Origin of the sequence: Psychrobacillus sp. NPDC093180 (assembly GCF_044754065.1) — a bacterium.
GTDB lineage: Bacteria > Bacillota > Bacilli > Bacillales_A > Planococcaceae > Psychrobacillus.
Genome location: NZ_JBIVOJ010000003.1, coordinates 115,343 through 173,013 on the forward strand (window position 1 = coordinate 115,343; position 57,671 = coordinate 173,013).

Genomic DNA, 57,671 nt, shown 5'->3' on the forward strand with positions numbered 1-57,671 from the left:
TCCTTTTTATGATACCGATTATGACTATTTTTATGCTCAACACAAACAAACTTCACCATTTATATTACACCTCCATGCAGTTAAGTAACGACGGACCGTCTCCTATTTTAGAGCTAGAATATGGTCCTTGGTTTTATATTCATTCCATCTTTGTTTTTTCGTGTTTGATGATAGCAATTATTGTGTTATTAAGGCAGTTGAAAAAATCTCAATTTAGATTCCGAATGCAAGTCTTGCTAATGGTGACAGGGCTTATGATACCTATTTTAGCGAGTTGTTTATATTTAAACGATCTAACTCCGTATGGAATCGATCTTGGACCAGTGTCGATGAGTATTACATTTATTTTTCACGGTGTTGCGCTTTTATCCTTTCAAATGTTCCATGTATCGCCGATTGTGAGAGATAAAGTATTTGAAAGTATGAAAGAAGGAGTAATTGTATTAAATCAAAATGGGGCGATAGTCGATTACAATAAAGCCATTTTAAATGTTATCCCCAGTTTAAATTTCCGAGCTATTGGAAAGATGTTAACGGATATGCTTGGTAAAGAAAGTACGCTTGCTGAAATTATTGACGAAGGCAAAGAATGTGACTATAAAGTATGTATAGCAGATAAAATTACTTATTTTCATATTAGTTTTTCACCCATCCAAAATAAGCGGAATATGCAGCTGGGAAAGATTATAACCTTCGCTGATGTAACGGAAAGAGTGTATTTACAGGAAAAGCTAAAGCAATTAGCAAGTATGGACGGTTTAACCCAAGTGCTTAATCGAACTTTTTTTATGAAAAAAGCGGAAATGATAATAGATGATCTTGCTATAACTGGAGGAGATGTATCCGTTATTATGTTCGATATTGATCATTTTAAAAAAGTGAATGATACATTTGGTCATGAAGCAGGAGACGTTGTATTAACTCAAGTGACAAGCATTGCAAAACAACACTTAAGAGCCAAAGATGTAATAGGACGATATGGCGGTGAGGAGTTTATCTTATGTATGCCGCATGCCTCTTTAGAGGAGGCATATGAAGTGGCTGATCTAATACGGGAAAAAGTATGTGCAAAGCGTACAAGTTTTAATGGGAAAGATATTTGTATAACTTCTAGCTTTGGTATTTCAAATGCATTCATCGAATTAGGGAATAATAGCTTATCGTTGCAAGGGCTTATTAGACAGGCTGATCATGCTTTGTATGAAGCGAAAGAGAATGGAAGAAACCGTATTTACGTGTATGGAAACTAATTTTGTTTGCTGTTTAAAAATAAAGCTAAAGCCTTCTTCGTCATCGAAGAAGGCTTTTTAATGCAACGCTGTATAGGAAAACTGCGCGGTAGTTATCGGCGTCTCCCTCCAAGTAAACTTGTTATTTTAACACTTCGGTAACCGCTCCTAAACGAACGCCATGCGCTCCTTAAAACTGTTTATGCTCATACAGACGTCTCATGCGCTCGTAAAACTCTGGTATACGCTCCTAAACAAACGCCATGCGCTCCTTAAAACAGTTTGTGCTCATACAGACGTCTCATGCGCTCGTAAAACTTCGGTATCCGCTCCTAAGCAAACGCCATGCGCTCCTTAAAAAAGTTTGTGCTCATACAGACGTCGCATACGTTTTTTCTGCTGTATTATATTCCAAGGAAAAATAACACAAAAGGGATTGTGATAATACTAATGATAGTTGTAACAAATGTCGTGAAAGATACGAGATCCGGTTCTGTGCCAAATTGAAGCGCGAGAAGCGTCGTATTCGCGGCAGTCGGCATGGACGCTTGTATGATAAATACGGTTTTGATCATATCATTCAGTGGCATAAAATAAACGACTAATGCTGCAATGACAGGGGAAATCACCATTCGAATAACAGTTGCAACTGAGACATATCGATAAGCGACCTTTTTTCTTGAAATAACGGCTAGTTGCATACCAAGAACGAGCATTACCGTTGGGATGGAAGCATCCGCCACTAGTCCAATCCCATCCATAATTGATTTCGGAACCGAAGCACCGACTAATTGCAAAATGATTCCTAAGGTTGCTGCATAAATGAGCGGCATGCGGATGACCCTTTGTAAAGATTGACGCCACGAGGCCTTTTCTTCGCCCCCTAAAGAAGCAAAGAAGATTCCGAATGTATTGATGAATAGACCGTGTAAAACCATAATGATAACAGCATAATCAAACCCAACGGCACCTAAAGCAAAAAGAACAACCGGAGCTCCATAGTTACCGCTATTCGGAAAAGCAGCACCGAGCATTAACGCCGCAAATTGGGGACGTGAAGATTTCAGCATACGTGCAGTTAACCACACGAAAAGGAAAAGTCCAAATATGAGAAGGATACAAGCTAACACCATATAAAAGTAATCAATGGTTAATGCATGTGTATAAAATGTGCGAAAAGCTAAAAAAGGTGACATAAGATAAAGAGCCGCAGTCGAAATAGACTTAATATCAAACCCTATTAATCTCTGTCCTAAAAAACCAATAAAAAAGATAATGAAAACAGGTAAAATAATTAACAATAAATCCACAAAACTCACCTCATCAACAAATTACAAGCCTGTTACTGGTGCCGAGCAGCAGTAACAAAACACTTTTATCTATTAACTAACTATAACATTAATTGGTTATTCTTTTTGAATAATTTGAAAAACGTTAAAAGGTGACATCATTTTCTCGTTTTGCATATACTTTTATTATGTAAAAAGGGGGATTTCAACTGGCAATTTCGTTTCAAGAAACTGCATTGTATGAACTTCATTTTTGGCTGGAAGTGTTAGGAGATCACGGACGGTTTATTCATGACTCATTGGCACCGGGTGAGAAAGAAAAAATAGAAGTGGCAGCTTCTTTTATCAAACGGTTTGATCAACTACTAGAAACCTCAAAAAAACCGTTAACAGATCAGGAAATAATGGTGGTTGCACAAAAAGCTAAAGTAGCGAGTGAAAAAATACGAGCGTTTAAATTATGGTTAATTAAAGAGCATTTAGTTGGAGAAGTGAAAATCTCTTTGCCGCCTAGTTTCATTAATCATATGGTAAATGAAGTAGAAGAAGCGATTCGAGTATTCTCCTACTTAGAGAACGGACAGAACATTCCAGCGGTTCATCCCTTACATCATGATCTGTTATGGCTCATTGATGCGGCAGGCCATGCTGGAGCAATTGATGCAGACTTAGACAGTGTAGAAAAGAAATTAAAGGAAAAAGGTCAGCAGTTCATGAAAGAGTGGGAAGACTTTTATCTAAAGGCTATTGAATTAGCAGGTTATTTACGTGCGAATGTCGACAAGTTTCCAGCATTAGATAAATTCCATCAAGGTATTGAATTAGAAATGACTATTTTCAAAGTCTTTTTAAGGGAATTAGAAGAAATGAGGATAAAAAAAGAAGCGCTAGGAACCTTTACACCACTTATGGCAGACCATATGGCAAGAGAAGAGACATACTATTTAAGGAAGATCGAACTAGTCCCTTAAAAAATAGAAAGTGAAAAACCTCCATTAGTGGGGGTTTTTTTGTTGATCAAACTAGCTAATGTGCTCGTTTAGGAAAAAGCGACAAAGCAAATAATATAAAGCAGTGGTTTTTGATGAAATATTTGGGGAAGTCAAATAGGAGGAAGAAATAATGATAGTAGAGAAATTAAATATCGGTATTATAATCGGGAGTGTACGCCAAGGTCGAAATGCTGAAGCAGTAGGAAACTGGATGTATGATTTTGCAACAAAACGAGAAGATGCAGAATATGAATTAGTTGATCTTGCAAAATATAAGTTACCGTTTTTAGGAGAAGAACTTCCTGCAGAAAGAAGAGACGAAGCAAACAATGCTATCAGTGCTTGGACAGATAAAATGGCTTCTTTTGACGGGTATATTTTTGTGACCCCAGAATATAACCATGCAGTTGGAGGAGCTCTTAAAAATGCATTAGACTACTTGAACATACAATTGAACAATAAAGCAGCCGGATTAGTTGGGTATGGAAGTTTAGGTGGCACTCGTGCACATGAAAATATGCGTTTAATCTTAGGAGAATTACAAGTTGCAGATGTTCGCACTGCTGTAACTTTTTCTTTAATGTCCGACTTTGAAAAAATGAGTGTCTTCAAACCAGCTGATTACCATACAGCAAATGCTAATACTATGCTTGAAGAAGTTCTCGTATGGAGCGGAGCCTTAAAAACAATTCGTAAATAGTTGTGTGCTGAAAATCTAGTTAATGGCCAAGGCGAATATATAATTCGATTCGGCTTTTTTAGTATATTTGACGACCTTTCAAATAAAAAGTACAATATATTTAATTCGAGATAGTTTAATTCAAGGTAAAATGAAGGGAGGAGTCAACATGGAGGAGAATCTATCCTTAAAATCATTTGTCGTATTGATGAAGGCATCAAAAATGGTACAAGAACGAACAAAGAAGGATATAAGTAATTATAATATGCATATGTCTGAATTCATGGTTTTGGAGGCTCTATATAGCAAAGGAAAACAAACGGTTCGGCAAATTTCGAATGCTGTACTTATTAATTCGGGTTCAATCACATACGTTATGGACAAATTAGAACGAAAAAAGCTACTGGAAAGAATCGATTGTAAAGAAGATCGTCGTGTTGTATATATTCAAATTACAGAAGATGGGAAAAGAATAATGGATGATATATTTCCAAAACACCAACTTGTAATAGAAGAAATATTCTCTTGTATTTCAAACCAGGAAAAAGAAGTATTCATCAATTTATTAAAAAGAGTTGGAAAAATAAGTGCTAGTTCATACTAGCAACAAAAGCAAAGTGAGGAGTCGCATATGTTATCTCTAAATCCTAAAAATAATTCTGAACGAGAAAATTATAAGTTGTTAATAGGAAGTATCGTGCCTAGACCGATTGCATTCGTCACGAGTGTTGGTGAAGATGGGACGATTAATGGAGCACCATTTAGTTACTTTAATATTGTTTCATCAAGTCCACCGATGATTTCTATCGCAATTCAGCGGAAAAATGGAGAACGAAAAGATACCTCAAGAAACATTGCAGAAAAACATGAATTTGTTGTGCATATCGTTGACGAAGATAATGTAGATAAGATTAATATTACTGCTGCATCACTTCCATCAAACGAAAGTGAAATAGACAAAGCTGATTTAACGCTTGTTTCAAGTGAAAGTATTTCTACCCCAGGGATTAAAGAAGCGAAAGTTAGATTTGAATGTATATTAGAGCAAATAGTGGAATTAGGAGAAGAGGGAGCCATTACTACGGATTTACTGATTGGAAAAATAGTCCGTTATCATATAGATGAATCTATTTATGAGCAAGGTCGTATAAATAGCGATTCTTTAAAAGCAGTTAGTAGATTAGCAGGATCTAATTATGCCAAAATCGGTGAAGTATTCTCTATTAAAAGACCAGACTAATCTAGTAAAAGAAATGCGAAATCATAAAAGGATACAAGAATAAATAACCTCAATAAACCGAATACAATTGTACTAAGTTTATTGAGGTATTATTTTTGTCATACAGAAGTTATTCCCCAGCATGTCTCCACTCTATTTCTTCTCCTGTTTTGGGGGAAGTTAAAAAAACGTCTCCTTTTACTAAAGGCATTTCATGTCCATTCGCATCAATATACTTTCCGGATTCCGGTACTACTTCTCCAGTTTTATGAACGTGACCTTCCGCGTGTTTCCAATTAGTAGCTATTTCTGATTGTGGACAGGAAGGGAACTTATCTCCTTTATATAGTTTTTTCGTAATACCTTCCTCACATGTATAATCTCCGGTTTCTTGTACAATGTCGTCTGTTTGGTGTTCATACATATTTTGCATGGTGCATTCCTCCTTCACATATTAACGTATAGTCTTTGTTTACCCATCTATTAATCTAACAAACATTGAAAATATGATTTAAACCACTACAAAGTGGGTAATAGAGTAAGTACACGGAATTATCAGTCAATAGATGTGTGGTAGGAGGTGAAAAGATGAATAAAGGCTGGTTTGTGTTTCTATTAGGAATAAGTGCATTCATCATATTTCCTTATCAGGTTTATGGAGAAGAGACGAACCATGAAAGAAAGGGACTACTAGGTGAATCGATTACTAAATTAGTGGAAGAAACAAAAAATGTTACAGAAGAGGTAAACTCGACATTAGATAATACACTTCCAGTTGAAAAAGTGGAAGAGGTAGTCCCAGCCGTGGAACCAGTGAAAGAGATACTCACAATTGTTGAACCTGTGGTTGAGACAGTAAAGGAAGTCGAAGAACAGACAAGCGAAGCGGTTGAACAGGTAGTGAATGAAGTACCTTCGACTACTGAATCCGTCGTTTCAAATGTGATGGATATAGTAGATGAAACAGTAGAAACTGTTCCGGATGCTCCTATTGTTACCCCTATTTTGACTGAGGTAAACGGTAGTCTAAAAAAGGTTACCAATAAAGTACAGGAGACAGTAGAGGAAGTGTCCAGTACAGCGCTAGTTATAATCGATGAAAAAGATTTACCAATAGTCGAAGAAAAAAGACCGACAAATATAAGGCCGCAAAAGCAAGTAGAAGAACCAGTTAAAACTGATACAGCCCCTCTTGTGGAAGAGAATAAAATACCTCAAGAGACGTCTATTCCTACTGCTGCTCCTAAAGAATCAGTATCCGTGCCAGTCTCAGTTCCAGCTGTAGAAAACTCTCCACAACAAAATCAGTCGCCAGTGGAAGAAACTATAGCGAGTGTAGAAAAAGAATCGTTTGAGATTTTACACATTAAGCAGGATAAAAAGTTAACGGGAAAAGCAGAAAAAAAAGAAACAAAAAAATCTTCCAACAAAAGCTCAATCGTTTTACCTTCTATTCCTGATAAGCAAAAGAAAAAAGTTATTGTTACACCAATTTCAAACACTTCAACAAGTGCTCCAAGCTCTGCGTCCAATTCCGTAGTAGTACAAAGTGGAGATGCTCCATTTGCTCTATTGCCTTCGCAAGAGCTAATGAAGGAATTGACGCGTAAAAAATGGTATCACAAAAACCATTATGCGATTATCCAGTGGATTCATACTCCGCTTAGGAAACCACCAGAAGTAACTCCTTTTTATACATGATGAAAATCACAATAAAAAGGAGAGAATATAATGAAAACTATTAGCTTACATTTTACTTGGACTGTACTCAGTTTTTTGATGTTGATATTACTAACCCCGTCTTTGGCAGCAGCGGAAAATGATTCTAGCTCGCCCTTACAAATTGAGGTAGATGTATTGAACGATACCCCAGAGAAAGCAACTATTTTGGATGTAGAAGTAAATGATTTACTTGGAATTGACAATATCGACGTAGAGATTCCGAATGCAAATGACGGACAAAATAGTAGCAACGAAGGTAATGAAGAGGAGAAACTCGTAAATTTAACCGTTGCAGATGAGGAAATTGGTGATATGGAAGTCGATGTACTTTCGCACACAGAATCAAGTACATCAAGTGAAAAAGCGGTAGTAGATATTAAAACAGAAGATCTGGTAGTTGCGGACGATTTAGATATTGAAATACTCGAACAAGAAGAAACTTTAACAAAAGCTGCTTATTCCAACGAAAGTGCGTTAGCTGATATAACGGCAGAGGACTTGGTGGTAGCAGATGATGTAGAGATTGAAGTACTCGAACAAGAAGAAGCCTTAACAAGCACTGCTTATACCAACGAAAGTGCTTTAGCTGATATAACGGTAGAGGATTTGGTGGTGGCGGATGATGTAGAGATCGAAGTACTAGGACAAGAAGAAACTTTAACAAATACTGCTTATTCCAACAAAAGTGCGTTAGCTGATATAACGGCAGAGGACTTGGTGGTAGCAGATGATGTAGAGATTGAAGTACTCGAACAAGAAGAAACTTGGACAAAAGCTGATTATTCCAACGAAAGTTCCTTAGCTGATATCATGGCAGAGGACTTGGTAGTAGCGGATGACGTAGAGATTGAAGTACTAGGACAAGAAGAAACTTTAACTAATACTACGCATTCCAACGAAAGTGCGTTAGCTGATATCATCGCAGACGACTTGATAGTAGCGGACGATGTAGAGATTGAAGTACTCGAACAAGAAGAAGCTTCAACAAGCACTGCTTATTCCAACGAAAATGCGTTAGCTGATATCACTGCAGAAGACCTGGTAGTTGGGGACGATGTAGAAATTGAAGTACTAGGACAAGAAGAAACTTGGACAAATACTACGTATTCCAACGAAAGTGCGTTAGCTGATATCATGGCAGAAGACCTGGTAGTTGGGGACGTTGTAGAAATTGAAGTACTAGGACAAGAAGAAACTTGGACAAATACTGCTTATTCCAACGGAAATTCTTTAGCTGATATCATGGCAGAGGACTTGGTAGTAGCGGATGACGTAGAAATTGAAGTACTAGGACAAGAAGAAACTTTAACAAATACTGCTTATTCCAACGAAAATTCTTTAGCCGATATAACGGTAGAAAACTTGGTGGTAGCGGACGATGTAGAAATTGAAGTACTCGAACAAGAAGAAACTTGGACAAATACTGCATATTCCAACGAAAGTTCTTTAGCTGATATAACGGCAGAGGACTTGGTGGTAGCGGATGATGTAGAGATCGAAGTACTAGGACAAGAAGAAACTTTAACAAATACTGCTTATTCCAACGAAAGTGCGTTAGCTGATATAACGGCAGAAGACCTGGTAGTTGGGGACGATGTTGAAATTGAAGTACTAGGACAAGAAGAAGTTTTAACAAATACTGGATATTCCAACGAAAGTGCTTTAGCCGAAATCATGGCAGAGGACTTGGTAGTAGCGGATGATGTAGGGATTGAAGTACTAGGACAGGAAGAAACTTGGACAAATACTGCTTATTCCAACGAAAGTTCTTTAGCCGATATCATGACAGACGAATTGGTAGTAGCGGATGATGTAGCGATTGAAATACTAGGACAAGAAGAAACTATAACAGAAACAACTTATTCAAGTGAAGATGCAGTGGTAGATGCAGAACTGGGATCAAGTATTATTGCTGACCAGATAGAATTAGATGTCCTTGCAGATAAAACGCAAATGATAAACGAAGGTAAATCAGAAGAAACTAGCCGTATGGAAAAAGGCGTGCATTTGAAACTTACAAATGTACCAGTTCTTGAAGATGTTCATATAGGAATATTAGAAAATCAAACATCTACTTCTAATGAAGGCTATACAGACAGTTCAAGCCTTCTCAATTTAGAAATTGAAGATGAGAACTCCAATTCCTTATTGAATGATTTGGAACTAAATGTCTTACCTATAAGTGATTCGATGGAAGGGAAACTAGAGCAAAACAGCTCATCAGCTTTATCTCTTGAAACAACAGATGGTTTACTAGGCGATCTATCTGCAGATGTATTGTTATCAAGAACCACTAGTGCTGATGACATGGAAATGTCTGATAGTGGGGTAGTGGAAATAGTGAGTGATGAATTTCCACTTACGGATCAAATGCATATAGGGATATTGGATCGTCATGAAATGAACGGCATTAACAAACGATATAGTAATAGAGGCGTTTTACAGTTAGATGTATTATCTGATCCATTGGATCAATTAACTGTCGATGTGCTGACAGATGATCAGTACACAAATAGCGATGGTTCTTCCCAAATAAATCACGGTCTGTCTCTAGGAATAGATAATGATTTATTAGAAAATACAACTGTACAAATTCTTGGAAGAGAAGAATTGGTAGCTGCTGATCCTACTAGCATTCCGAATAATCCCAATGAATCAGTTGAGAACTCTCCTGAAGAAGTGGGAGGAAATACAGAGGAAACAGCTATGGAAAATGAAACACCGGCAATAGTGGTTGAGGGCACGGAGGAAGTTTATGCAGATGCGGGTGAAAGTGAGAATATGAATGAAAACACAAATGCAGATACTGAAACTGAAACTGAAACCGACTCAGAAACAATTGCGATTACAGACCCAAATGCAAATATGAACACAAGCCCAGAAGAGAATGTAGAAAATGGCATAGGTGAAATTGAAATTGCTACAAACAATGAGGAAGACCAAGACGATGCAAGTATGTTTGGTAATCTGAATGATATCTCTTTTAATGGAAATGAAATGCAAGATGGTTCCATGCTTCCAAAAACAGGTGGTTTTTTTGACGGTATGCTACTGATGTTATTGGCTTTGAGTCTTCTAATTGGTGGATTAACAATTCGTAAATTCGCGTAGAAGAGGGGGCATACCATGATGAAAAAACACATCGGAAATTTATTGATTTTGATAGCTATTTCCATGTTAATAATTGTTGGTCATGGAATGTTAAAAAACAAACAACATCAAGAGCAATTAGTAGAATCCTTTGCTAACATAAAAACAGAGGCAGCTACTAGTGAATCGAAAGGTAGTCAACCTACTAAAGATGAAGATGAATCTACTCTATCAATGGAGAGAGCAGATGATGCAATGGGCATTTTAACAATCGATTCTATCGACTTGCAAGCGCCTGTTGTAAGAGGAGCGGCTCCAGAAAAATTGAATAAAGCACTGGGAACCATTGATGGACTTGATGAACCCGAGACAATAAATGGCACTTCTGCAATTGCAGGGCATCAATCCCATGTATTTGGCCAGTTTTTCAACCGATTGAACGAACTTCAAATTGGCGACCAGTTTGAATTGGAAACAATTACGGAGACTCTTCGGTATGAGATATTCGATATAGTGGTCGTCAAGCCAGAAAATGTGGATATTCTAAAAAGGCAGAAAGGCATTACGCTTTTGTCCTTAGTTACATGTTTTCCAGAGCGTTCCAATCAGTTTAGGCTTGTCGTTCAAGCGAAGCAGATTTACGATTGATCTACTAAACAACTAAACGCAAGAAGAAAAGTAAACAACTTTTCTTCTTGCGTTTTTAATCGAGAAGGAAACTATCATAATTTAGACATTATCAAAAATACCATATTTTTTAATTTTATTATAAAGACTTACCCTAGAGATTCCTAATTTCTTTGCAGCTGCACTCTTATTTCCATATGTCACTGCTAGAGCTTCTTGAATTCGATCTTTTTCCAAGCGCGCTTTTTCGTGTTCTAACCCCTCTTTGTCTACGGGATTATTAGTATAAGAAGGGAATATGCTTGCGATATCTTCGGCAGTAATCGTTGAATGATCGATAAATATAATCATTCGCTCTATGATGTTTCTTAACTCTCGAATATTTCCAGGCCAGTCATAGTTTGTGAACATTTCCATTGCGCTATCCAAAAGAGTAGGCGCCTCTTTTTGGTATTTGGCAGAGTATTCTTGTGCAAAACCATTGACCAAGATTGGAATGTCTTCAATTCGTTCACGGAGGGATGGCACTTTTAAAGTGACGACGTTGATCCGGTAATATAAATCCTCTCGAAATTGCCCATTTTTGATCATCTCTTCCAAATCACTATTTGTGGCTGCAACAATCCTAATATCCACTTTTTTTGAGACATTGCCACCTATGCGAATCACTTCTCTTTCTTGTAGCACCCGTAATAGTTTTACTTGCATGTCAAGCGGTAACATACCAATTTCATCTAGAAATAAAGTCCCGCCATCTGCCATTTCTACTTTTCCTGCTTTTCCCTCTTTGTTAGCACCGGTAAAAGATCCTTTTTCGTAGCCAAAGAACTCGCTTTCAAAAAGAGCCTCAGGAATTGCCCCACAGTTAATCGGTATAAAAGGTTGGTCCTTTCTCAAGCTTGCTTCATGCACACCTTGAGCAAACAGTTCTTTCCCTACGCCACTTTCCCCATAAATTAAAACCGTTGCATCCGTCTTCGCTACTTTAAGAACCAAGTCTTTCGTAGTTTGTATCACTGTGCTACTGCCTTTTATTTCACCTAAAGGTCCAATTTGTTCTTGTAGATTATATTGTTGTTTTACTTTCTGTAATTCGGTTGTCGTTAAGGATAGTTTCTCATTTAACTTTACGATATTGGTGATATCTTGATCGATTGAAATGGCTCCGATTAACATTCTTCGATCGTCAAAGATAGGAGAGGAACTAATAAGTACATGTTTGTCAGGCCTTGGCTGATGGTAAACGTTAAAAACAGGTTTTTTTGTTTTCAGAATCTCCAATAATTTTAAATCTTTCTTTTTGAAAAATGTACTAATCTTCTTATTTTGAATCCGTTCCACAGGAATTCCATACATTTCTTCGGCTTTTGTGCTCCAGTATTCAACTACTCCCAATACATTAATAATGATGATGGCATCAGAACTCGTTTCAATTAACGTATTTAAATAATGGAGTGCATGTTCTAATGAAGTACGATTCATTCCGTACACCTCTTATAAAAATATGATTTTACTCTTTCTTTACACTAATGTAAACTTTCTGAACACTTATTATTATAAATAATGACGAAAATGATTGCAATTCCAGAATAACCGGCTTTATAAAAGTTGGCACGCTTCTTGCAATATGATATTGCGAACAGATAATTAAGCATTTGGGAGGTATCGTTACATTTATGGTGAAGTTAGGAAATATTATTCAAACGATTGATGCACATACAATGGGGGAAGCGGCTAGAATTGTAGTTGAGGGGATTCCTGAGATTCAAGGCGAAACGATGATGCAGAAGAAAAATTATATGCAAACTGAAATGGATCATATAAGAAAGTTACTCATGCACGAACCAAGAGGACATTTGAATATGTTCGGCGCTATTTTGACAGAACCTTGTAATCAGGAATGTGATCTTGGAGTGTTATTTATGGATAGTGGTGGTTATTTGAATATGTGTGGGCACGGAACGATTGCTGCTATAACGATTGCGATCGACAGAAACTTTATTGATAAAAAGGAAAAAGTGTTGTTGGATACGCCATCTGGAATTGTTGAGTGTCATGTTGCGTATGAAAATGACAAGGTACAAGAAGTTTCTTTTATTAACGTACCATCATTTTTATTGAAAAAGAATGTTAGCGTTTTAGTCGATAAAGTAGGAACCGTGAAGATAGATATTGCATTTGGCGGTAGTTTTTTTGCAATTGTCGATGTGACGCAATTTGATTTTGATCTTGATATTGAAGTGCAAGACAAAATAGCGGAAATTGGAATGGCCATTCGAAAAGCAGCAAATGAACAATTAGAAATCCAACATCCTGAAATTCCACAGATTAACACTATTGACCTTGTTGAGTTTAGTTTGGAATTAGGCAAGAATCATTATAAAAATACGGTAGTTTTTGGAGACGGACAAATCGATCGGTCACCTTGTGGAACAGGGACATGCGCGAAGCTTGCAACATTAGATCTTGAAAAAGGGGAAGAAATTATCCAAGACAGTATCATTGGATCAAGATTTAAAGGCGAAATTGTTGATTTTACAGAGGTTCAAAATCTAAGTGCTATTATCCCTAAAATTACGGGATCTGCTTGGATGACAGGAGTTCATCAATTTTCCTTAGATGAAACAGACCCGTATATTGAGGGGTTTCTATTAAAATAATTGGACAATCTTTATAAATAATTGGAGGTATTTATAATGGGATTAACGAAAGACTTTTTCATTTCCTTATCACAAAATAAAGTATTAAATAGTGCCGCAAAAAAATGGGGCCTCAAATTAGGTGCCCAGTCCGTCGTCGCTGGAACGAGTGTTGAAGAAATGGTTGAAAGTGTTAAGAAATTGAATGCTAAAGGCATTGCTGCAACAATCGACAATCTTGGCGAATTTGTTTTCGAAAAACAAGAGGCACTTGAGGCGAAAAGACAAATATTAGCGGTAATCGAAGCGATTCATGAAAATGCGTTGAATGCGCATATCTCCTTGAAACCCACACAGCTTGGTTTGGACATCGAATACGATTTTTGCTTACATAATTTAAAAGACATCGTTACCAAGGCGAATGAGTACAGTATATTCATTAACTTTGATACAGAAGACTATGGTCATTTGCAGCCAACATTTGATCTCTTGGACGAGCTTTCAAAAGACTATAATAATGTTGGAACTGTTATTCAGGCTTACTTCTATGAAGCGGATGAGAATTTAAAAAAATATATCAATCATCGTACGAGAATAGTTAAAGGTGCTTACAAAGAGCCAGCAAATTTGGCGTATCAAGAAAAAGATGAAATCGACAAAAATTATATAAAACTCATTGAATATCATTTGTTGAACGGTAAGTTTACATCGATTGCCACGCATGATCATCATGTCATTAATCATGTAAAGAAGTTTGTAGATGAACATAATATATCGAAGGACAAATTCGAGTTCCAAATGCTATATGGATTTAGAAATGAACTACAGCTTAAACTTGCTAATGAAGGTTACAACTTCTGTACATATGTGCCATTTGGCGACGATTGGTATGGCTATTTTATGAGAAGACTTGCGGAACGCCCTCAAAACCTAAACCTTGTTGTTAAGCAAGTATTCAATAAAAAGACGAATACATTGATAGGGCTTGGTACAAGTGCTTTCCTATTAGGACGATTGAGCAAAACGAAGTAAATGTAAGATACCAGCTATTATAAGAAGGGTGGTCCAACCCACCATCCTCCAATTATTCAAAAACAGTCAGAGAATTCGAGATAGAAAGATACCAATTGATTTTTGAGGTATTTGCTTTGAAGATTCTTCAATAAGGAGGGAATTATAATGGGGAAAAACATATCATTTTCACAAGTATTGGCTATTGGATTTATGCTTTTCGCGATGTTTTTAGGAGCAGGAAACGTTATATTTGCACCAATGGTTGGCCAACAGGCTGGAACAAATACATGGATTGCCATGGGCGGCTTCTTAGTAACTGGTGTGGGGCTTGTTCTCCTCGCAATTATTGCATTAACTCGAGGTGGAGGGACAGTAGAAAAACTTGCTGGGAGGGTGCACCCGTTATTCGCCACAATATTTTCAATTTTACTTTTCTTATCACTTGGACCCATTTATGTATTGCCGAGAACAACATCTGTTGTTTATGAAATTGGGATCAATCCGTTAGTCCAAGGACAGTCAAATGTAGGCCTATATTTGCTAATCTTCTCAATCATATTTTTTGCCTTAACTATTGTATTATCCTGGAATACCACAAAATTTGTCGATCATTTAGGAAAGATTATAACGCCAATTTTTGTCGTCCTACTAATCGTACTTGTTGGTAAGTCAATTATTACACCGATGGGAAGTTTCGGACCACCTACAGGAGAATATATCGAGGCAGGCAGTGCCTTCTTAAAAGGGTTCACACAAGGATATTACACAATGGATGTGCTTGCTGCTTTTGTATTTGGAGGGATTTTCATTAAGTCCATCAGTTCTTATGGAATCAAATCTGAAAAGGAAGTTTCAAAGCTATTTATCCAAGCGGGACTCATAACAATTGTTGGCTTGGTTGCTTTACAGATCTCCATGGCATGGATTGGTGCTACCAGTATAGACCCGATTGGTTATATGGATAACGGGGGAGAAGTATTAGCCCAAAGTTCTATCGTTCTATTTGGTGAAATTGGGATTTATATTATCGGAACGGTCATTTTATTAACAGGGATTACGACAAATGTTGCTTGTTTAGCAGCTGTTTCTGAATACTTTGAAAGAATCGTACCTTCTATTTCTTATAAAAAGTGGTTAATTATTTTCTCTGCTTTAAGTTTAGTAATTACAAACTTTGGTCTAAATACTATTTTGACGATGGCGTCTCCAATCTTACTCTTGCTCTATCCATTAGCGATTGCTTTAATTGCTCTAATATTTATGAACAACTTCTTTAATGGTCATCAATCGGTTTATGTCGGTACGATTATTGGTGTTGGGATTGTTGCCATCCTTGATGCTTTAAAAGAAGCAAATATTGCTACACAAGCGATCAATAACGTCTTCGGATTTATCCCATTATTTGAACAAGGTGCCGGATGGATAATTACAGGTATTATCGGTTCTATTATAGGTTTGCTTGTAGCGAAATCGAAGAAAGAGCCAGCTACAATAATTAATATTGCTGGTGAAAAAGTTAATTAGTATTAATAGACTGAGACAGGAATATCTTCAAGGGGAGCAACGGCAATCAGCAAATTTGATAGCTGCCTAATAATAATTGTTAATCTCCTTTTGGAAACAAGCCATTTTTTGAAGATAATCTTATATAAAATACCTTAAAAGAAGCAACTTCTTTCTAATATGTTTTTTAGAAAGAAGTTGCTTATTAGTTAAACTATAAGTTTTTCAATATATAACCCAGAAAAATCGAATATATTTTTTTAGTGGTTTTCAGTTTAAGCAACAATACTACTCATGATTTCTTGATTGGTTATTTCCAAGTATCCTCGGCGATTTTCACGACATGGCGAATTTTTTCCCATTGTTCTTCTTCGGTTAAAATATTTCCTTCTTCTGTGGAAGAGAAGCCACATTGTGGACTTAAGCAAAGTTGCTCAAGTGGTGCATGTTTAGTAGCTTCTTCAATTCTTGCTTTTACTTCATCCGCATTTTCAAGTGCTCCATGCTTAGAAGTGATTAGCCCTAATACGATATATAGATCAGGACGGCTGATATGACGAAGCGGTTCAAAATCACCAGATCGTTCATCATCAAACTCCAGGAATAAACCATCTACATCTAATCCGTTAAAAATAGTTTCCGATACAAGTTCATAACTACCGCTTGTAATATATGTCGAACGGAAATTCCCACGACAAATATGCATTGTGACAAGCATATCATCCGGTCTTTTCGCGATCGATTCATTAATCGCACGTGCGGAAAGTTTTAGTGCTTCCTCTACGCTATATTTTCTATCTTTAAGTCCGGCAATGCCTTCCTCTGAAAAAGAAGTCGCCCATGAAGTATCATCGATTTGTAAATAACGACAGCCTTCATCATATAAAGCTTGAATAAATCCTTGATAAGCTGTGATTAGATCATTGAATAGTTCTTCATCACTGTTATAAACTCCCACTTCAATTTTGGCTCTGTAGTACAGCATATTTGGACTTGGGATTGTAAATTTAGCAACAGCATCGCCAGCCACACTTTGCAAAAACTTAAAGTGATCAATCATATAATGCGTGCTAAATCCGATTTTTCCAGTTACTTTAATGCCATGTGCTTGTGTTTTTACGCCTTTAAATGATAGACCTTCCTCTGGTTCATAAAATTCGACTCCGTCTAGGCCGCCTAGAAAGTCAAAATGCCACCATTTACGACGGAATTCGCCGTCAGTTACAGATTGTAGACCTGCTTCTTTTTGTTTGGCAACGAGTTTCGTAATTTCTTCGTCTTCAATTTGTCTTAACTGATCTGCAGTGATTTCATTATTTTCAAATTGTGCACGTGCCTCTTTTAGTCGTGCTGGTCGTAAAAAGCTTCCTACGTGATCTGCGCGAAATGGTGCTTTTTGAACTAATTGTTTTGTCATGTTAAATTCCTACTTTCTGTTTGATATTAGATGCGATTATTAGTGCTTGGTCGAAGTCTGCGATAAGATCGTCTACATGCTCCAGACCAACAGAGAACCTTAGAAGGCCATCTGAAATTCCTCGTTTTTCTCGTTCTTCTTTCGGTATTGCAGCATGGGACATGGTAGCAGGATAAGAAAGAATCGATTCGACGCCACCTAAACTTACTGCAAAAACTGGAATTTGAAGATTTTCTACAAAAGCTTTTGCCGTTTCTCTGTCAGGAAGACAGAAAGATAAAACGGCCCCTGGACTTTTTGCTTGTCTTGCATGAATCTCATATCCTGGATGCGTGGATAAGCCCGGGTATAACACTTCCTTTACTAAAGGATGACTATTTAAATAATTTGCAAGCTTTTTTGTAGATTCCGTGGATTGAGACAAACGAGCACCCATTGTTTTGATTCCTTGAATTAAGGAAAAAGAATCTTGTGCACCAAGAATAGCGCCAAAAGAGTTTTGGATAAATCCTAATTTCCTTCCAAGTTCTTCGTCCTTCGTAACAGCAAGCCCAGCTATGATATCACTGTGGCCAGACAAAAATTTCGTAGCACTATGTAACACGATGTCCACACCTAGATCAAGCGGGCGTTGATAAAGGGGAGTCATAAAAGTATTATCAAGAAAAGTCAAACAATCATTAGCTTTTGCCAGTGCAACAATTGCCTCGATATCCGTTATTCCTAATCTTGGGTTTGCAGGTGTTTCGATATAAAGTACTCTTGTATTTGGACGTATCGCTTTTTCAACTTCTTCAGCCTTCGTAAAGTCTACAAATGTATGGTCGATTCCGAATCTCGGTAAAACTTCCGTTACGAAACGATAGGTTCCGCCATATACTTCTTCCGTTACAACAAGATGGTCCCCTGAGGATAGCAGCATTAAAGCTGAGGAAATTGCCGCTATGCCGGAAGCAAAAGCAAAACCTCTTGTGCCGCCCTCTAATTCAGCTATCGTTTTTTCTAGCGCGTCTCTTGTCGGGTTGCCAGATCTACTATAGTCGTATGGTCCAAAGCTATCAAAGCTTTCTTGATGGAAAGTAGAGGATGCATAGATGGGTACATTGACTGCCCCAGTTTTTTGCTCGTAATTCCCACGAGTGGAAGCGGTAATTAAGCTAGTTTCTAAACTTTCTTTCACGTTACTCATGAATGAATCACATCCCGTTCTAATTTTGCAAAAACCTGTTTCAAATCTGCGATTAAGTCTTCCGCCTCCTCAACGCCAACAGAGAAGCGTAACAAACTATTATCGACACCTCGAGCAATTCGCTCTTCCTCTGGAATATCCGCATGGGTTTGGGTAGTAGGATAGGTGATAAAGCTTTCGACACCGCCTAAACTTTCTGCAAAAACGATCAATTGAAGGTTTTCTAAGAAAGGTCCAACCCATTCACTTTTTTGTAAGCGGAAAGAGAGCATACCTCCAACTCCAGGATATAGCACGTCTTTAACAACACTTTCATTTTGTAAAAACGCCACGATTTTTTTTGCATTCGCATCATGTTGGTTCATGCGTAAGTGTAATGTTTTCAATCCTCGTATCAATAACCAACTATCGAAAGGGGAAAGTACGGCTCCTGAAGCGTTATGATTCTCCACTAATTTTTTGCTTAGTGCTTCCCCTTTAGAGACAACGAGCCCAGCAAGGACATCATTATGTCCACCGATATATTTCGTTCCGCTGTGCATAACAATATCTGCACCTAGCTCAATCGGACGCTGTAAATAAGGAGTTAAGAACGTGTTATCCACAATAAGTAGTAATTGATATTTTTTTGCTAAAACACTGTATTGTGCTATATCAAATTCTTGCATGAGTGGATTTGTTGGTGTTTCGATAAACAGTGCCTTTGTGTTTTCCGTGATTAATGCTTCTACTTCCTCGATGGATTCAAATTTAGCGTAGGAAGTACGAATGTTGTAGGAATCCGCGTATTGATTGAATAAACGATATGTTCCACCGTAAAGATCTTGCGGTGCAATGATTTCATCACCGGAACGGAAAAGTGACAAGATTAATTGGATAGCTGCCATACCGGAGCTACAGGCAAAACCTGCATCGCCGCCTTCTAACTTCGCAATTCCTTCTTCTAAAATCGTACGAGTTGGATTTTTTGTACGCGTGTAGTCGTAACCAGTGGATTTCCCAACTCCTGCGTGTATATAAGCTGTTGATAAATGAATAGGTGGGTTAACGGCCCCGGTTCGTGGATCACTATGATTTCCTAGTTGTACTAATTCGGTTTCTAAACCTTTTTTTGTCATTAATAATCATCCTCTACAAATAAAGTAAAATAAAAAGAGGATTCCCTATAAGAAGAGAATCCTCAAAAAAATTGAAGTTAGTCTTCTTATCTTCTAGGCGATCGCCGCCTATTGGAGTTAGCACCATACCTAAACTTGGCTGGTTGCTGAGACATCTTCGGGCCAATCCCTCCGTCTCTCTGGATAAGAAATAAAATATGAAATTTTCTAAAATCTTTATGTAGGTAATGGTATCATGAAGAAGAAATAAAAACAAGAAGCATTTTAAAATGGTAAATCTTCAGTTGAAAAATTAACTGAAAAAATATATAATCCTATTTGTTTAGTAAGAATTAAAAAGAATGGGGGAAGGAACATGAAATCATCTACGTTAGAAAATGAAATACAATCTATTTTTTCCGAAATAGATAGTAACTTCGAAGAAATTGTCAGTTGGAGAAGATATTTGCACCAGCATCCGGAGTTATCTTTTGAGGAAACGGAGACTGCCAAGTATATTGCACAGAAACTAGAAGACTTCGGATTAGAAGTGAAAAAGAATATTGGTGGGAATGGCCTTGTAGGAATTTTAACGGGGGCACAGCCAGGGAAAACAATTGCTCTAAGAGCAGACTTTGATGCCTTGCCAATTGTAGATGAGAAAGATGTACCTTATAAATCATTGAACCCTGGTGTTATGCATGCATGTGGCCATGATGGACATACGACTGCGTTATTGGGTACTGCACAAGTATTAAGCAAACACCTAGATAAAGTGAAGGGGAAAGTTATTTTCATATTCCAACCAGCGGAAGAAAAGCCACCAGGCGGTGCGAAGTTCATGATTGAAGAAAACGTGCTTGATGGTGTCGATTATGTATTTGCTGCTCATCTCGATTCAAAAGTACCGGTTGGTAAAGTAGCAGTAGGAGAAGGCTACAAAATGGCAGCTGTTGATAAGTTTGAAATCAAAATTCAAGGACTTGGTGGACATGGAGCAAGACCTCAGGATTCCGTTGATTCAATCGTCATTGGTAGTGAAATCGTTAATTCCCTACAAAAAATTGTAAGTCGCAGAATAAACCCTTTAGAATCTGCAGTAGTCACAATTGGTGTTTTCCATGCAGGCAGTGCTTTTAATATTATTGCAGATACGGCTAAGCTGGAAGGGACTGTCCGAACGTTTAGTGAATCTGTAAGAAAACAAGTAAGAGAGGAAATCTATTCCATTGTAAAAGGAATAACAGAAGGATTTCATGCGAGTGCCGAAATCGATTATCTTCATGGTTATCCAGCATTATACAATCATCCGAAAGAAAGTGATTTAGTTCACCAGCTTTTGTCGGATGTATTCGGTGAGGAACAGGTGATAGATATTGAAACATCTATGGGAGCAGAGGATTTCTCTTATTTCTTATTAGAAAAGCCGGGAACATATTTCAAAGTAGGCTCTAACAATGAAGATGAAAACACACATTATCCACACCATCATCCAAAGTTCGACTTTGACGAGCGTGCTTTATTGAACATCCAAAAGTCATTCGTGCAAATCGTTGTACATTATTTATTTTAATAATAAAGGCATGTGCGGTAATTTCTCCGTACATGCCTTTGTTTATATCAAATAACTCAGCTACTGCAACATCGGAAGAAAGAATGCAATTGCTCCAAGTACAATGGAAGACCAAGCTAGGAATTTTTGAGGGAATGTTAAGCCGAGTAAGCCTAATACTACTGCAGCACCGCCAAACCATAATGGATAATAGAAGAATCCAACCACTGCTAGCACGATTCCTATCCACCCGATCCAACTACCTAAAGAAGCTTTCATCACAATCACCTCCTCATTCAATTCAAAGAACAATAAAGCGCTAAAAATCGACATGATTGTTCTTTATATAGTATATGAAGAGGTGCTCAATAAATAATAAACAATTTGGACGAAAATCATAGAATAATAGCATTTTAGTTTTTAAAAAAGATCACTCCGGCATAATACCGAAGTCATCTAATCGCTGCTTAAATCGCAAGGTTATTTTTATTAAAATATCCAAAATTTAGGGTGCAGTTCATTGGCATCTGTATCTTTACTTTTATTATTTACCGCCTAATAGATCGAAAAGACCACCTGTAATACTTCCTTCTCCTTTGGAGCCACCACCTGGAGTTTGAGGAGCTGCTGCGAATACACGGCTTGCTAGACGGCTAAATGGTAACGATTGAATCCATACTGTGCCTGGTCCACGTAAGGTTGCGAAGAACAAACCTTCTCCACCGAATAATGCAGTTTTTACTCCTTTTACCATTTCGATGTTATAATCCACATCTGATGTCATCGCTACTAAACATCCTGTATCTACACGTAGTGTTTCGCCTACTTGTAAGCTTTTACGGTGAATCGTACCACCAGCATGAACGAAGGCTAAACCGTCTCCTTCCAGCTTTTGCATGATGAATCCTTCTCCACCAAAGAATCCAGCCCCAAGCTTGCGTTGAAATTCGATTCCTACCGAAACCCCTTTAGCTGCTGCTAAAAAAGCATCTTTTTGACAAATAATTTTGCCACGATATTTGCTTAAATCCATCGGAATGATTTTTCCGGGATATGGAGATGCAAAATATACATGTCTTTTACCGCTACCAGTATTCGTAAATGTGGTCATGAATAAACTTTCGCCCGTAAGCATACGTTTACCTGCGCCCATTAATTTTCCCATAAGTCCGCTTCCACTAGAAGAACTTGAACCATCGCCAAAAATAGTTTCCATCGAAATACCATCTTCCATCATCATTAAGCTACCTGCTTCAGCAACTACTGTTTCTTTTGGATCTAATTCGATTTCTACAAATTGCATGTCATCTCCAAATAATTTGTAGTCAATTTCGTGATTGTTCATGTGTTATTTCCTCCTAGGATTTGATTTAATAATGTATACGAAAAACAAAAGAAAAAGTTTCGTAATAATTAGAGGGATTCAATAGAGATTATCGAATGTATTTATAATGTAAGCATTTTCAATGAATAAGAAAAGAGGTAAACAGATGAAGTTAACTAATTTTATTGATGGAAAATGGCAAGAGGCTGGCGAGGAAAAGTATACAGCGGTTTTGAATCCAGCGAACGGAGAACGGTTAGCAGAAGTTAGAATGTCTACCAAAGAAGAAGTGGATTTGGCAGTTACAGCTGCAGTGAAGGCACAGAAGAAATGGGCACTTGTCCCAGCTCCAAAACGAGCAGATTATTTATATGAAATTGGTAGATTGATGAAAGAAAAGAAGGAACATCTCGCTCAAGTATTAACAAAAGAAATGGGAAAAGTGATAGAAGAAGGGCGAGGAGAAGTACAAGAAGGAATCGATATGGCATTTTATATGGCGGGAGAAGGACGTCGTCTATTTGGAGAAACGACCCCTTCTGAGCTTGCAGATAAATTTGCGATGAGCGTCCGCGCACCAATAGGGGTAGTCGGACTTATTACACCTTGGAACTTTCCAGTAGCGATTGCCACTTGGAAGTCATTCCCTGCAATCGTTGCCGGAAACGCTTTCATTTGGAAACCAGCTACGGAAACACCGATGATGGCTTATGAGATGGCGAAAATATTTGAAGAAGTTGGATTGCCGCCGGGAGTTGCGAATGTCGTTTTTGGTTCTGGATCAGAGGTAGGAACGGCGATGATTGAACATCCAGATGTGAAGGTTATATCTTTTACAGGATCTACAGAAACAGGGAGTAAGGTGGCAGAACTCGGTGGTCGACATTTAAAAAAAGTATCGCTTGAAATGGGTGGAAAAAACGCGGTTATCGTGATGGATGACGCAGATCTTCAGCTCGCAGTAGAAGGTATTTTATGGAGTGCATTCGGAACAGCAGGCCAACGATGTACTGCATGTAGTCGAGTGATTGTGCATAAAGATGTAAAGAGTGAGTTGGAAAGCATGCTGCTAGCTCAGATGGAAAAGTTAACAATCGGTGATGGTTTAGATGAAGCGGTTAAAATCGGTCCTGTTATAAACAAACAAGCACTGGAAAAAATTCATTCCTATACAAAGATTGGACAAGAAGAGGGCGCTAAACTACTGGCTGGGGGCCATGTACTAGATGATGGAGGTCTAGCAAATGGTAACTATTATGCCCCTACGCTATTTACAGATGTCACTTCGAATATGCGTATTGCGCAAGAAGAGATTTTCGGTCCAGTAGTTTCACTTATTGAGGTCAGCTCGTTAGAAGAGGCGATTGAAGTAAATAATGGAGTGAAATTTGGACTATCGAGCTCCATCTTTTCTCGAGATGTAAACAATGTATTTCGTGCGCAGCGTGATTTAGACACTGGAATTGTTTATGTCAACGCAGGAACGACGGGTGCTGAAATTCACTTGCCATTCGGAGGAACAAAAGGGACAGGTAATGGGCACCGAGATTCTGGAGTAGCAGCACTGGATGTATATACAGAATGGAAGAGTATTTACGTAGACTTTAGCGGGAAATTGCAACGCGCACAAATAGACACAGAATAATAGGGGGTACTAGCATGAAGGTTGCTATATTAGGTGCAGGATTAATGGGAAAAGAGGCAGCACGTGATTTAGTGAAAAGTCCTAATGTGGAAAAAGTATTATTATGTGATTTAGACGTTGGACAAGCAAATATGTTTAAAGAAAAACTCCAAAATTCAAAGATTGAAGTATGTAGATTAGATGCAAATGATGATGAGAATTTACGACAAGTTATGAAAATGGCGGACGTTGTCATCAACGCACTTTTTTATACATTCAATGAAAAAGTAGCAAGGTTTGCAGTAGAGGTTGGCGTACATTCGATTGATTTAGGCGGTCATATAGGAGGAGCAACGGATGCAGTACTTTCCCTTCATCAAGCTGCGCAAGCAAAAGGGGTTACCCTTATTCCCGATTTAGGAGTAGCACCTGGCATGATAAATATTCTAACTGGTTACGGAGCAAGCAAAATGGATCAGGTGGAGGGAATTCATCTATATGTTGGTGGAATTCCAGTAGAGCCAGAAGGAATTTTCGGATATAATATTGTCTTTTCATTGGAAGGAGTATTCGACCATTATACGGATCGTTCTCATGTAGTGCGTAATGGGAAACTTCAAGAGGTAGAATCCCTTTCAGAAATTGAACCCATTTTCTTTAAAAACTTCGGAGAGTTAGAAGCTTTTCACACAGCTGGTGGCACATCTACATTGAGCAAATCCTTTCCGAACGTTGATACTTTGGAGTATAAGACGATTCGTTATAAAGGGCATGCTGAGAAATTTAAGCTGCTAGTAGACTTAGGATTAACGAATAAAAACACGGTTGCCAATGTGAAGGGCAATATGGTGAAGGTACGCGATGTCTTAAAAGAAGTATTAACGCCGCAGTTACTACTAGGAGATAAAGAGGATGTAGTATTACTAAGGGTCATCGTAACGGGTATAGAAAACGGGGATAATGTTACGTATACGTATGAATTGGCAACGAAAAAAGATCGAATATCTGGGACAACCGCAATGGCTAGGGCGACAGCTAACACAATTTCTGTAGTTGCCCAAATGATTGGAAATAACGTCATTACAAAACGAGGTGTCTATCCTCCTGAACTGATTGTGCCTGGAGAATTATATATAAGAGAAATGGCTGCACGTGATGTGAATATTGAGGAAACGGTGTTAAGAGGTGAGCGTGTATGAACTTCGATTTCCAAGAGGAACAACAATTGCTTCGCAAAACAGTAAGGCAATTTGTGGATCAAGAAATAATACCGTATATAGCAAAATGGGAAGAACAAGGTGCTTTTGATAAAAGTATCTGGAAACGGTTAGCTGATCTTGGACTGATGGGAGTATGTGTTCCTGAAAAGTATGGCGGGAGCGGGATGGATTATAATTCGCTTGCAATCGTGTGTGAAGAGCTAGAGCGGGGGGACACTGCGTTTCGTACTGCTGTATCCGTGCATACCGGCCTAAATTCGATGACCCTCATGCAGTGGGGAACGGAGCAACAAAAGCAAAAATATTTAACTCCTCAAGCAAAAGGAGAAAAAATAGGGGCTTTCGGATTAACGGAGCCAGGAGCAGGTTCTGATGTTGCTGCAATGTCAACGAGCGCAGTTCTTGACGGTGATCATTATATTATAAATGGGCAAAAAACATGGATCTCCCTCTGTGATTCAGCCGATAATTTCATCGTATTCGCTTATACAGACAAATCGAAAAAGCATCATGGAATAAGTGCATTTATCGTAGAACGCACGATGTCTGGATTCTCGTCGAAGGCTATTAAAGGGAAATACGGTATTAAATCTGGTAATACAGGAGAATTATTTTTTGACCAAATGCGTGTACCAAAAGAAAATTTGCTGGGCAAAGAAGGTGAAGGCTTTAAAATTGCAATGTCCGCTCTTGATAATGGTAGGTTTACTGTTGCAGCTGGAGCAGTTGGACTTTCTCTTGCGTGTCTAGAAGCAAGCGTGAAGTACTGTCATGAGCGCCAAACCTTTGGCAAAGAAATAGGCAAGCATCAGCTTGTCCAGCAAATGATTGCTAAAATGGAAGCTGGTCTCCAAATGAGTCGTTTACTTGTGTACCGAGTGGGAGAATTGAAAAATAAAGGGGTACGAAACACAAGGGAAACGTCTCTTGCAAAATGGCAAGCATGTGATTTTGCCAACAAAGCAGCGGACGATGCAGTGCAAATTCACGGTGCATATGGCTATTCAGACGAATATCCGGTGGCGAGGTTTTTGCGTAATTCGAAAGCTCCTGTTATTTACGAAGGGACAAGGGAGATCCACACCATTATGCAAGCGGAGTATGTACTTGGTTATAGGGAAGACAAGACGCTATCCCATATGCTACCTAAATGGCCATTTGAAGAAGAATAACTAATTGATGAGGCTTCTAAAATAAGACGTAAGAAGAAAATTATTCCCTTTTCTTCTTGCGTTTTTTATTGTTGTGTTAACCCTATATTGCTCAATCTCTTATAAGTTGAAAGACATGGTAAACAAAAAATACTTAATATTTCTTAATTTATTGAAAAATAATGAAACTAAAAGACAGAATTTCAGTCTAATGGGTTAACTAAGAAAATAAGAAAGGGAGATTAAAATGAAAAAATGGCTGATTTCCATCGTTGCTTTCGCTTTAATAATTGGTATGACAGGTGCATTTTATTTTTCTAAAACCGAGATAAGTGCTCAAGCATTTAAAGAAAGTGTTGAAATTCAAACTGTTCACTCTAAAGAACAATTAAAAGCTTATTTTGAAAAGATAAAAGAAATTCAAAAACAACAAAATAACGGGGCAGAGGTAACTGAAGAAAGCGCAAATACGATGGAAGCCAAAGATTCCTCAGGTGGTAATTCAGGGGGCTATTCTACTACGAATAACCAAGTAGAAGGTGTAGATGAGGCGGATACAGTAAAGACAAATGGCAAGCATGTATTTTCGTTGAGTGAAAACAATGTGGTCATCGCAAACGTTAAAGATCCAAAACAAATGAAAGAAGAAACAACCATCTCTTTTAAAAATGATTTTTATCCAACACAGTTATTACTTTCAGATCAAACATTAATGGTTATGGGTCAGAAAAATGTCCTTCGTACGCTAGAAGCTGAAAGTACACAAAAGATGAATAGTGTTATGATGCCAATGGATTCCATGACAACTGTATACTTCTATGATATTTCAAACCCTGCAAAACCGAAACTAATGAGGGAAATTGCGACAGAAGGATATATGAATGGTGCCAGACTAACCGATAACACATTGTATTATGTAACTACTATTTATCCGAAGTTCTGGATGATGGAAGAAAATGCAGATGTAGAATTACGCCCATTCACTTATGACTCCAAATCCGATAAAGAAGCAAAACCGATGAGCTATGACAGTATTGCAATACTTCCAAGTTCTATGGAAGGGAATTACAGTATTATTTCGGCGATTAATGTATCTAAACCAGCAGAAAATGAAGTAAAAACGAAAGGGTATCTTGGAGGCAGTGAACAATTGTACATGTCAAAAGATAACCTATACTTAACTTCTACTATTTATGAGCAAAACAATATTAATGCTAAAAAAATGATTTGGAATCCTGGGGAAATGGATACTGAAGTATTTAAGTTTGCATTAGACAAAACATCCGTAAAATTCGTGGCGTCCAATCGATTAACAGGAACCATATTAAATCAGTTTTCGATGGATGAGCATAACGGTTATTTCCGCGCTGTAACGACTAAAGGAAATAGTTGGAATGAAAATAAAGTATCTGAAAATAATTTATTTATACTCGACGATAAGATGAAAACAGTAGGCTCGTTAACAGGTCTCGCAAAAGACGAACGTATCTATTCTGCAAGATTCATGGGAGATAAAGCATATATGGTAACGTTTAAAGAAACCGATCCATTATTCGTTATTGACGTAGCAAAACCGACCGACCCAAAAGTATTAGGAGAACTAAAGATTCCAGGCTTTAGTAATTATCTACATCCGTTAGATGAAAATCACTTAATTGGTTTCGGCTATGAAACCATAGTAGATACTCAATCGGGGGCGAAACAACCTGTTATTATGACAGGAGGGATGAAAATTTCCCTTTTCGATGTAAGTGATTTTACAAAACCAAAAGAACTGGACACGGAAATAATTGGGGACCAAGGAACATACTCTCCGGTTCAATACGATCACCATGCATTGTTTGAGCATAAAGAAAAAGGCTTATATGGATTCCCTATCTCCATCTATGGGAAAGGAAAAGAGTATGCAGAGTTTAAGCAAGATGGTGCATTGATCTATGAAATTACACCTGAAAACGGAATTGTTTTAAAAGGAGATTTATTAAACCCAGAAGATCCAAAACAGCAATACGAAAATTGGGAAATAAGTATCCAACGAATAATCTATGTGGAAGACTCCTTATACACAATTGCGATGAAAGAAATCAAAAGCTACAATTTAAACTCCTTTAAACAGTTGAGTAAAATGTCTTATTAATACAAAAGACTCCAAAAGCGAAACGATGCTTTTGGAGTCTTTTGGTATGTAGCTTTATATGGGGAGATTGCATCTTAGTGAATTGCCTTTGCATGGCGGAGGCTTCCCATTTGGACAATTTCCGCCCAAAGTTGGGCAATCTCGCTAGGAAGTTGGACAATCTCAGCCAAGAGTTGGACAATCTACTTCGAAACTTGGACAATCATTGCAAGGGTGGACAATCTCATCCCAAAGCTGGACAATCTCTCACGGAAGTTGGACGATCTCAGCCAAGAGTTGGACAATCTACTCCGAAACTTGGACAATCATTGCAAGAATGGACAATCTCATCCCAAAGCTGGACAATCTCAGCCAAGAGTTGGACAATCTACTTCGAAACTTGGACAATCATTGCAAGAATGGACAATCTCATCCTAAAGCTGGACAATCTCCCACGGAAGTTGGACGATCTCTGCCAAGAGTTGGACAATCTACTTCGAAACTTGGACAATCATTGCAAGGGTGGACAATCTCATCCCAAAGCTGGACAATCTCGCACGGAAGTTGGACGATCTCTGCCAAGAGTTGGACAATCTACTCCGAAACTTGGACAATCATTGCAAGGGTGGACAATCTCACTCGGAAGTTGGACAATCTACTTCGAAACTTGGACAATCATTGCAAGAATGGACAATCTCATCCTAAAGCTGGACAATCTCGCTCGGAAGTTGGACAATCTCAGCCAATAGTTGGACAATCTACTCTGAAACTTGGACAATCATTGCAAGGGTGGACAATCTCATCCCAAAGCTGGACAATCTCTCACGGAAGTTGGACGATCTCAGCCAAGAGTTGGACAATCTACTCTGAAACTTGGACAATCATTGCAAGGGTGGACAATCTCATCCCAAAGCTGGACAATCTCGCTCGGAAGTTGGACAATCTCAGCCAAGAGTTGGACAATCTACTTCGAAACTTGGACAATCATTGCAAGAATGGACAATCTCGCTCGAAAGTTGGACAATCTCAGCCAAGAATTGGACAATCTCGCTCGAAAGTTGGACAATCTCAGCCAAGAGTTGGACAATCTACTCTGAAACTTGGACAATCATTAAAAGGTTGGACAATCTCCCCAATACAGTGTTTGCGTGTAGTTTTCAATTGGCGTAATTATTCAGTTCGGAAACGGTGACAAACGAATATCCTTCTTTTTGCAAGTAGGCAAGCACTGCATCTAGTCCTTCAGCGGTAGACATATGTATATCATGCATTAAAATAGTAGAGCCTTCTTTTACATGGTCCTTCACATGCTCGAGTAAACGGTTAGCGTCGCGATATTTCCAATCAAGTGTATCCACATTCCATAAAACGACGGGAAGGGAAGTTTGCGTGCGAACAGCATTATTTACAGCTCCGTACGGTGGGCGGAAGACAGTTGGTTTGCTACCAGATGCTTGTTCTATTACATCGCTTGTATTATTAATCTCTAAAGCAATTTTTTCAGAAGAAGCTTTTGTTAAGTCTATATGATTCCACGTATGATTACCTAACTCATGTCCTGCTTCTTTCATTTCTTTTACAATTTCCGGATAGAAGGAAACGCGACTTCCAAGCATAAAAAATGTAGCTTTTGCATTATACTTCTTTAGTGTTTCAAGTATCAATGTAGTTGACTCTGGATTCGGTCCATCATCAAATGTGAGTGCTACTACTTTTGCGGATGGGGCTACTTCCGTATCTTCTTGTCGTATGTCTTCTTCGGGTTTTTCATCTTCTGTTTCTGATGCTGTAGGGGGTGGTTGAATAGCCGCCTCTGGAAGTTTAAAACTGTCTGCAATGATATCGTTCAAATCCTCTAGTGGAATAGAAACAACCGTCGATCTAGTTGTAATTACATGGTCATCATAATAAAATTCGATCGAATCTTTCTTTAGAGAAAAATTAGAGTAGTTATCCCAGGTAGGCATGGTTTTCTCTTTAAATTGATCCTGCATTAAGTGGGGAATCAATTGTTCATCAGATAATATGGATTCTCTTACTTTTGTAGCAAGCTTTACAAGTGCTTTTTCATTGTTAGAGAGTAAATCATTTATTGTGAGCATGTGACCGGATTGATTATGTATACGGAAAATTTTTGTTTCGGATAAACGGTTTTCTCCACCTATATTCATGTATGTATGAATCACAAACGAATAGTATCCGGTTGTATGCTGAAAAACTTCGAATGATATATTCAATTCACCACTAGGATGTATATTCGAATCAGTTAAGTCATCTTTCTGATTTAAATAAGATGTTTTTATCTGATTTGTATAGGCTCTTACTGTGTCATTGAACTCGGGAACATTGCTTTGTGGAAATTGAATGGCATACGGAGTTTTTTCGTCATTTGACATTTCCGTAATAATTCGAATTCCTGGGTAAACCGAATCACTTTCGTTAATTTGTTCTTTTGGTATAGTCGGAGTGTTAGCAGACACTACTTCTTTTTCTTTTTTTGCAGGATTAGGAAGCATCAGAAGAAAAACCATTAAACTACTTAATGTAAGAATGATAATGATAAACGTAATATCAATCCAACGTCCTCTTTTTTTCGATTTTGAATGCGCGGACATGATGATGATTCTCCTTTTCTAGTACTTATCTATTATATTAAATTAGACGGATGAATAGGTAAGAAAGTTTTAGTTTTCATTGTTTTTATTTTCAACGTTCGATAAGATTATCGTAGTTAAGTTTCGCTTTAGAAAGGAAGGTGCTCTGAAATGACACAAGACTTTGAATTAGCTGTAGAATGCTGTTTACTAGCAGGTCGTTTAATGATGGAAAGTGGAGCAGAGACGTACCGTGCGGAGGATACAATGGATCGGATGGCGATTTCGCAACATCTAACGCAATCACAAAGTTTTGTTACACCAACTGGTATTATTTTTTCAGGTAGTAATAGCCTTCCAACTAGATTAGTAAGGATTAGCAATCGATCAACGGATTTAGAAAGAATCGCGCTCGTAAATAATGTCTCACGAAAACTAGTTAATAAGGATATTACACTGCAAGAAGCTTATTCGGAGCTAGTCAGTATTGAAAACGAACATAAAACAATCCCGTTGTGGATACAAATAGTCGCAGCATCCATTGCATCGGCTTCATTTCTTTTGTTATACGGCGGTACATTCAAGGATGTACCCACTGCACTTATAGCCGGGGGGGTTGGATTTTCTATTTCAACGCTGTTAGAAATGAAAACGAGGGTAAAGTTTTTTGCGGAGTTTTTGGCGGCATTATGTATTTGTTTAATCGCGATCTTTTCGGTGACGTGGGGATTGGGAAGTGACGTGGATCGAATCATTATTGGTTCTGTCATGCCCCTAGTTCCGGGATTACTCATAACAAATGCTGTACGTGATTTAATGGCTGGTCATTTTGTGTCCGGTGTATCCAAAGGAGCAGAAGCGTTTCTTACAGCTTTTGCCATTGGAGCAGGGGTTGCATTAGGATTGTCATTTTAAGGGGGAATAGCTATGGCCTATTGGATGCAAGGGATTTTAAGCTTTGCAGCAGCCGCTGGATTTGGAATCATATTTAATGCACCAAGAAAATTACTTTTCTATTGTGGTATCGTAGGCATGACGGGCTGGCTTGTATATTCTTATATAGACGATTTGAGTAATGATCCTGCAAAGTCTTCCTTCGCGGGTGCATTTACGGTTGCTTTTGTGGCGCATTTAATGGCCAAGAGATTTAAAATGCCTATGATTATCTTCAGTGTAGCAGGTATTATTCCGTTAGTTCCAGGAGGATCTGCGTATAATGCCATGCGAAATGTGATTGAGAAGAACTATACAGTTGCAATGGAATATGCATCAGTTGCCCTTATCATCTCAGGCTCTATTGCGATGGGATTAGTGTTTGCAGAGATTATTACACAGTTATTAGTGAAAGTAATAGGAAGACTTAAAGTAAAACCGTGAGAAAAGTATTCTCACGGTTTTTTATATCAAACATGTCAGTTGTTCAATTGGCTTTCCTACTCGCTATGTTGCGAAATTGTATTTGTGTAAGTCTTTTTAATCCACTCTTCTTGTCTAAAGCTCACTGAAGTTTACAATGTATATTAGGGTTTTTCATTTTATCTTAAGAGTGCTTCCACTTCTTCAGCTGGGATTGGTCGGCTTATATAGTAACCTTGAACAGCATCGCAGCCCATTTGTTTTAACAAAGCAAATTGTTCTTCTGTTTCTACACCTTCCGCAACCACATCCACATCTAAGGATTGTCCAAATTGGATTAAACCTTGTACGAGCTTTTGCAATCTCTCCTGTTGCATAATAGAACTCACAAATGATTTATCAATTTTTAATTTGCTAATTGGAAGAAGCTGCAAATACCTAAGTGACGCATATCCAGTACCGAAATCATCTAACACAAAAACAACTCCATCCTTTTGAAGCGTCTGCATTTGACCAATTATCGATTTTTCAGCTTCCGCCTCGAGTGCGAACTTTTCTGTAAATTCAATTTGTAACAGCTTCGGAGAGCAGTTGTACTTATCTAACATATTCCGAATTGTTTTCACCATGTTTTTATCACGAAATTCTCGAATGGAAGAGTTAAAGCTTACTTTTATCGGTAACCCTTTTTGCTGCCAAATAGCTGCTTGTTCACAAACTTTTTCCAACATAAAAGAACCAATTTTATTGATTAATCCGGTTTCCTCTGCGATAGGGATTAACTCTTCTGGAGAAACAATTCCAAGTACATCATCATCCCAACGGACGAGTGCTTCGACAGCAGTAATTTGATTGGTTAATACATCTTTTTGTGGTAAATAGAGTACATGAAGATCATGCTGATTTAAAGCTTCTAATAAGCGTTTTTCTATTTGCGCACGACGAGTAAGCTTGTGATGGTCAGATGGAGATAGGTTTGCGATCATGCCACCACCTTCTAATTTCACTTGCTGGATTTTCGTATCCGTAGCCTTCAATAAATGCAAATAGGTTTGTTGATCTTCAGGGTATCTAGTGATGGCTCCGCTGACCGTAATAGGCACTACTTTATTGTCTAGATAAATCGGGTTTTGTTTTAAATACTGGATAAATCCTTGTACGTACCATTCCCCTAAAGTTGTAATGACTGCAAATTCATCTCGACCAGCTCTAGCAATAATGGATTCTTCGAAATAGATTTTCAGTCTTTTAGTAAACTCATTTAATAATTGAGATTCTGTTTGATCATTGAATATTTCTTTTAATGTATAAAATTGATCGATACTAATGAAAACAAAGGAGAAGTATTTGTCATTTTGAATGTGTTCGTTCACTATTTCTTCTAAACGATGTCTACTCATTAAACCTGTTTCCGTATCTACATATGCAATTTGTTCCAGGCGCGTTTGTATTAATTTCTTTTCTGTAATTTCTTCTTCCAATAACAAATGGTATAGTGTATGATTTTCCGTATCAGTAATTGGGAGTGCGATCATATTAACCCAATAAGTAACGCCATCTTTTGTTATTTTTTCAACTGTACCCTGGAAAACTTGACCTTTTTGTAATGTATTGATAATTTTATCAGCAATGGCAATATGATGGGAGGAATTAGGGAAAAGCTGCCAAAAAGTTTTTCCTACAATTCGTTTTGGTGTCCAATTGCTTCTTTTTAAAAATAGTTCATTTGCGTGTAGGATTAAACCTTCTTTGTCTAAATAAGCAACCATAAATGATTTAGATAAACCTTTTTTTAATAATTGCAACTCTGAAAAAGAAGAGGATTCTGTATCTTGTATAGTATTAGATTCAATTTGAAAGAAAACATAATAGTCATCATTCAGAAGAATCGATTTTGCTACAATAGATGTTTTTATCGGGTTTCTATCTTTTGAATAAAGGACGACCGGACTGAAGCGGATAGGCTCATCTTGATGTAGAATCGATTCCCAATTTGCAGCTAAGTGCCCGTAAGTATGCTCATTGAACAATGGTGCTCTTGGACCTTGTACATCTTCTAAACGATATCCGTATTGGTTTTCAGCTTCCGTGCTCCACCAAATAATATGGCCGTCCTTATTTGTCATAAAGGTTGGGAAAGGCAAATGACTAAAAACAGAGTTACTTAAATCTAATAATTCATCTTTAAGATACATATTAACGGCCCCTTTAAATAATTTATATTCATTATATAAAATATACATAAATTAGTCATTAAAATAGAGCAATTTATTCATTGATAAAAATTTTTCGGGTATAAAGTAGTGGGTATATATAAGGGGAGAAAGGAGGAGATGTGAAAATGGGACGATGGAAAGGAATAGTTTTAATTGTTTTTGGTTCCATGTTGTGGGGAGCGACCGGTCCGATGATGGAGTGGGTATTTAAAAATAGTGGCCTGTCTGTCTCCTTTTTCTTAACGGTACGCTTAATTATTGCAGGAGTTGGTTTATTAGCATATTTAAAAATAACAGGAAAACCTATTTTCTCTATATGGAAAGAGCAAAGTTGGTTAAAGCAATTGATCATTTTTGGTATTTTTGGGATGCTTGGTGTTCAGTACACATTTGTTGCGGCGATTGAGGCAAGTAATGCTTCTATAGCAACATTATTGCAATTTTTGGGGCCAATTTATATTGTGATATTTGTATCGTGGAAGAGCAAGATGTTTCCTCCAAGGTATCAAATCATTGGCATTATCGGAACGCTTATTGGATTGTTTTTTTTGCTGACAAATGCCAAAGTGGATCAGTTATTGATCAGCAATGAAGCGCTTATTTGGGGATTGGCAATCGGTGTTGCATTTGCTATTTATACAGTTTACCCTGCAAGGCTTATGAAAGAATGGGGAGTCCTTATCATCGTTGGCTGGGGAATGCTAATAGGAGGCATCGTGTTAGCTCTGATTTCGCAAATTTGGCGTACCGATGAATGGGGAGAACTTACAAATTACCCGATCAACTTAATGAGCTTTATCATTATTCTTGTAGGAACAATCGCTTTTATACTCTTCTTAACAAGTATGAAGTATATATCTCCTGTAGAAACTAGTATTCTATCTAGTATGGAACCATTAACCGCTATGGTTATTTCGGTTATTTGGTTAGGACAAGTTTTTGGAGCTTGGCAATATGTCGGGGTGGTCGTAATGATCGTATTTGTCACATGGCTTTCAATTGCAGGCGAAATTAAATGGAAACGGAAAGAAAAGATGGCTAATTGAAGCCATCTTTTTCTATATGTAAGAACCGTGTTATGGCATAATAGTTTGTATAAAGAAATAATTCGGGTAACGAAGAATCAGGGGTGTTGATTTGTGAAGACGATTTTTTCTTATTTGTCGCCATATAGGTGGCTTGTCATTATTGCGTTATTACTCATGTTAGTTGAACTTTCTGTCGAGCTTGTGCAGCCTTTGTTAATAGCGACTATCATTGATGACGGGATACTGGCAGGTGATCAGCAGACGATTATTTTTTGGGGAATGATTATGCTTGGAATCTCGGTTATTGCTTTTTTAGCGGGAATCACCAATACATTTATAGCTTCCCATGTAGTACAAAGCTATGGGTATGATATTCGTCAGGCACTATTTAAGAAAGTGCAATCTTTTACAATGGCTACTTTTATAAAGTTTCCTTCGGCAAGTTTAATCACACGGTTAACGAACGATGTGACGATAACGCAAAACGTAATATTCATGGGTCTTCGTATAATGCTGCGAGCGCCACTATTAGTAATTGGAAGCATTATTATGTCTTTTTTTGTTCATGCTTATCTAGCCATGTTTTTAGTAATGGGAGCACCTATTTTACTTCTTTTCCTTTATCTCATGAGTAGAAAAGGGCTTAAACTTTTTGGGAAAGTGCAAAAAAGTGTAGACCAAGTGACGCGTAAAATGCAGGAAAATTTGCAAGCGGTTCGACTCATTAAAGCGTATTTACGTGGTCAGTACGAATCGACTCGTTTTGCATCCGTTGGAGAAACATTAAAAATAGATAATGTGAAAGCGTTCCGCATAATGGAGCTCATATTGCCGGTTCTTTTGTTTGTTATGAATGTGAGTTTGATGGCTGTACTTTGGTTTGGTGCAAAAGAAATACAAACAGGGAATACGCAAATGGGGGATCTTGTTGCGATTGTTAACTATGCAATGCGAATGACTGGTGCATTTTCGATGTTTTCTTTCATTATTATATTTTTCTCTAGAGCAAAAGCATCTGCCGAACGGATGGAAGAGGTTTTGGTGGTGGATGAAGGAACCGAAGAAATAAGTTCAGATCCTAAAGACTTCATTTCTAAAGAAGGTGAAATAGAGTTTCAGCACGTTTCTTTTCATTATCCATCGACCGAAACACCGGTACTAAAGGATGTTTCCTTTTCGGTGAAACCTGGTGAAAAGTTAGCGATTATGGGAGCTACTGGTTCTGGGAAATCGACGCTATTAAACTTAATACCTCGCTTCTTTGATGCGACTGAAGGGGAAATATGGATTGACGGTGTAGAAGTAAAAGAGTGGCCACTAAAAGAGCTAAGACAAGCAATTGGGCTTGTTCCACAGCAATCCATTCTGTTTACAGGAAGTATTGAAGATAATTTAGGGTGGGGAGATTCTACTGCTACGGAGGAATCTCTTAAAGAAGCAGCGATACAAGCGCAAATTCATCAGTCTATTGAACAATTTCCACATCAATATGATACAAGGGTTGGGCAAAAAGGAGTCAATTTATCCGGGGGACAGAAACAAAGGTTATCTATTGCACGTGCATTGGTGAGAAAACCAGAAATTTTATTGTTAGATGATAGCACAAGTGCACTGGATGTCTCGACTGAAAATGCTTTATGGGAAGCTTTAGAAAAAGAAAATGCTACGATGCTCGTGATTACGCAAAAGATAAGAACGGCCAAAGGTGCAGATCATATTCTTTTGTTAGAAGAAGGAGAAGTTTCTGCATACGGTACACATGAACAGCTGATGGAAAGCTCCTCTTTATATAGAGAAATTGCAGAATCGCAACAGGAAGGAGGAGAACCTGATGAACTTCATTCGTAAACCTTTTGGGTATGAACCTATTGTGACCAAGGAAGATTTAAAGAAAGACCATAAGAAAAAAGTGGAGAAAGCATCTGATTGGAAAGGTGTGCTAAGTAGGCTATGGAAGCTTGTTGATGAGCAACGTTTCTTATTGGTCATTGTCCTTTTATTGGTAATAGCTAGTTCGGCTTTAGCTTTGTTTGGACCATATTTAATCGGTGTGATTATCGACGAATACATTGCTAAAAGCGTATTTTTAGGACTTGCGAATATGATCGGCTTACTAATTGTTGTGTATGTATTTCTTTCCGTTACGATGTACTTGCAAAGCTACTGGATGATTGGTATTGCTCAACAAACGATTTATCGATTAAGAACAGGCTTGTTTAATCACTTGCAAAAGCTACCTGTCTCATTTTTTGATAAACGGCAGCACGGAGAATTGATGAGTCGGGTGACGAATGATATTGAAAATGTCAGTCAAACGTTGAATTCATCTTTTATCCAAGTATTTTCAAGTATTTTAACTTTAGTTGGAACAACGGTTGTTATGCTTCTGTTAAGTCCATTGATGACCGTCATCACATTGATCATTGTGCCTTTTATGTTTTTTGCAATGCGCTGGATAACAAGAAGAACCTCCAAATTGTTTAAAGAACAGCAAAAAGCGCTTGGCGAATTAAATGGAATGATTGAAGAGACAGTTTCTGGGCAGCGAATCGTTAAGGCGTTTTCTCAAGAAAAGCGCATGTTAGAGGAATTTGCAGAGAAAAGTGAGCGCTTAAAAAGAACAGGGTTTTGGGCTCTTACTTATTCAGGGTTTATCCCCAAAGTGATGAACTTGTTAAATAATATAAGCTTTACACTTGTAGCAGCAGCTGGAGGAATTCTTGCTTTTTATGGATATATAACCATTGGAGAAATCGTCATTTTCACCGAATATGCCCGCCAGTTTACGCGTCCTTTAAATGATTTAGCAAACCAGTTTAATACTGTGTTATCGGCAATTGCGGGAGCGGAGCGTGTATTTGCAATTATTGATGAACCAGAAGAATTAGATGTAGCAAAGGAACATCAAGATTATAAAATAAAAGGAAATGTTACATTTGATGACGTTACATTTTGGTACGATAAAAATGATGAAAAACCTACGATTGAGCATGTTTCTTTTCATGTAGAAGCTGGAAAGACAGCTGCTTTAGTAGGAGCTACTGGTGCAGGGAAAACGACCATCATGCAGTTGCTCGCTCGTTTTTATGAAGTGAACGGGGGAAGGATATTAATTGATGATATTAAGCTGGATAGCTTGCCAAGACGTACGTTGCGCAGTCAAACGGCATTTGTACTTCAAGATCCATTTCTATTTGAAATGACTGTTATGGAAAATATTCGGTACGGCAAATTAAATGCAACAGATGAGGAAGTTATAAAAGCAGCCAAAGAGGCAAATGCGCATGAATTTATTACGAAGTTACCGAATGGATATGATACGATTTTATCGGCAGACGGTGGGGAGATTAGCCAAGGTCAAAAGCAATTGTTATCCATTGCGAGAGCACTAGTTGCAGATCCGGCAATCCTACTATTAGACGAAGCAACCTCCAGTATTGATACAGTTACTGAGCTGAAAATACAGGAAGCACTGGAACGTCTAATGACAGGCAGAACAAGCTTCGTTATTGCGCATCGTTTAAACACAGTGCGTAAAGCGAATCTTATATTTGTAATGGAAAATGGAAAGTTAGTAGAAGCTGGCCCACAGGAAGAGTTGCTTCAAAAACAAGGACGATATTATCGTATGTTAACGAATACGAAGATTTAAGGAGAGTTTTATGGATATTTTTATCATGACCGTATCTATTCCTTTAGATAGCGATACGATGCAAGAAATAAAGGAGCTACTGCAAGAAGATACAGTAAATTATGTGTCATTATTAAGTGTGGAGGAGTTAACAGATTCTCATACAAAAGGCTTTTGTGTACTCGCATATGACGATGAGTCAGATAAATTGGTTGGTGTTTTAACTTCTATAGATCGACTGGAAACAGGGGACTTTGAGTGGAGCGCGGTTGTTTCACCTTCTATACGCAGAGAAGGAATTGGAACAGGCCTTGTAGCAGAGTTAGATAGAAACTTAGCGCTCCGCGGAGCAACATACGATCTAGCTTTAGTACCGGAGGATTCGCAAGAAGGACAAGAATGGTTGAAGAAAATGGGATATGTATATGACTTTACAGAAAGAACAATGGTGGCGAAGGCTGTAGAAACAAAGGTCCAAAGTGAAGTTAATATCATGCCATACACTTCGGAAGAGCCGGAAGTAATGGAAGTCTTAATTAGTGCATTTGGAGATACGCTGGATGAAGTGAGTAATTTTATAGCATATAATACACAAACACCTAATCGAAAGCTTTGGATTGCATCATTAGAAAACAAAGTGGTTGGTACTTTTGCCATCGTAGAGGATCTTGACAAATTGTGGATTACTGGACTTGGAGTACATGAGCAAACAACTGGTAAAGGTGTCGCTACTGCCATCTTAGAATGGGCGAAAAACGAAGCGAAACGTTTAGGGAAAGCTAGCATTTATCTAGATGTGGAAATAGATAATGAAAAAGCATTAGCCGTCTATAAAAAAGCAGGATTTGAAACAATCCGTCATACACATTACTATCAAAAAGGATGACCCGATTGGGCCATCCTTTTTTCAAACTAACTCAATTAGCACTAACAAATGGAGGGAGTGTATCTTCAAATAATGACCAATCTTCCTTCATCTCTTCATCTGTCAGCAAGCAGACATCTAATGCTATTTCTATTTCTTCTTTATCCATATCCAGTCCGATAATAACAATTTCCGTTTGACGGTCACCGTACTCATCATCCCATCTACTGGATACAGTATTATCCTCCTCAAAAATCTGTTGTTGCTGTGCAATAGGGAGTGTAGCAATCCAGTATCCAGCTCCTTGAAATTGAAGAGAGGCACCAGCTTGAGATATTAAACCAGCCATATTATTTCTAGAAGCTAACCAGAAGAAACCCTTTGAGCGAACAACTTCTTGTGGGAAGTTGTTTAACCATTGCTCCCATCTTTTTGGATGAAACGGGCGTTTTCTTTTATAAACAAATGAGCTAATGCCATATTCCTCCGTTTCCGGTATATGTTCTTCATTTAATTCTTTTATCCAGCCAGCACCACTAGAAGCCTTTTCAAAATCAAATAAATGACGATCTAATAGGATAGAAGTATCGATAACACCATTTGCAATTGTATGGATTTCTGCATCCGGATTCATTTTTCGTAAGAATGCTTGAAAAGCATCTAGATAAGCAGGAGTGACTAAATCTATTTTCGATACAAGTAAAATATCAGCAAATTCAATTTGATCGATTAATAAATCGGAGACGTCTCTTTGATCGTATTCATCGTCTGTTTGTTTTCTTTCTAGTAATGTTTCTCCACTTTCATAATCAGTCCAAAAACGAAATGCGTCTATTACTGTGATCATGGCATCTAACTTGCAAAATTTAGATAAGTCAATTCCCACTGCATCATCGATATATGTAAAGGTTTGGGCAACTGGAATTGGTTCAGAAATGCCGGTGGATTCGATCACAATGTAATCGATATCTCCCTGTTTAGCTAGCTTTTCTACTTCAATCATTAAATCTTCTCTTAGCGTGCAGCAAATACAACCGTTCGTTAGCTCCACAAGCTTTTCTTCTGTTCTAGAAAACCCACCATCTTGGATAAGCTGGGAGTCTATATTAATTTCACTCATATCATTTACGATGACCGCAATCTTCTTGCCTTCTTTATTGGCAAGTAAATGATTGAGTACTGTTGTTTTTCCTGCTCCTAGATATCCGCTTAACACAGTAACTGGAATTTGTGTTTGTATAGTCATTATATTCTCCTTTTTAAATCGTAATGGTTACGATTTAAATAATAAACGATGAAAAAGCAGAATGCAAGAGGAAAAAAGACAACCTTTTACAATCTCCTAACATAATTTCAATATGCACTACATAAACTTTCTATAGTATGAAGGGTGAAGAGATCGTTCAATCGAAAAGGAGAGATACTTATTGGGTTTGAATGAACGCAATGTGACGATGAAAGTTTCGAACAAACGGTTGAATACTTTACAATTTAGTTCTATTAGAAAGAAAGTACATACGAGCTTACAATGGTTCATTATGAAAAAAGCTAGACCCCCGCGATATAAATACATCCCGCTTCCTCCTAGGAAGTAAATAGACTTACGTCATCTCTTATGTAGAGATGGCGTTTTCCGCTTGGAAAAAAGTATAATAAACTAGAAAAGCGTAGGCGCTAGAAAGATACTAAAAGGAGGCTATTTTTATGAAAATTTATGCACATAGAGGTTGTTCAGGGACATATCCAGAAAATACGATAGCCGCATTTAAAGCGGCGGCAAGTTTGCCGATAGACGGTGTAGAGTTCGATGTACATATGACAAAAGACGGGGAACTTGTTGTCATCCACGATGAATCGATTGATCGCACTTCGAATGGTAGAGGTTTCATCAAGGATATGACACTTAAAGAATTACAAACTTTTGATTACGGGGCATGGTTTTCAACGGAATTCAAAGAGGAAAAAGTGCCTACGCTAAGTGAAGTATTAGATGTGTTTAAAGGAACACATCATCATATTAATATTGAATTAAAATCAGATGTTTTTCCTTATGAAGGGATGGAACAGAAAGTAATAGAGATATTAAAACAGTATCGACTGGAAGACAGGGTCGTTATTTCGTCATTCAACCATGAAATGATTCAACAGGTAAAAAAACTAGCCCCACATATCGAAACGGCTATTTTATTTATGGAAGTGATGGTTGACCCTCAAGAATACGCAGAAAAAGTTGGAGCTGATGCACTTCATGCCTTTTTTCCAACTGCATTGCGGAAAATGGGAAAAGAGATCATCGCGAGTGGAAAGCAGCTGCGTGTTTTTACAGTAAATGAAGAAGCCTATGCTGAGGTGCTTCAAGCTGTTGGAGTGCATGCTATCTTTACAGATTATCCGGAAAAAGTGTATAACTATTTGAATAAATGAATAATTAGGAAATTTATTGATTGCATAATGGAATGATGTAGGGAATAATTAGAGTACAAAGTAATGGGTGTTTATAGAGGTAATAGGACTGTTTGTCTTTTATTTTTATTTACGTATAAACACTTTGTACTTTTTATTATTAGTCCAAAAGGAGTATTATTTCTTATGTTGAAAGGTAATTTTCTAATGATATTACTTTCAGGTCTTGTCGTTGTAATATCGATTGTTGTATTTGTTCTTCATCAGATGGCTGAATTTTTGTCAGACTATCGACTAATGCTAGGAGTTCAGCCAACTTCAGAAGGGTTAACTCTCCTGTTATATGTGTTTATGATTATTCCAATTATCTTATGGATCATTTCAGCATTTTTATATAGAAAAAATGCACACCACAATTTATTGCCGACGCTTATCACCTTAACCCTTACGTTTGGCTCTATTGCGATAATTGCTGGAGGAAATGGACTTGTAGAATATCATTTCTCTATTTTTATGGTGATCGCAATGATTGCTTTTTTCGGTTCTATCAAACAGGTTGTCATAAGCACTGTAATTTTTGCTCTGCAACATTTCCTCGGATATTTGCTCTTTCCACAATTAGTATGTGGAACAACAGATTATCAATTTTCTCTTTTATTGATTCATGCACTTTTCTTACTTTTAACTAGTGGTGCCAATATTGCTTTGATTTTACAAAAAAATCTTTTAGAAAAAGAAAAAGAAGCAGAGCGTGAAAAGAATCAGGATGATAGTAAGAAAAGAGTAGTACATACATTAACTTCAACGATTCAAAATTTACAAAGTACATCAGAAGAGTTAGCGGCTGGTTCGATTGAATCGAATGAGGGGACAAAACACATACAGAGCGCCATACAGAAGCTTAGTCAGGCGATCGCAGAAGAAGTAAAGGGTGCAGAAAAAAGCGAACAACAAATTGACACGTTGAATCATAACTTAAGCCAGGTTCGAGATCTTGCGGAGGAGAGTAGAGACAAGTCCAAGCAAGTTTCTGAAAGTGCTATTAGTGGGAAAGAGTTAATCGGTAAGACGCAAATCCAATTCGGAAAAACACAAGAAATGGTCCATATCTTAGCAGAACGTTTAACGACTTACCAAAATGAAGTAAACGAAATTAGTGGCCTAGCAACTTCCATCACTAGTGTCTCAGACCAAACAAAACTATTAGCATTAAATGCTTCGATCGAAGCAGCAAGAGCAGGAGAGTACGGGGCGGGGTTTGCGGTTGTAGCTAGTGAAGTAGGAAAACTAGCTACACAATCAGAAAGCACCTCCTCTAAAATACAACAGGTAGTATTGAAAATTAGCAAGGATTCAGAAGTAATATTAAACGATATTAAAATTGTACTGAGCGAACTGAAACTTAGTAGAGATTATATGGATAAATCTGAGGAGACATTTCATCAGATAACAGAAGAAACGATTAATACATCTGACTACCTGAGTAATTCTGCAAAATATATTGCAAAAGTAAATCAATCCTCACAAGTATTGACGAGTAATATTCAACAAATAAATCAATTATTAAAAAGAAACGAAGAAGATATCCACCAAATTTCTGCGGCTACAGAAGAACAACTAGTGTCCTTCGAATCACTTGTCATCCTATCTGATTCTTTACAGCATCTATCCGAAGAAATAAGTATGGTTGCCAAAGAAATGAACGAAGATTAATAGAACAAGGACGTCCCCTTAGTCGAAGCTCAACTGACGAAGGAGACGTCCTTTTCTTATTGCATAGAAGAACAAAAAGCTTAGACGTTTAATAAGGTATGGCATTTTTTATATCGTACTTGATAGAGATAATGCGTCTTAGAAAGTAGAATGAAATACACACTAAGATCTTCGCAACAGACCGCGAAAATCATATAGGTACCTCATGCGCTAATATATACTATACTACCCATGCGCTCGTAAATCGTGGGTATCCGCTCCCAAACAAGCGCTATGCGCTCCTAAAAACTGTTTGCGCTCATACATACTACCTATGCGCTCGTAAATCTTCGGTATCCGCTCTTAAACAACCGCCATGCGCTCCTAAAAACTGTTTGCGCTCATACATGCTACCCATGCGCTCGTAAATCGTGGGTATCCGCTCCCAAACAAGCGCTATGCGCTCCTAAAAACTGTTTGCGCTCATAAATACTACCCATGCGCTCGTAAATCTTTGGTATCCGCTCCCAAACGAACGCCATTCGCTCCTAAAAACCGTTTGCGCTCATATATACTACCCATGCGCTCGTAAATCGTGGGTATCCGCTCCTAGCAGAAGTCAGTATGTCAATTTCGGCAAGCTTTGAGACATATTGTCCCTTTTTTGTGTGGGATTCCATTCATTGTTTCTCTTGCTAAATGCGCTCAAGGTGCTATTGTTTATTTTTTTAACAACAAATACATAAAATATGGAGCGCCGATTAGAGCAACCATTATTCCAGCAGGAATCCCGTTTGGCTCTACTACATTTCGACCAATTGTATCTGCAAATAGTAATAGCCAACCGCCGATTAATATCGCAACAGGGACAAATAATTGGTGTCTAGGCCCGACTATTGCTTTTGCAATATGAGGTGCCATCAATCCGATAAAGGCAATTCCTCCTGTAACGGAAACAGCGGAAGCTGCAAGTGCAACCGCAGCGAGTAAGAGAACGATTCGCTCTTTCTCAAGGGACATCCCAACTCCAATGGCCACTGGTTGACTTAAGCCAAGTATATTTAACTTATTCGCTTTATATAAAGTGAATGGGATTAGAACAACTAGCCATGGAAGTAATGCTAAGATGAATGGCCAATCAGACCCCCAAATATTACCGGCTAGCCACTTAGAGATAAAATCAACTTTTTCACGTTCAGTTGATGAAATAATGACAATCATTAATCCAGATAAAGCCATTGAAAATCCTATACCTACAAGTACTAATCGAACAGGCTGTAACCCTGCTTTTCGATTGTAGGACAGTATGTAAATAAAAAATGCTGTAAGTAAAGCCCCGATAAATGCCATAAAAGGAAGCATATATACAAACGAACCAGGTTCGATAGGAGAATATAAGAAGAACAAAGAAATTGCTACTCCTGCTCCGGAATTTATACCAATAATACCTGGATCCGCCAAATCATTACGTGTAATCCCTTGTAAAATCGCACCTGACAAAGCTAGTGCCATTCCTGCAAGTAATGTAATAATAATGCGGGGTAAACGAATGGAAAATAACACAAACTCTTCTTTGAATGTACCTTGTCCAAATAGTGTAGGTATCAAACGATCAAATGATAAAGAAGAATAACCGATACCAGCACTAAGAATAGCGGTAGTCAGTATTAAAATAGATAAAATCACAACAAGCACTCGTTGTTTTTTGATAACTCCTTTTGGAATCATTGGAATGCGCCTCCTCCTTTACGAACAACAAGAAGAAAGAAAGGCAGTCCCATGATCGCAATAATTGCTGCAACCGGTGTCTCATAAGGAATGTTAATCGTTCTTCCAAGCGTGTCAGCAACTAGCATAAGAATAGCTCCAGCTATGACCGACATGGGAATGATTGAGCGATAATCAGTTCCAACAATAGCTCGAACAATATGAGGAACCATTAATCCGATAAAAGCCATATTCCCTACAAGTGCAACAGATGCCCCTGCGAGTAGTATGATGACGATAAATAGAATGGATTTTATGAGAACTGTTTTCTGGCCTAATCCTACTGCAACTTCTTCATTTAAGCTCAAAATAGTAAGTTGTCGAGAAAGTAAGAGAGCGATTAAAATTCCTATGCATACAAAAGGAATAATAATAGATAACTGGCCCCAATTCGTTCCGATAAGCCCTCCTGCTGTCCACATATTTACGTTTTTCGATATTTTGAAGTAAATACCGACTCCATCTGCGATAGCATATAAAAAAGCGGAAACGGCAGCACCAGCAAGCACGATTCGAAGGGGAGAGAATCCTCCTTTTTTCATCGCTCCGATACTAAATACCATAATGGCGCCTATTGCAGCTCCAATAAAGCAGGCAATTGTGATTCCAAAATAATTTACCATAGGAAAAAAAGCGAGTGTTACAGCGAGTGCAGCATTCGCTCCCGAGGTAAGCCCTAGCAGTCCAGGATCAGCAAGAGGATTTCTTGTAATTCCTTGCATAATAGCTCCTGAAACAGCAAGTGCCGCACCTACAACGACTGCTCCTACTTCTCTAGGAAAACGAATTTCACGAAGTATATTTATTTGATCATTTTTCAAGTTAGAAAATAAAGCATTCCACACATCTTGTAGGGAAGTTTCGGCTGCTCCGAAAATCATTGCAATAATAAATATAGCGAAAAGTAACAATAACCCGATTATGAACTTTATGCTAAAACGAATAGAAGATTTCATCGTTCGTTTCCTTTCTATACAATAAGAGGGGAGGAATTCCAAAACCGAATTCCTCCACGACTATTATTTGCTGTTTAAAAAGTGTTCTTGGAAGAATTCAAGTTGATAATCTAATGTGATTGGATCATTAAAATAAAACTCTTCCATTGGTGCTTCAAACACTCTATTATTTTTTACAGCAGGTATATTTTTATAAGTATCTGTATTTTGGAATGAATTGTCTGCAGCTGTTGATTTACTTAAGATCACATAATCGCCTGCAAATTCAGGAAGTACTTCTAAAGACAAAGCATAGTATCCAGGCTCTAAAGCGGATTCTTCTACTTTCTTAGGCATTTTTAAGCCCATTTCTTGATAAAGAATCTCTGTTCCACGGCCCCAGTTATTGCCGTATACATATAATTGTTTATCGAAGTTTTCAATTACTGATACAGTAGCATCTTCACCGATAGCAGCTTTAATTTCTTCGCCAGTAGACTTCGCACGTTTTTTAAAGTCATCGACCCAATCTTGTGCTTCTTTTTCTTTATTTAGTAGTTTACCAATCTCTACTTCCTGTGTTAAATAATCTACCTTCCCATAAGTAAATGTTACAGTTGGTGCGATCTCTTTTAATTTATCTAAATTTTGTACTGTAGAATATCCAATAATTAAATCTGGATCTAGTTCAATAATTTTCTCTAGGTTTTCTTCCGATACTTCTTCCACATCTTTGAAATATTTATCATATCGTGGATTTTGTTTAGACCAAGGATCCACGCCAACTATATTTACATCAAGTGCAGCAACGTGACCAGCATAAGCAAGAACCACTACACGTTTTGGATCAGCTGGTACTTCAATCGGACCTTCTTCTGATTGGTAGGTAATAGTAGAGGATTCTTCTTTTCCCTTGTCAGATGAAGTACTTGTTTTTGTTTCAGTTGTTTCGTTATTGCAAGCAGTTAAAGCTAGTACGAATAAGAACAATATTGGCAATAAGAATTTTTTCATCATGTTATTCTCCCTTAAGTAAATTGTATGTAATACACATAGGTTTATTTGTTCTCGGATCCAATCCAATTTCTGCATCTATTTGGAAAACGTCTCGTAGTACCTCTTTTGATATAACCTCTTCACAGCTACCTGCTTTTACAATTTGCCCAGCTTTTAAGGCAATAATATTGTCTGCAAAGCGTGCTGCTTGATTGAGATCATGTAAAACCATCACAATGGTACGTTTTTCTTCTTTGTTTAGTTTTTGTAAAAGCTCAAGAACTTCTAGTTGATGTGCCATATCTAAATAGGTAGTTGGTTCATCTAAAAAAATGATTTCGGTTTCTTGCGCTAGTGCCATGGCAATCCAAACACGTTGACGTTGTCCACCCGATAATGCATCAACTGGAAAGTATTTAAAATCTAGCGTTCCAGTAACTTCAAGCGCCCAATCGATCACTTCGTAATCTTTGGTTGTAAGTCGACCAAAACCAGTTTGGTAGGGGAATCTACCATAGGAAACAAGCTCTCCTACTGTAAGACCCGCCGCACTTTCAGGTGTTTGCGGTAATATTGCCATTTTTTTGGCGAGATGTTTTGTATTCTCTTTTGTTACACTTTTTCCATCTAATACAATCGAGCCAGACTGATGAGAGATGATTCGTGTAATAGCTTTTAAAAGGGTAGATTTTCCACAGCCGTTAGGTCCAATGATGGTTGTAATTTGTTGATCTGGAATTTGTACAGACAGATCTTTTACAATTAAACGCTCGCCGTAGCCAATAGATAAATCATCTGTGTAAAGACGGACCATGCCGAAACCTCCAAACTTAATCTTGCAATTTTCGGTGATAACGATTATCATTATCACAATAGCAACTATATGTAAATTTAGGCATAATGTCAACAATAAATTTTAGGAGACTAAAAAATGAATGATATATTTGATGTAACGATCATTGGTGGAGGTCCTGCTGGACTATATTCTGCGTTCTATAGTGGGCTTCGAGAATTGAAAACAAAGATTATCGAGTTTCAACCTTATTTAGGTGGAAAAATACATGTTTATCCAGAGAAAATGATTTGGGATGTAGGGGGGCAACCTCCAATTCCAGGGGAACGATTAATCGAGCAATTAGTACAGCAAGGTCTTACTTTTGATCCAGAAGTTGTTTTAAATGAGAAAGTGGAGTCTATCACTAGAGACAATCAACAAATTTTTTGTTTAAAAACGGCTTCAGGTCAAATGCATTATTCTAAAACAATTATTTTAGCTGTTGGTGGGGGAATCCTTAATCCTTTGAAGTTAGATATCGAAGGAGCAGAGCGATTCGAAGTAAGCAATTTAAATTACACCGTAAAATCTATTCAACGATTTAAAGATAAGACAGTTGTTATTTCCGGTGGAGGAAATTCAGCAGTGGATTGGGCTAATGAGCTAGAGCCAATTGCGAAGAAGGTTTATGTGACATATCGAAAAGATGCTTTAAATGGTCATGAAGCACAAGTAAGTCAATTATTATCAAGCTCTGCGACAGTCTTTTTCAATACTTCCATTTCCAAACTAATCGCCTCCCAAAGTCATGATGTAGTTGAAAAGGTGGCTTTAACAAATCATGAAACGGGAGAAGTAACCTTCTTAGAAATAGATGAAGTGATTATTAATCATGGATATGAAAGAGAAGCGGAACTTCTTAAAAATAGTGATGTGGATATTGCGATGGTAGAGGACTTCTATGTGGACGGTTCTAGTATGAGCGAGTCATCTGTGGAAGGTATTTATGCAGCCGGTGATATATTGGCACATCCCGGAAAATTACATCTAATAGCAGGAACGTTCCAAGATGCAGCAAATGCAGTAAACAAAGCGAAACAATTCTTACAACCAGATGCAACTAAATGGGCAATGGTCTCTTCTCATAACGACATTTTCAAAGAAAAAAATAAAAAGTTGATCAAGCAGCTCGTTTAATCGAAAAAGGGTTTTTCAATTAATTGAGTAATAACTAGATTTTGACGATAAGAAAAAGTTGCCATCCAGTAGAAAAATACTGGATGGCAACTTTTGTTTCACCATTTTGCTTTGCGTTCTACGATACAACCTAACATTTCTCGGATATGTATGGGAGGACCTTCTTCTAATTGAATTTTACCATTATAGTAACCCATCATTTGATTGACTTCCGTAGTAGCAAGTTTTATATCCGTTTTTGCCGTTCGGTGGAAAAAAGGGGTAAATGTTAAATCTACTTCCTTTGAAAATTTGGTTTTCACTTTCCAAGGTAACATGAAATTATTGGTATCATAAGTAAACAACAAGTCCTCATGAATTTTCATTAGTTTTCCGTCTATGAATATTGCATTTTCAGTCATACCCGTACCATCTGTCCATTTACCACCAAAGTTTAAGCCAATGCGTCTAAAACCGACCCGTTGAGAAGCAAATCCCCAATTCCATGTTGCTACTCTAGGGAGAATTCCTCTGCTGTAATCGAGTACAGCAAAGTTATCCTCTGCTTGAAAAGCATAACGGGCATCCCCCATTTTTACAAATCCAAAAGTAGGTAATATATGATGCTTTGCAGTAAATTGAAATTGCGTTCGATTCCAAGGGATGACGACATTCAATGACTCATCTTCTATAGGATGTGAAATATGTAAATCAGCATGCAAAAAGTCTCCATCAAAGTCTGGTATCGTTATAGTCATATGCGTTTCGTTTTGTATATATAATAGTTGGATAGACATCTCCTTCGAATGAAGGTAAACACTTTCTAAAACGTTCGAAGGCATTTTTACTTTATTGCCTAAAGGAATAGTAACTGTTTTTTCAACATATCGCTGTGTTTCATAATTTAAAAAATAGACAGTGCAAATTGCAGCATAATCTAAATGAATAATAGTTGCAGAAAAGAGTATATCATCTCCAAAGACACACCAGTAATTCCACTTTTTCTTCCGCATATAATGACCTTTTAAATTGCTCTCAATGATTGGTTTTTTTGCATATCCAATTGCCTTGGGATTCAAATTACCTTTTTCATCACATAGCAATGTCGACTCGGTAATTTCTTTTTCTGCATGCTGTATCACTAGCCATCTTCCCTTCTAAAAAGTAGGTTGCCATCAAAAAAATAAAATGAAATTCATTGACTCAATACTAGCATATAATTCCTCTGAAATCATATAAACAAATAGAAGGAGGTTGAAAATTGGCAACTTATAACCGTGATGCTGCGGTAGCTTATGCTCAAAAGTGGTGGAATAGCTACAACCCCAAGTTTCCTGTTTTTGATGTGGATTGTACCAATTATATTTCACAATGCTTGTTTGCCGGTGGTGCCCCTATGAGAGGACAATTTAATCGAGAAAGGGGATGGTGGTTAGGGAATAACACTTGGAGCTTGAGTTGGAGTACACCTCATTCCTTACGCTGGTATTTGGCAGGTTCGACAATCGGATTACAGGCAACCCAAGTGGATTCACCGACTAAACTAATCCCAGGAGATCTAATTTTTTATGATTTTGAAGGGGACGGAAGATACGACCATTCGACGATTGTAACGAGTGTTCAAGATGGAATCCCTTATGTAAACGCGCATACGAATAATAGCCGAAACCGACATTGGAACTATGCAGATTCCTATGCACATACACCAAATACGAAGTATGTCTTTTTTCATGTAAAAGATCAGTTTTAATAGAAAAAGGGCAACTGTATTTTAGTATCTAGGAACGCTTTATTCTAATCGAAAGGCGGAAGTGGGATAGAGAAAGACTGAGCAGCCAAAATTGCATCTTTGGCTGCTTTTATCTTGTACGATGGACGAACAGCTACCACATGATTACTGAAAAAATGTGCAGGAATCCGGCGAAGCCGTATCCCTGCACATCTAGAGGACTTGATAATGGTTTTTATTAAGGCACGTACCAAAGGACAGCTAATGTCTCTTCTCCAGCATGAACTGCTAAAACGGTGCTGATTTCACCAATCTCGATTTTAATATGAGGTGTTTGAAGTAAAATCGCCTCTTTTAAACTTTCAGCTTGGGCTAGTGCATTAGAATGCATGATATATACTAATTTGGCACCTTCTTGTTCAACTGATTCTCCAACTCTGTCGATCAAATATTGAACTGCTTTTTTCTGAGAGCGAACTTTATCCAGCTCTTGCAATTCACCTTTCTTATTAATCTGTATAATTGGTTTTATTTTCAATAAACTACCCAAATAAAATTGGGCACTACTCAATCTTCCACCTTTATATAACTGAGTTAAGTTGCCGATTAGAATGTAATTCCGAAATTTAGAAGTTTCCTTTCTTAACAAAGCTGCAATTTCATCAAAAGGTAGACCTTGTGCTTGCCACTCCAGACCTTTTTCCACGAGTCCTGTTATACCAGCAGATAAAGAAAGAGAATCGACGCATTCCATTAGTACTTCTGCTATTTCCGCGCCGCTTATGGAAGAAGAAATCGTTCCACTCAAACTATTGGAAACATGTATTGCAATGATGGACTCATATTCTTTACTTAGCTTTGTATAAACTTCCGCAAATTCTCCAGCGGATGGTTGAGAAGTTTTTACTGGATCTGTCCCGTTCCTAATACGTTCATATAGCTGTTCAGAGGTTAAGTCCACTCCATCTATAAATTGCTGTTGACCAAAATGAATATTAAGTGGAATTTCGAAAACATCTGGATGATTTTTTAAAAAGGAATTCACATAAGCAGTGCTATCTACAACCCAAGCAATTTTTTTCAAAGTCATGTTTGACATCCTATCTCATACATTATTTATTTTTAAGTAATTATAGCATATGTATCCGTTTACAACACACATGATTCTAGAAAAATACTATCAAATAAATAGTAATTATTTCGTGGATTTCCACCAACGCGCATTCCAAGATTCTAAAATATCCAACCGGTGACGATATAGAATGAGAAGAATTGCAATAGACAGTGGCCAGAGATGGGAAAAAGTAGGAACTATCCAGCATAAAATAGCATATGCACTAAAGGCGATGGACATACTTAATGTTGCGCTTCTTAATAATGCGATTACTAGTACAAAACATAGGGCCATGATCCCAAATAAGGATGGATTTAAAACGAGTGCTACTCCTATAAAAGTAGCGATTCCTTTACCGCCTTTAAAGTGGAGCCAGAAAGGAAACATATGACCGACAATACCTAATAACCCTCCAATGGCAATAACCTCATAAGAAAAATGATAATAAAAGCCAATATAGAGGATAAGCACCCCTTTCAGCGCATCTCCCAAAAAAGTTAAGAAAAATGCCATTTTCCCAAGAACAGCACCTGCATTTCTCGCTCCTAAGTTGCCACTACGCATTTTAGTTAAGTCCGTTTTTTTCCATTTTCCAATCCACCAAGCAGTAAGAAAGGTTCCTATAAAATAACTGGTTAACCAATAAAGAATCATAAGATCACCTCGAAACTGTTTTTATGTAAAATAGCAAGCCTTTTAATATAACGTTTTAATTGGTATGATGTTAGTAATAATGGATGCTATAGAAAAGGGAGTTTTTCATACAATGATGCAACAATCATTAACTATTCGTGATGCAATTATTCAAAGAAGGTCGATCAAGGCATTTAATGGACAACCCGTCGAAAAAGATACTTTACTTTCTATTATGGAAGATTCTACTTGGGCACCGAATCATCAAAATAGACAGCCTTGGCGTTTTGTCGTTGCTTGCGGGAAAGAGCTTTTAGATTTATATGAAGTGTTGAAAGAATTTGCAATCCCGAAGTGGAAAGAGCTGTCGGATGAAGAATTAGAAAAACAAATGAAAAAGTTTAAAAGTCCAGGAGGCTATATTTTTGTTGTTGTCCCGGAAGATGCACGTCAAAAAGAGCGTTTAGAAGACTATGCTGCTGCAAGTATGCTTATTCAAAATATCCAATTGCTTGCTTGGGATCGTGGCATTGGATCATGCTGGAAAACACCAGGCTTTTTAGATAATCCTAAATTCCGTGAAGCACTTGGAGTAAAACAAGGGGAACGCATCATTAGTATGTTACAGGTTGGCTATTTTGACGAAATGCCAAAACCGAAAGAACGAAAACATGTCGATGAATTAATTACGATATTTGGTGAATAAAATAGAGCTATCTCCTCAACGGGGGATAGCTCTATTTTGTTTTAAGATAGGATGCTTTATTTTTTTAGTTGCTCTTTAGTTAGATCTGCTAGTTCGTAGTAATAATCACCAATAACTCTTAACCCTTGGTCAAAGTTTTCTAAATGGAAATGCTCATTTGGTGCATGGAAATTTTCAGATGATAAACCGAAGCCCATTAATACTACAGGTAAGCCAAGTATTTCATCGAAAGCAGCTACGATTGGGATAGAACCGCCACCCCGTGTGTATGCTGTTGGAACATGATACACTTTTTCATAACTACGACCAGCTGCTTGAATAGCAGGATGATCAAAAGGAGTGATAAATGGTTTACCTTTATCAAATTCAGTGACCGTAACTGTAACACCAGTCGGTTTATTTTTTTCGATATGTGCTTTTAATTTCGCAACGATTTCGTCCGGATCTTGGTCTGGCACTAAACGGCAAGTAATTTTTGCTCCAGCTTCACTTGGTAATACTGTTTTAATGCCTTCTCCAGAAAATCCTCCAAATACACCGTTCACTTCAAGCGTTGGGCGAGCCCAAACACGTTCTAAATGAGAAAAACCTTTCTCACCGAAAAGCTCCTCGACTCCAACTTCTTTTTTCAATTCTTCTTCGTCAAAGCCAAGTGCTTTATACGCTTCACGTTCCTCATCAAGTAGGGGACGTACATTCTCATAAAATCCTTCTACTTGAATAGTACCTTCAGCGTCACGGAAAGAGTCTAATACCGACACGAGTGCATGGATAGAGTTTTGAACTCCGCCTCCGTAAAGACCAGAGTGTAGGTCACCTTTAGCTCCTTTTACGTCGATTTGAACGCCGCAAAGACCACGTAACCCGTAGCATACAGCTGGTTGTCCTGGACCTTGCATACCAGTATCAGAAATAACGATGACGTCTGCAGCGAGGTTGGCTTTGTTTTCTTCTATATATGCTTCTAAGTTTGGACTGCCAACTTCTTCTTCGCCCTCTATTAAAAATTTTACGTTAACTGGAAGTGCACCCTCCGTTTGAAGAAGTGCTTCTACTGCTTTTACATGCATGAACACTTGACCTTTATCGTCACTAGCACCACGAGCAAATAGCTTGTTGTCACGGACTTCAGGTTCAAACGGCTCTGATTCCCAAAGGTTCAGTGGATCAACAGGTTGTACATCATAATGGCCATATACAAGGATTGTTGGTTTGCCTTCTGCATGCAACCAATCCGCATATACGACAGGATGTCCATTTGTTTTATCAATGATTACATTTTCTAATCCGGCTTTTGTGCAAGAGTCCGCTAACCACTCAGCACCCTTTTGCATATCTGCTTTATGTTCTGATAAAGAAGAGATACTTGGTATGCGTAAAAACTGTTTTAATTCTTCTAAATGTGCTTCGCGTTTTTCTGTAAAGTAATTATTTAACGCTGTTAAATGACTCACTTGGATCCCTCTTTTCATGAAATTTCGTGAATAGAAATAGTATAGCATAAGAATTGTGACAACTAAAATCGTAGTGTGCTATAGTAGTAAAAAGAAATAAGGAACGATGTTATTATTTTAGGAGGATACAAAATTGTACATAGAATTTGTACTTTTAGCATTTGCATTACTGGTTTCATTCTTTTTATCGGGAAGTGAAACCGCTTTAATGACAGTAAATAGGATGAAGGTCCGACTGCGAGCTGAACAAGGTGACAGAGCAGCGGAAAGATTGCTCGTTCTTTTATTAAAGTCGGACCGAATGATTGTTACGATATTAATAGGGAACACGATTGCGAATGTAGCCATGACTGTCTTAGTTATTTTCATTGCGGAAAGTCATGGTTGGAATATTGTTTGGTCTGTGATCATACTGACCGTGATTATTATATTATTTGCAGAAGTATTACCAAAAACAATCGCTGCCACTTTTTCGGAAAGAATTGTGTATATTGTTGCTCCGATGATTCGATTATTAGTCGGACTATTGAGACCAATAACTTTTCTAGTTGCTGAATTCATCAATATGTTGATCCGAATTGGGTCTAAAGGTGCGGTAAAGGAAACGATTATCACGAAAGAAGAACTGTTGAATATGGTTGACATAGCATCCACAGATGGCACATTTGAAGAAGAGGAATCCGAGCGCATAAAAGGTATACTCGATTTTCCAAACAAAGATGTATCGGACGTATTATTTACACATCGTACCGAAATGGTGGCATTATCGATAGAATCTACATACGAAGAAGTGCGAGATACGATACTCGAGCATTCTTATACGAGATATCCTGTGTATGATGAAAATTTAGACACGGTAGTTGGGATGTTCTATTCGAAAAAGCTGATCGAATGGTCTATGGACCCATCGTTAAAGTTAGAAACGCTTATTGATAGAGAACCACTGTTTGTCGTGCAAAATTTAAGTGTGGAAAAAGTATTTGAACTGATGCTCACGCATAAAAAGCATATGGCTATTGTGTTAGATGAATACGGTGGTACGCTTGGAATTGTAACCCATGAAGATTTAATCGAAGAAATGATTGGGCAAGAAATAGAAGACGAAACAGATGACGATGAAGAAATATTAATTCATGAAATGACGGAAAGTCGTCTTATCTGCGCTGGTCGCGTAGAAATAGAAGAAGTAAATTTAATCTTTGATTTATCTATCGTAAACGAAAATGAAACAATCGGAGGATTCGTACTAGATCAGCTCGGGCATGTTCCAGTAGAAGGCGAGCAATTTACTTACGAGAACTTATTGATCGAGATTAATGAAATGGATCGTAGCCGAATTGTGACACTAACGATTACAAAAAGAGAAGACCCAGCAGTTGATGAAGCGCAAGAGGAGTAATACTTCCTTTTGCGTTTTTCTTTTGGCTTAGGGAATTATAAGTTGTATGACTTGTCGATTAGTATAGGGGAACTGGGACTTAGTGAGTTCGAAGAAAGTGTCTACTGGTATTTAGCGCGGCGGCGCTTCGCTTTCCCGCAGGAGTCTCGCCCCGCCGCACTAAATCCCTCCAATTATGTAGAGGCAGAATAAGTATATCCAATAAATGGCTAAGGGCAACCAAAAGCTGTCGAAAGCAACCAACTCTAATCTAAGAGCAACCAAATGAATTGTAAGAGCAACTAGTTGCAGTCTTACAGCAACCTAATGAATGGTGAGAGCAACCAATATTTCATAACCCAAGATTACTTGGAATGATACACCGATATGAATTAATATTATTTGGGATTATATTACAAAAAGTTTCTGCTTGCTTGAATTTGTCGCGTTCGCGGCTTATTACGTTGCGTTAACCATTTATTGGAATTTAATGCATTATCCTTCATAGATTGTAGCGAAAGGGCGTCGAC

At 37.8% G+C, this 57,671-nt stretch carries 48 protein-coding genes and 1 riboswitch (1 of these 49 cut by a window edge); of the genes, 29 read left to right on the forward strand and 19 right to left on the reverse strand.

Features of this window, described 5'->3' with window-relative positions; genetic code table 11:
- A protein-coding gene (locus ACIP9W_RS06060; protein WP_400787167.1) for a histidine kinase N-terminal 7TM domain-containing diguanylate cyclase crosses the window boundary here: on the forward strand, positions 1-1,250 show its 3' portion. 286 nt of this gene lie to the left of the window's left edge; only the last 1,250 of its 1,536 coding nucleotides appear in the window; its start codon lies off the left edge, out of view; it ends in the stop codon at positions 1,248-1,250.
- Positions 1,251-1,633: 383 nt separating this feature from the next.
- Here ACIP9W_RS06060 and ACIP9W_RS06065 read toward each other — a convergent pair whose 3' ends face one another.
- Complete coding sequence (locus tag ACIP9W_RS06065; protein ID WP_400787170.1) at positions 1,634-2,539, reverse strand: AEC family transporter; 906 nt, start codon at positions 2,537-2,539, stop codon at positions 1,634-1,636.
- Between the two features lie 215 nt (positions 2,540-2,754).
- Between ACIP9W_RS06065 and ACIP9W_RS06070 the strand changes: the two genes are divergently transcribed.
- From ACIP9W_RS06070 to ACIP9W_RS06085, 4 genes are all read left to right on the forward strand, one after another.
- Positions 2,755-3,489: a DUF2935 domain-containing protein gene (locus tag ACIP9W_RS06070; protein WP_400787173.1), complete on the forward strand. Its 735-nt coding sequence runs from the start codon at positions 2,755-2,757 to the stop codon at positions 3,487-3,489.
- Between the two features lie 151 nt (positions 3,490-3,640).
- Positions 3,641-4,210, forward strand: a complete 570-nt coding sequence (locus ACIP9W_RS06075; protein WP_400787176.1) for an NADPH-dependent FMN reductase — start codon at positions 3,641-3,643, stop codon at positions 4,208-4,210.
- A 148-nt stretch (positions 4,211-4,358) separates the two neighbouring features.
- The gene (locus tag ACIP9W_RS06080) at positions 4,359-4,793 is read left to right on the forward strand and encodes a MarR family winged helix-turn-helix transcriptional regulator (RefSeq protein WP_400787179.1); all 435 of its coding nucleotides are present in this window, start codon (positions 4,359-4,361) and stop codon (positions 4,791-4,793) included.
- Between the two features lie 27 nt (positions 4,794-4,820).
- Positions 4,821-5,429 carry a flavin reductase family protein gene (locus ACIP9W_RS06085; RefSeq protein WP_400787182.1) on the forward strand — a complete coding sequence of 203 codons (609 nt, stop codon included), beginning with the start codon at positions 4,821-4,823 and terminating at the stop codon, positions 5,427-5,429.
- A gap of 109 nt (positions 5,430-5,538) precedes the next feature.
- Here ACIP9W_RS06085 and ACIP9W_RS06090 read toward each other — a convergent pair whose 3' ends face one another.
- Entirely contained in the window at positions 5,539-5,841 is a 303-nt protein-coding gene (locus ACIP9W_RS06090; protein ID WP_282243123.1) for a hypothetical protein, read from the reverse strand.
- A 155-nt stretch (positions 5,842-5,996) separates the two neighbouring features.
- Here ACIP9W_RS06090 and ACIP9W_RS06095 point away from each other — a divergent pair, with 155 nt between their 5' ends.
- Genes ACIP9W_RS06095 through ACIP9W_RS06105 form a run of 3 tightly spaced genes read left to right on the forward strand, consistent with a single transcriptional unit; the run spans position 5,997 to position 10,868 of the window.
- Positions 5,997-7,109, forward strand: a complete 1,113-nt coding sequence (locus ACIP9W_RS06095; protein WP_400787185.1) for a hypothetical protein — start codon at positions 5,997-5,999, stop codon at positions 7,107-7,109.
- A 30-nt stretch (positions 7,110-7,139) separates the two neighbouring features.
- On the forward strand, positions 7,140-10,241 hold the full coding sequence (locus ACIP9W_RS06100) for a hypothetical protein (RefSeq protein ID WP_400787188.1): 3,102 nt from the start codon (positions 7,140-7,142) through the stop codon (positions 10,239-10,241).
- 15 nt (positions 10,242-10,256) lie between these two features.
- Positions 10,257-10,868, forward strand: a complete 612-nt coding sequence (locus ACIP9W_RS06105) for a class D sortase (protein ID WP_400787190.1) — start codon at positions 10,257-10,259, stop codon at positions 10,866-10,868.
- Between the two features lie 81 nt (positions 10,869-10,949).
- On the opposite strand, the gene ACIP9W_RS06110 is transcribed toward ACIP9W_RS06105, so the two are convergent.
- A complete protein-coding gene (locus ACIP9W_RS06110) occupies positions 10,950-12,329 on the reverse strand; it encodes a sigma-54 interaction domain-containing protein (protein ID WP_400787193.1) in 1,380 nt (459 codons plus the stop codon).
- A gap of 194 nt (positions 12,330-12,523) precedes the next feature.
- On the opposite strand from ACIP9W_RS06110, the gene ACIP9W_RS06115 reads away from it, so the two are divergent.
- From ACIP9W_RS06115 to brnQ, 3 genes are all read left to right on the forward strand, one after another.
- On the forward strand, positions 12,524-13,507 hold the full coding sequence (locus ACIP9W_RS06115) for a proline racemase family protein (RefSeq protein WP_400787196.1): 984 nt from the start codon (positions 12,524-12,526) through the stop codon (positions 13,505-13,507).
- 36 nt (positions 13,508-13,543) lie between these two features.
- Positions 13,544-14,518: a proline dehydrogenase family protein gene (locus tag ACIP9W_RS06120; RefSeq protein WP_400787199.1), complete on the forward strand. Its 975-nt coding sequence runs from the start codon at positions 13,544-13,546 to the stop codon at positions 14,516-14,518.
- A 147-nt stretch (positions 14,519-14,665) separates the two neighbouring features.
- Positions 14,666-16,024, forward strand: a complete 1,359-nt coding sequence (brnQ, locus tag ACIP9W_RS06125; protein WP_400787202.1) for a branched-chain amino acid transport system II carrier protein — start codon at positions 14,666-14,668, stop codon at positions 16,022-16,024.
- Positions 16,025-16,313: 289 nt separating this feature from the next.
- On the opposite strand, the gene ACIP9W_RS06130 is transcribed toward brnQ, so the two are convergent.
- From ACIP9W_RS06130 to ACIP9W_RS06140, 3 genes are read right to left on the reverse strand one after another with little or no spacing between them, the layout of a single operon-like run.
- Entirely contained in the window at positions 16,314-17,420 is a 1,107-nt protein-coding gene (locus tag ACIP9W_RS06130) for a 5-methyltetrahydropteroyltriglutamate--homocysteine S-methyltransferase (RefSeq protein WP_400787205.1), read from the reverse strand.
- Position 17,421: 1 nt separating this feature from the next.
- Complete coding sequence (gene metC / locus ACIP9W_RS06135) at positions 17,422-18,609, reverse strand: cystathionine beta-lyase (protein WP_400787208.1); 1,188 nt, start codon at positions 18,607-18,609, stop codon at positions 17,422-17,424.
- Complete coding sequence (locus ACIP9W_RS06140) at positions 18,606-19,727, reverse strand: methionine biosynthesis PLP-dependent protein (RefSeq protein ID WP_400787210.1); 1,122 nt, start codon at positions 19,725-19,727, stop codon at positions 18,606-18,608. Before ACIP9W_RS06140 ends, metC begins: the two co-directional genes overlap by 4 nt.
- An 83-nt stretch (positions 19,728-19,810) precedes the next feature.
- Positions 19,811-19,917: riboswitch (SAM riboswitch) on the reverse strand.
- 165 nt (positions 19,918-20,082) lie between these two features.
- Between ACIP9W_RS06140 and ACIP9W_RS06145 the strand changes: the two genes are divergently transcribed.
- Positions 20,083-21,279: a M20 metallopeptidase family protein gene (locus tag ACIP9W_RS06145; protein WP_400787213.1), complete on the forward strand. Its 1,197-nt coding sequence runs from the start codon at positions 20,083-20,085 to the stop codon at positions 21,277-21,279.
- Between the two features lie 60 nt (positions 21,280-21,339).
- Here the strand turns inward: ACIP9W_RS06145 and ACIP9W_RS06150 are convergent, their stop codons facing one another.
- Positions 21,340-21,537, reverse strand: coding sequence for a C4-dicarboxylate ABC transporter (locus ACIP9W_RS06150; RefSeq protein ID WP_142538062.1), 198 nt, complete (start codon positions 21,535-21,537; stop codon positions 21,340-21,342).
- Between the two features lie 265 nt (positions 21,538-21,802).
- The gene (locus ACIP9W_RS06155; protein WP_400787216.1) at positions 21,803-22,603 is read right to left on the reverse strand and encodes a TIGR00266 family protein; all 801 of its coding nucleotides are present in this window, start codon (positions 22,601-22,603) and stop codon (positions 21,803-21,805) included.
- A 145-nt stretch (positions 22,604-22,748) separates the two neighbouring features.
- On the opposite strand from ACIP9W_RS06155, the gene ACIP9W_RS06160 reads away from it, so the two are divergent.
- The 5 genes from ACIP9W_RS06160 to ACIP9W_RS06180 all read left to right on the forward strand — a co-directional run bounded on the left by ACIP9W_RS06160 (position 22,749) and on the right by ACIP9W_RS06180 (position 29,442).
- Positions 22,749-24,227 (forward strand): aldehyde dehydrogenase family protein, encoded by a 1,479-nt coding sequence (locus tag ACIP9W_RS06160; protein WP_400787219.1) that lies wholly within the window; start codon positions 22,749-22,751, stop codon positions 24,225-24,227.
- Positions 24,228-24,241: 14 nt separating this feature from the next.
- Complete coding sequence (locus ACIP9W_RS06165) at positions 24,242-25,405, forward strand: saccharopine dehydrogenase family protein (protein ID WP_400787222.1); 1,164 nt, start codon at positions 24,242-24,244, stop codon at positions 25,403-25,405.
- The gene (locus ACIP9W_RS06170) at positions 25,402-26,598 is read left to right on the forward strand and encodes an acyl-CoA dehydrogenase family protein (RefSeq protein ID WP_400787225.1); all 1,197 of its coding nucleotides are present in this window, start codon (positions 25,402-25,404) and stop codon (positions 26,596-26,598) included. Before ACIP9W_RS06165 ends, ACIP9W_RS06170 begins: the two co-directional genes overlap by 4 nt.
- 226 nt (positions 26,599-26,824) lie before the next feature.
- Complete coding sequence (locus ACIP9W_RS06175) at positions 26,825-28,714, forward strand: beta-propeller domain-containing protein (RefSeq protein ID WP_400787227.1); 1,890 nt, start codon at positions 26,825-26,827, stop codon at positions 28,712-28,714.
- A gap of 110 nt (positions 28,715-28,824) precedes the next feature.
- Positions 28,825-29,442, forward strand: coding sequence for a hypothetical protein (locus ACIP9W_RS06180; RefSeq protein WP_400787229.1), 618 nt, complete (start codon positions 28,825-28,827; stop codon positions 29,440-29,442).
- A gap of 408 nt (positions 29,443-29,850) precedes the next feature.
- Here ACIP9W_RS06180 and ACIP9W_RS06185 read toward each other — a convergent pair whose 3' ends face one another.
- Complete coding sequence (locus tag ACIP9W_RS06185; protein WP_400787232.1) at positions 29,851-31,308, reverse strand: polysaccharide deacetylase family protein; 1,458 nt, start codon at positions 31,306-31,308, stop codon at positions 29,851-29,853.
- Positions 31,309-31,458: 150 nt separating this feature from the next.
- Here ACIP9W_RS06185 and ACIP9W_RS06190 point away from each other — a divergent pair, with 150 nt between their 5' ends.
- A complete protein-coding gene (locus ACIP9W_RS06190) occupies positions 31,459-32,202 on the forward strand; it encodes a threonine/serine exporter family protein (RefSeq protein WP_400787234.1) in 744 nt (247 codons plus the stop codon).
- Positions 32,203-32,214: 12 nt separating this feature from the next.
- Positions 32,215-32,664: a threonine/serine exporter family protein gene (locus tag ACIP9W_RS06195; RefSeq protein ID WP_400787237.1), complete on the forward strand. Its 450-nt coding sequence runs from the start codon at positions 32,215-32,217 to the stop codon at positions 32,662-32,664.
- 158 nt (positions 32,665-32,822) lie between these two features.
- On the opposite strand, the gene ACIP9W_RS06200 is transcribed toward ACIP9W_RS06195, so the two are convergent.
- Positions 32,823-34,838 (reverse strand): EAL domain-containing protein, encoded by a 2,016-nt coding sequence (locus tag ACIP9W_RS06200; protein WP_400787239.1) that lies wholly within the window; start codon positions 34,836-34,838, stop codon positions 32,823-32,825.
- 146 nt (positions 34,839-34,984) lie between these two features.
- On the opposite strand from ACIP9W_RS06200, the gene ACIP9W_RS06205 reads away from it, so the two are divergent.
- From ACIP9W_RS06205 to ACIP9W_RS06220, 4 genes are all read left to right on the forward strand, one after another.
- Positions 34,985-35,905: a DMT family transporter gene (locus ACIP9W_RS06205; RefSeq protein ID WP_400787242.1), complete on the forward strand. Its 921-nt coding sequence runs from the start codon at positions 34,985-34,987 to the stop codon at positions 35,903-35,905.
- Between the two features lie 93 nt (positions 35,906-35,998).
- A complete protein-coding gene (locus tag ACIP9W_RS06210; RefSeq protein ID WP_400787244.1) occupies positions 35,999-37,735 on the forward strand; it encodes an ABC transporter ATP-binding protein in 1,737 nt (578 codons plus the stop codon).
- A complete protein-coding gene (locus ACIP9W_RS06215) occupies positions 37,719-39,539 on the forward strand; it encodes an ABC transporter ATP-binding protein (RefSeq protein ID WP_400787246.1) in 1,821 nt (606 codons plus the stop codon). The genes ACIP9W_RS06210 and ACIP9W_RS06215 overlap by 17 nt, the downstream gene beginning before the upstream one ends.
- A gap of 10 nt (positions 39,540-39,549) precedes the next feature.
- Positions 39,550-40,404, forward strand: a complete 855-nt coding sequence (locus ACIP9W_RS06220) for a GNAT family N-acetyltransferase (protein WP_400787248.1) — start codon at positions 39,550-39,552, stop codon at positions 40,402-40,404.
- Positions 40,405-40,435: 31 nt separating this feature from the next.
- Here the strand turns inward: ACIP9W_RS06220 and ACIP9W_RS06225 are convergent, their stop codons facing one another.
- The gene (locus ACIP9W_RS06225; RefSeq protein WP_400787250.1) at positions 40,436-41,629 is read right to left on the reverse strand and encodes a GTP-binding protein; all 1,194 of its coding nucleotides are present in this window, start codon (positions 41,627-41,629) and stop codon (positions 40,436-40,438) included.
- 458 nt (positions 41,630-42,087) lie between these two features.
- Between ACIP9W_RS06225 and ACIP9W_RS06230 the strand changes: the two genes are divergently transcribed.
- Together ACIP9W_RS06230 and ACIP9W_RS06235 are read left to right on the forward strand one after the other, a co-directional pair.
- Positions 42,088-42,807 (forward strand): glycerophosphodiester phosphodiesterase, encoded by a 720-nt coding sequence (locus ACIP9W_RS06230; RefSeq protein WP_400787252.1) that lies wholly within the window; start codon positions 42,088-42,090, stop codon positions 42,805-42,807.
- Positions 42,808-42,972: 165 nt separating this feature from the next.
- Positions 42,973-44,499, forward strand: coding sequence for a methyl-accepting chemotaxis protein (locus ACIP9W_RS06235; RefSeq protein WP_400787255.1), 1,527 nt, complete (start codon positions 42,973-42,975; stop codon positions 44,497-44,499).
- A 699-nt stretch (positions 44,500-45,198) separates the two neighbouring features.
- Here the strand turns inward: ACIP9W_RS06235 and ACIP9W_RS06240 are convergent.
- From ACIP9W_RS06240 to ACIP9W_RS06255, 4 genes are all read right to left on the reverse strand, one after another.
- On the reverse strand, positions 45,199-46,206 hold the full coding sequence (locus ACIP9W_RS06240; protein ID WP_400787257.1) for a FecCD family ABC transporter permease: 1,008 nt from the start codon (positions 46,204-46,206) through the stop codon (positions 45,199-45,201).
- Positions 46,203-47,201 (reverse strand): FecCD family ABC transporter permease, encoded by a 999-nt coding sequence (locus tag ACIP9W_RS06245; RefSeq protein WP_400787260.1) that lies wholly within the window; start codon positions 47,199-47,201, stop codon positions 46,203-46,205. Before ACIP9W_RS06245 ends, ACIP9W_RS06240 begins: the two co-directional genes overlap by 4 nt.
- Before the next feature lie 63 nt (positions 47,202-47,264).
- Positions 47,265-48,194: an iron-hydroxamate ABC transporter substrate-binding protein gene (locus tag ACIP9W_RS06250; RefSeq protein ID WP_400787632.1), complete on the reverse strand. Its 930-nt coding sequence runs from the start codon at positions 48,192-48,194 to the stop codon at positions 47,265-47,267.
- 4 nt (positions 48,195-48,198) lie between these two features.
- On the reverse strand, positions 48,199-48,990 hold the full coding sequence (locus ACIP9W_RS06255) for an ABC transporter ATP-binding protein (protein WP_400787262.1): 792 nt from the start codon (positions 48,988-48,990) through the stop codon (positions 48,199-48,201).
- Between the two features lie 117 nt (positions 48,991-49,107).
- Between ACIP9W_RS06255 and ACIP9W_RS06260 the strand changes: the two genes are divergently transcribed.
- Positions 49,108-50,148 (forward strand): NAD(P)/FAD-dependent oxidoreductase, encoded by a 1,041-nt coding sequence (locus tag ACIP9W_RS06260; RefSeq protein ID WP_400787265.1) that lies wholly within the window; start codon positions 49,108-49,110, stop codon positions 50,146-50,148.
- Positions 50,149-50,246: 98 nt separating this feature from the next.
- Here ACIP9W_RS06260 and ACIP9W_RS06265 read toward each other — a convergent pair whose 3' ends face one another.
- Positions 50,247-51,269, reverse strand: a complete 1,023-nt coding sequence (locus ACIP9W_RS06265) for a DUF2804 domain-containing protein (protein WP_400787267.1) — start codon at positions 51,267-51,269, stop codon at positions 50,247-50,249.
- A gap of 119 nt (positions 51,270-51,388) precedes the next feature.
- Here ACIP9W_RS06265 and ACIP9W_RS06270 point away from each other — a divergent pair, with 119 nt between their 5' ends.
- On the forward strand, positions 51,389-51,877 hold the full coding sequence (locus ACIP9W_RS06270) for an amidase domain-containing protein (protein WP_142538038.1): 489 nt from the start codon (positions 51,389-51,391) through the stop codon (positions 51,875-51,877).
- Between the two features lie 217 nt (positions 51,878-52,094).
- Here ACIP9W_RS06270 and ACIP9W_RS06275 read toward each other — a convergent pair whose 3' ends face one another.
- A complete protein-coding gene (locus ACIP9W_RS06275; protein WP_400787269.1) occupies positions 52,095-52,946 on the reverse strand; it encodes a DegV family protein in 852 nt (283 codons plus the stop codon).
- Positions 52,947-53,051: 105 nt separating this feature from the next.
- Positions 53,052-53,624 carry a glycerol-3-phosphate acyltransferase gene (locus ACIP9W_RS06280; protein ID WP_400787272.1) on the reverse strand — a complete coding sequence of 191 codons (573 nt, stop codon included), beginning with the start codon at positions 53,622-53,624 and terminating at the stop codon, positions 53,052-53,054.
- A gap of 112 nt (positions 53,625-53,736) precedes the next feature.
- On the opposite strand from ACIP9W_RS06280, the gene ACIP9W_RS06285 reads away from it, so the two are divergent.
- Positions 53,737-54,309 carry a nitroreductase family protein gene (locus ACIP9W_RS06285; protein WP_400787274.1) on the forward strand — a complete coding sequence of 191 codons (573 nt, stop codon included), beginning with the start codon at positions 53,737-53,739 and terminating at the stop codon, positions 54,307-54,309.
- Between the two features lie 56 nt (positions 54,310-54,365).
- Here the strand turns inward: ACIP9W_RS06285 and ACIP9W_RS06290 are convergent, their stop codons facing one another.
- Positions 54,366-55,763 carry a dipeptidase gene (locus ACIP9W_RS06290; RefSeq protein WP_400787277.1) on the reverse strand — a complete coding sequence of 466 codons (1,398 nt, stop codon included), beginning with the start codon at positions 55,761-55,763 and terminating at the stop codon, positions 54,366-54,368.
- Positions 55,764-55,896: 133 nt separating this feature from the next.
- Here ACIP9W_RS06290 and ACIP9W_RS06295 point away from each other — a divergent pair, with 133 nt between their 5' ends.
- Positions 55,897-57,162: a hemolysin family protein gene (locus ACIP9W_RS06295; RefSeq protein WP_400787280.1), complete on the forward strand. Its 1,266-nt coding sequence runs from the start codon at positions 55,897-55,899 to the stop codon at positions 57,160-57,162.
- Positions 57,163-57,671: the final 509 nt, after the last annotated feature.

What these genes read in the sequence shown, in the direction of transcription:
- ACIP9W_RS06075 (WP_400787176.1), top strand. Translation starts at nt 3,641, where the DNA reads ATGATAGTAGAGAAATTAAATATCGGTATTATAATCGGGAGTGTACGC.
- ACIP9W_RS06080 (WP_400787179.1), top strand. Translation starts at nt 4,359, where the DNA reads ATGGAGGAGAATCTATCCTTAAAATCATTTGTCGTATTGATGAAGGCA.
- ACIP9W_RS06085 (WP_400787182.1), top strand. Translation starts at nt 4,821, where the DNA reads ATGTTATCTCTAAATCCTAAAAATAATTCTGAACGAGAAAATTATAAG.
- ACIP9W_RS06090 (WP_282243123.1), bottom strand. Translation starts at nt 5,841, where the DNA reads ATGCAAAATATGTATGAACACCAAACAGACGACATTGTACAAGAAACC.
- ACIP9W_RS06095 (WP_400787185.1), top strand. Translation starts at nt 5,997, where the DNA reads ATGAATAAAGGCTGGTTTGTGTTTCTATTAGGAATAAGTGCATTCATC.
- ACIP9W_RS06100 (WP_400787188.1), top strand. Translation starts at nt 7,140, where the DNA reads ATGAAAACTATTAGCTTACATTTTACTTGGACTGTACTCAGTTTTTTG.
- ACIP9W_RS06105 (WP_400787190.1), top strand. Translation starts at nt 10,257, where the DNA reads ATGATGAAAAAACACATCGGAAATTTATTGATTTTGATAGCTATTTCC.
- ACIP9W_RS06110 (WP_400787193.1), bottom strand. Translation starts at nt 12,329, where the DNA reads ATGAATCGTACTTCATTAGAACATGCACTCCATTATTTAAATACGTTA.
- ACIP9W_RS06115 (WP_400787196.1), top strand. Translation starts at nt 12,524, where the DNA reads ATGGTGAAGTTAGGAAATATTATTCAAACGATTGATGCACATACAATG.
- ACIP9W_RS06120 (WP_400787199.1), top strand. Translation starts at nt 13,544, where the DNA reads ATGGGATTAACGAAAGACTTTTTCATTTCCTTATCACAAAATAAAGTA.
- brnQ (WP_400787202.1), top strand. Translation starts at nt 14,666, where the DNA reads ATGGGGAAAAACATATCATTTTCACAAGTATTGGCTATTGGATTTATG.
- ACIP9W_RS06130 (WP_400787205.1), bottom strand. Translation starts at nt 17,420, where the DNA reads ATGACAAAACAATTAGTTCAAAAAGCACCATTTCGCGCAGATCACGTA.
- metC (WP_400787208.1), bottom strand. Translation starts at nt 18,609, where the DNA reads ATGAGTAACGTGAAAGAAAGTTTAGAAACTAGCTTAATTACCGCTTCC.
- ACIP9W_RS06140 (WP_400787210.1), bottom strand. Translation starts at nt 19,727, where the DNA reads ATGACAAAAAAAGGTTTAGAAACCGAATTAGTACAACTAGGAAATCAT.
- ACIP9W_RS06145 (WP_400787213.1), top strand. Translation starts at nt 20,083, where the DNA reads ATGAAATCATCTACGTTAGAAAATGAAATACAATCTATTTTTTCCGAA.
- ACIP9W_RS06150 (WP_142538062.1), bottom strand. Translation starts at nt 21,537, where the DNA reads ATGAAAGCTTCTTTAGGTAGTTGGATCGGGTGGATAGGAATCGTGCTA.
- ACIP9W_RS06155 (WP_400787216.1), bottom strand. Translation starts at nt 22,603, where the DNA reads ATGAACAATCACGAAATTGACTACAAATTATTTGGAGATGACATGCAA.
- ACIP9W_RS06160 (WP_400787219.1), top strand. Translation starts at nt 22,749, where the DNA reads ATGAAGTTAACTAATTTTATTGATGGAAAATGGCAAGAGGCTGGCGAG.
- ACIP9W_RS06165 (WP_400787222.1), top strand. Translation starts at nt 24,242, where the DNA reads ATGAAGGTTGCTATATTAGGTGCAGGATTAATGGGAAAAGAGGCAGCA.
- ACIP9W_RS06170 (WP_400787225.1), top strand. Translation starts at nt 25,402, where the DNA reads ATGAACTTCGATTTCCAAGAGGAACAACAATTGCTTCGCAAAACAGTA.
- ACIP9W_RS06175 (WP_400787227.1), top strand. Translation starts at nt 26,825, where the DNA reads ATGAAAAAATGGCTGATTTCCATCGTTGCTTTCGCTTTAATAATTGGT.
- ACIP9W_RS06185 (WP_400787232.1), bottom strand. Translation starts at nt 31,308, where the DNA reads ATGTCCGCGCATTCAAAATCGAAAAAAAGAGGACGTTGGATTGATATT.
- ACIP9W_RS06190 (WP_400787234.1), top strand. Translation starts at nt 31,459, where the DNA reads ATGACACAAGACTTTGAATTAGCTGTAGAATGCTGTTTACTAGCAGGT.
- ACIP9W_RS06195 (WP_400787237.1), top strand. Translation starts at nt 32,215, where the DNA reads ATGGCCTATTGGATGCAAGGGATTTTAAGCTTTGCAGCAGCCGCTGGA.
- ACIP9W_RS06200 (WP_400787239.1), bottom strand. Translation starts at nt 34,838, where the DNA reads ATGTATCTTAAAGATGAATTATTAGATTTAAGTAACTCTGTTTTTAGT.
- ACIP9W_RS06205 (WP_400787242.1), top strand. Translation starts at nt 34,985, where the DNA reads ATGGGACGATGGAAAGGAATAGTTTTAATTGTTTTTGGTTCCATGTTG.
- ACIP9W_RS06215 (WP_400787246.1), top strand. Translation starts at nt 37,719, where the DNA reads ATGAACTTCATTCGTAAACCTTTTGGGTATGAACCTATTGTGACCAAG.
- ACIP9W_RS06220 (WP_400787248.1), top strand. Translation starts at nt 39,550, where the DNA reads ATGGATATTTTTATCATGACCGTATCTATTCCTTTAGATAGCGATACG.
- ACIP9W_RS06225 (WP_400787250.1), bottom strand. Translation starts at nt 41,629, where the DNA reads ATGACTATACAAACACAAATTCCAGTTACTGTGTTAAGCGGATATCTA.
- ACIP9W_RS06230 (WP_400787252.1), top strand. Translation starts at nt 42,088, where the DNA reads ATGAAAATTTATGCACATAGAGGTTGTTCAGGGACATATCCAGAAAAT.
- ACIP9W_RS06235 (WP_400787255.1), top strand. Translation starts at nt 42,973, where the DNA reads ATGTTGAAAGGTAATTTTCTAATGATATTACTTTCAGGTCTTGTCGTT.
- ACIP9W_RS06240 (WP_400787257.1), bottom strand. Translation starts at nt 46,206, where the DNA reads ATGATTCCAAAAGGAGTTATCAAAAAACAACGAGTGCTTGTTGTGATT.
- ACIP9W_RS06245 (WP_400787260.1), bottom strand. Translation starts at nt 47,201, where the DNA reads ATGAAATCTTCTATTCGTTTTAGCATAAAGTTCATAATCGGGTTATTG.
- ACIP9W_RS06250 (WP_400787632.1), bottom strand. Translation starts at nt 48,194, where the DNA reads ATGAAAAAATTCTTATTGCCAATATTGTTCTTATTCGTACTAGCTTTA.
- ACIP9W_RS06255 (WP_400787262.1), bottom strand. Translation starts at nt 48,990, where the DNA reads ATGGTCCGTCTTTACACAGATGATTTATCTATTGGCTACGGCGAGCGT.
- ACIP9W_RS06260 (WP_400787265.1), top strand. Translation starts at nt 49,108, where the DNA reads ATGAATGATATATTTGATGTAACGATCATTGGTGGAGGTCCTGCTGGA.
- ACIP9W_RS06275 (WP_400787269.1), bottom strand. Translation starts at nt 52,946, where the DNA reads ATGACTTTGAAAAAAATTGCTTGGGTTGTAGATAGCACTGCTTATGTG.
- ACIP9W_RS06280 (WP_400787272.1), bottom strand. Translation starts at nt 53,624, where the DNA reads ATGATTCTTTATTGGTTAACCAGTTATTTTATAGGAACCTTTCTTACT.
- ACIP9W_RS06285 (WP_400787274.1), top strand. Translation starts at nt 53,737, where the DNA reads ATGATGCAACAATCATTAACTATTCGTGATGCAATTATTCAAAGAAGG.